Here is a 57671-nt window from a genome sequence, read left to right on the forward strand (position 1 = left end):
GGCCTCCGTGCAGGCATTATTTTGTGGGGAACCCTCAGCCCACAGGGAGAGGGAACCGATCGCGCACGTAGGCCCGGTAAGCGCAGCGCCACCGGGCAAAAACAGCGTTACTGATTCTCTATCAACAACGCTTCCAGCAGATCCAGATCGTGCAGCAGCTTTTGCAGCGTCTCGTTGCTGATCTGCCGCGTGGCGCGCAGGTGATACAGCTCGGCACGCTCGGAGCGCAGCGCCGCCAGACGGAACCGGCGCTCCAGGTTCTCCTCCTGCAGCGAGCTTTCCACATCGTTACGGCCGTCAGCCCGGCGACGCAGATTACCAATCACGCGTGAGCTCACCTCCGTCAGCAGCTGATTGTCGATGTTCTCTTCGGCATCGGCGGCCAGGCGCTCTTCCATTTTCTGAATAGCGACAATCGCCACTTCGGCAGTGGCAGCGCGGGCAATCCGCTCCTCTTTATGCTGCTGCGTGGCGTCCCCGGCGTCGATATGCTGCAGCAAAATCGGCAGCATAATCACCCCGACAAACAGTGAGAACAGGATCACGCCCGCCGCCAGGAAGACCAGTTCATAACGCGCCGGGAAGACATCGCCCGTCGGCAACAGCAACGGAATGGAGAGCACACCGGCCAGGGTAATCGCCCCGCGTACCCCCGCAAAGGAGGCAATCAGCAGCTCACGCGTGGTCCACGAACCAAACTCCATCGGCTTTTTCTTCAGGAAGCGCACGCTGAAGTTTTTCATCGTCCACAGCCAGCCGAAGCGCACCAGCATCAGCGCCATGTAGATCAGCACGATGTCGGTAAAGAGCATCCAGACTTCAACGTTCGGATCGGCCTCCGCCGCCACCAGAGAGGATTCCATAATGCCCGGCAGCTGCAGACCCAACAGCAGGAAGACCATGCCGTTAAAGACAAATTCCAGCATTGCCCAGGTGCTGTTTGCACGCAGACGCATGGCCAGCGGCGCGCGGCGCATTACGCCGGAGCGGGTGATGGTCATCCCTGCCGCGACCGCTGCCAGAATGCCCGACACGCCAATGTGTTCGGCAATCAGATAGGAGGCAAACGGCAGCAGGAACAGCAGTACGATCTGCGTTGCGGGTTCATCACCGCCCCAGCGGCTGAGGAAGCGCAGCGAGCGGCCATACAGCCAGCTCACCACGAAGCCCGCCAGGATACCGCCAATAGCAACCTTAAAGAATTCCAGGGTCGCGCCACCAACGGTAAAGATCATCGTTCCCATTGCGACGGCCACGGCGAACTTCAGGGCAACCAGACCGGAGGCGTCGTTCATCAGCGCCTCTCCCTGTAAGATGCCCATGATTTTCTTCGGAATCCGCCCTTCACCCACTATGCCGGACAGCGCCACGGCATCGGTTGGCGACAGGACTGCGGCCAGCGCAAAAGCGGGGATTAACGGGATCCCCGGAACCACCCAATAGATCAGGAAACCAATCCCGACCACGGTCACGACGACCAGCGCCAGCGCCAGACCGAAGATCTCGCGCCCATGTTCCAGAAACTCGCGCGTGGGTGTTTTCCAGCCATCAGCAAACAGCAGTGGCGGGATAAACAGCACGAGGAACAGTTCCGGGTCGAACTCAACGTGCAGGCCAAACGTCGGCCACGCCAGCAGCGCGCCGATGGCAATTTGCATTAATGGCAGGGGGACCTGAAAGGGCAGTACGCGTGTAACCACCCCGGATAATGAGACCACAAGGGTCATGATGAGTATTGTGAAAAAGATTTCCATGCGTTCCCTGTTTGCTGTGTTACTTATGTACTACGGAAGGCGTCGTGCCTTTTATTCTATCTTCCCCAGAGTAACGCAAAAGGCAACGGGATGAGTCCTGAAAATAAAAACGGGCGGCCTGAGCCACCCGTTTTCGCATCAAAGGACAATTTAGATTGCCCAGCCGCCCGCGTAGAACACCACCAGCGCAACGGCGATAACCACGGTGCCGATGTTCAGCTTGCGCCACTCACCGGAGACCAGGCGACCAATCACCAGCGACGCGAAGCCGATCATGATGCCGGTCACGATGTTACAAGTCAGCACGATAAATACCGCAGTGATCAGACCTGACATCGCGTCCACAAAGTCCGCAAAGTCAATTTTCGCCACGTTGCTCAGCATCAGCAGGCCGACGTACATCAGTGCCGGAGCCGTAGCGTAGGCCGGCACCAGGTAAGAGAGCGGAGAGAGGAACAGGATCAGCAGGAACAGCACACCAACGGTAATGGCGGTCAGGCCAGTTTTACCGCCTGCCGCGGTGCCCGCAGCGGACTCGATATAGACCGCAGCCGGAGAAGCGCCTACCAGACCCGAGAAGACGCTGCTCAGGGAGTCGGTGGTCAGCGCTTTGCCACCGTCGATAATCTGACCGTCTTTATCCAGCAGGTTCGCCTGACCGGCCACCGCACGGATGGTACCGGTGGCATCAAACACCGCCGTCATCACCAGCGCCAGCACGCTTGGCAGGATCACCGGGTTCAGCGCGCCGACAATATCCAGGCTGCCAATCAGGGAGTTACCGTTGTCATCGCTCAGTGACGGCATGGCAAAAATACCGGAGAAATGCACGGTCGGATCGAAAATCAGGCCAACAATGGACACACCGATAATGGTCAGCAGAATGCCGCCTGGGACTTTCAGTTTTTCCAGACCAATAATCACCGCCAGGCCAATCAGGGACATGATCACCGGGAAGCTGGCGAAGTGACCCAGCGCCACCGGCAGACCGTCCAGCGGGTTCTTAATGACCAGACCCACGCCATTGGCGGCAATCAGCAGCAGAAACAGCCCGATACCGATACCGGTGCCGTGTGCTACGCCGTGCGGCAGGTTGCGCAAAATCCAGCTACGAATGCCGGTTGCCGAGATAATGGTGAACAGCACGCCCATCAGGAAGACGGCGCCCAGGGCAACCGGTACGCTGATGTGTTGGCCCAGCACCAGGCTAAACGCGGTGAAGGCGGTCAAGGAAATGGCACAGCCAATCGCCATCGGCAGATTCGCCCACAGCCCCATTACGATGGAGCCAACACCGGCGACAAGACAGGTTGCAACAAAGACCGCTGCCGGTGGGAAGCCTGCTTTACCGAGCATGCCCGGCACAACGATGACGGAGTACACCATTGCCAGAAACGTTGTCAGACCGGCAACGATTTCCTGGCGCACGGTGCTGCCGCGAGCAGAAATTTTAAAGATGGCGTCAAGTGAACCGCCGGTACGCGCGGATGGCGTAGACATAGAAAACATCCCCTGAGAGTTTTTATAGAAAGTCCGTAAGCGTGGTGGAGACTCCACTGCCAGCAAAACGTCAAATCCTTGTGCTGCGTTTGCGACGAAAAGGGGCGTCACAAAAAAAGCAAACGTTTAGCTCCGCGCTTACAAAACGGGTGGTCAAATTTAGGCAAACGATTATCCAGCCTAATCACCGCCCTTTTCAACTGAACTTTCTCGTTTTTCGCTAAATTTCCCTTATGACGATGAAGAAATAAGCAGAGGATGCGCAAACGTTATCGTTTATGCGCAATGGGGTTACAAATTACGCCTCGCCAGGGATCGTTAACGGCCCACCTTGTTCCAGGGTTCTCTGCCAGGCAGGACGATTTTCGACCTTTTTCTTCCAGGCATGGGTGTGCGGAAGATCCTCGACACCGCCGCGTGCCAGCAGCGCAAAAATCGGGAAACTCATCTGAATATCGGCCATGCTGAGAGTCTCTCCGGCAAACCAGCTATTTTCAGCCAGGTGAGATTCAATAAAACGCGCGTGGGTTTCAAGCTGGGGGTTGAGATAGGCTTTTTGCACGCCCTGACCCAGCGCTTTCCCCAGCGTGCGTATCCCAAACGGCACGGGCGGTTTACCGAGGCTGCTAAATACCAGCTTCATTAACAGCAGCGGCATAAGAGAACCTTCTGCATAGTGTAGCCAGAAGCGGTATTGCACCTTATGGGCAGGATCCAGCGGCTTAAGCTGCGATTCTGCGTCGTAGGTTTCCTGCAGATATTCCAGAATGGCACCGGATTCAGCAAGGATCAGCCCATTGTCTTCAATGACCGGTGACTTGCCCAACGGATGCACGCGTTTAAGGGACTCGGGAGCCAGCATCGTTTTTTCGCGCTGGTAGTGAACAATCTCATAGGGCAGAGAAAGTTCTTCCAGAGCCCAGATCACGCGGTGTGAGCGCGACTGGTTAAGGTGATGTACCGTGAGCATAGAGGTCTCCTGTTATTCATACTTTTTAACTATAGAAAATTGAACAACACCGCGAAAAATATTCGCCAAAAAAGCGGCCCCGGTGACTGGCGAAAAAGCGGCCCTTACATAGAATTAAAGTGTCAGCACAAACCGGAACCTCCTCAACCAGCTCGACATGAGGGGTGCTGATGTCGGGGGAAACCCTCCCGTGAGCCAGCGGGATAGAGAGAAAGACAAAGACCGGAAAAAACTAAAGCGCCCATATGTGGCGCTTTAGTTCTTTATTATGCTTTTTGCCGGATGGCGCTTCGCTTATCCGGCCTACGTTCTCGGTTTTGTAGGACGGGTAAGGCGCAGCCGCCACCCGGCAAACAGATCTCAATCCTCTTCCAGCAGCCGCGCCCCCGTCCCCTGTTCGCCCAGTTTGTCACCGGGGTTGCGTAACGGGCAATCGCTGCGCGACAAACAACCGCAACCGATGCACCCGTCCAGTTCGTCACGCAGCGCCACCAGCGTATGAATACGCCGGTCCAGCTCCTCTCGCCACTGGGATGACAGCTCTTTCCACTCTTTCGGGCTCAGCGTGTGGCCTTCCGGTAACACGCCGAACGCCTCACCGATGGTGGCCAGGGGAATTCCGATTCGTTGCGCAATTTTAATAATCGCCACGTAGCGGAGCACGTCACGGGTGTAGCGACGCTGGTTTCCGGCGTTACGGATGCTTTTGATTAACCCTTTACTTTCATAGAAGTGGAGCGCCGATACTGCCACACCGCTTCGCTTAGCCACTTCACCCGGGGTCAAAAGCGCTTTTATTCTCGGCAATCTCTTTTCCATAAAACCTCTTTACCTCAAGTTAACTTGAGGAATTATACTCCCCCACAGAGAAAACGACGAATCAACCAGGAAAGTTGTATCTACAGAGGGCAACCTTATGTCGCATCAGCAAATTATTCAGACACTTATTGAATGGATTGATGAACATATCGACCAACCGTTGAACATTGATGTGGTCGCGAAAAAGTCGGGCTATTCGAAATGGTATTTACAGAGAATGTTCCGGACCGTAATGCACCAGACGCTGGGTGAGTACATTCGTCAGCGCAGGTTACTGCTGGCAGCGCAGGCGTTACGCTCTACGCAGCGGCCTATTTTTGATATCGCGATGGATCTGGGGTATGTGTCGCAACAAACCTTTTCCCGCGTGTTTCGCCGCGAGTTTGACCGCACGCCAAGCGATTACCGTCACCAGTTGAATTAAGGTTTATCAGTGCAAAGGTTGCTGCTGCCAGGTCATAAACTCCTGGGGCGGCATCGCTTTCGCGAAGTGCCATCCCTGACAGAACTGTACGCCGCGCTTCAACAACCAGCTTACCTGCTCGGCAGTTTCTACCCCTTCCGCAATGGTTTTGAGCCGCAGGCTCTGCGCCATCTCGATAATATGCTCGGCGATAAGATGGCTGGTGCTGTTGGTGGTTAGGGTGTCGATAAAGGATTTGTCGATTTTCAGAATATCGACATTCAGCGAGTAGAGATTATGCAGGTTCGAGTAACCTGTACCAAAATCGTCGATTGCCACTTCATAACCCGCCTGACGAAAAGCCTGGATAACCGGCGTAGTTTTCGGCACATCAATAAATCCGCGCTCCGTCACTTCGATTTTGATCTGCTGCGCACGTACGGCATAGTGCCGCGCTTTGTCGGAAATCATGGCGATCAGCCGCGAAGAGTGAAAATCCGTCGCCGACAGGTTGATCGAAATATAGAGGTCAGGATGCGCGGCCAGGAAATGGCCCAGATCGCTGAAGACCTCTTCTACAACATAATCCGTGATGCGTTCACTCATCCCCTCTTTTTCCGCCAGCGGGATGAATTCCGCCGGGCTCATGACAGGCCCGTTAAAACCAGGCCAGCGTAACAACGCCTCTGCCCCCACGCACTGATTATTCTTGATATCGATGATTGGCTGATAATGGACACAAAGCTGACGTTTATTCAGCGCCCGATGCAGCAATCGTCCTGGGGAGTTCAGCTCACGGTGGGTGCGCGACCAGACCAGCAAAATAATGATGCTACAGATCATTCCCAGCGGCAGCGTCAACGTCGCCTGATGGTAGAGCGTTTCATAGAAGCGTTTATTCGACGTTGAAACGATGGCGGCAATCGGACGTTTATCCGATTTTACCACCGTATAAAAACGGTCATCTTTTTGAAATACCACGTCCTTATCCCGAATCATCGAGTTTAATAAAGAAACGTTGGCTTTCTGACTGACGGAAAAGAAGGCATTCGTTACCGTATCGTACACGCCCCATGAGAGAGAGTGATCGGTGGACATCACTTCACTGTACGAGAGCGGATTAACCACCACGACATAATTCCCGCGCTGCATATATGTCATTTTATAGCCAGTGAAAAATGGCGTATCACGGTAATAATAGATAGCGATATCGGGTTTACGGATGTAATTAGCGGGGGAGATCGCATAAGGACGATCCGGGGTAAAAATGGATGAACAACGAAAATTCTGGCCTTCGGCATAAATTAAATCAGCGATGAACAGACGGCCGCGAACCACGTTCAACATATATTGCCGATGTGACGGCGTACAAACTTTACCCTGATATTTTTCCGCTTCGGCCCGGGCCAGATCAACCTGTTCAATAACCAGTTCAGTTTTGTCTAAAGCCAGTTCAGCAAATGTGCGTAACTGCGCGCTTGTTTCCGACACCGCTCTTAGCTGGGCAAACCATAGCGCAAGCATCACCGGCAGCATAACTACCATGATGATCCCTACCACTCTGAGCATCTTGCGCCGCGCGCTACGATTCATTTCCCGCCCTATATCCCTGCATGTTGTACGCCTGTAGTAATGAAGGCCGGATGCTTTGATAAACAGGTGATTACGTTGCATGAATCATGCGAAGTTAGCAACTGACTTTTAGTATTAAAAATCTTAAATTTCGTTATGACGATAATATTTGTCCGTAAGCTAAACTAAAAGTATTCGTTCCGTTTCTATTAAGGAAAATATTTATCCAGCCTGAACGGGTGTATTTTGATCAATGTTTTATAAACGTTCTGCTATTACCACATTATTTTCAGGATCAGCAGAGAATAAGGCTTCATTTATAAAAAGGCATCGCTGGGAACGCCGTTGCCCTCCTCTACTCGACCAAAGGAGGTTGCTCCCGGCACGTGGTGGGTTCGCATCCGCCGATGTCGAAGGCAACCCCATCCTGCCGCCTCTCTTTTTCAGCGTAATAAAATCCCCAATCTGCTCGCACAGGCACTGGCGAATAAATCAACAAATGTGATATAGTTCACACATATCATGTAACGAGAAACACTGTTTCATTCAGTTCGTCTGTTTTGGAGAGGATGGGTTTTATGGCAACCATTACGACCAGCATGGTTCTCCTGCGCTGGCCTTTGTTGAGTGCGGTACTGATGTTTTTAGCCAGCACGCTGAACATTCAGTTTCGTAAATCTGACTACGCGGGTCTTGCGGTCATCAGTACGCTGTTAGGACTGGGCGCGGCTTGCTGGTTTGCAACGGGTCTGCTTGGTATCACCCTGCTGGATATTGCCGCCGTCTGGGAAAATATTAAAGTAGTGATGGTTGAGGCAATGAGCCATACGCCACCAGACTGGCCGATGGTGATTACCTGATGGTCGTTTCATAACAGCATGTTAAAAGCCTCTCTTACGAGGCTTTTTTATTTTCAAGGCATCAGTCCACAGCAGGCAGCGGGAGTTTACTGATGATCGCCAGCCGGTTCTGATGATGCTCCTCATCGCCCCATAGCCAATCAACCTGATTGCCGATATCGCTGTCTTTCATTATCGGTCTCATTTCACAGGTAATCATGTCATAGGCGTACAAATGATGGCCGCTGGCGATAGCATCATACAGACGTGATTGCCAGAAACTCATACCATCACGTGTCTGGTGACGGTCTGTGATGATGACATTGTATTTTTCCAGCAAATACTGAGAAAACACTTTTCCGGGCAGATCGCGCAACACGCCACGATGCGATGGTTTAGGTGACCGCCATATCAGGATTTGCGTAACCGGCATGTAGTTCAAAAAAGCATCTTTCTGATAAATCACGCGATTGTAGTAAACAATCTCCCTGGTGATTTCATTCACCAGGGCCAGTTCAAAATGCTCGTTAGGAATACTTGCAATACGATTTTCCGCCCTGACAAAATGATAGCCTGGAGGGAATGGGCCAAAACTCAGCTCGTCATCGACTGACGCACGAAGGGAAATTTCATTCAGCAACGTCGTATTATGGCTGTCCACTGTAAGCATTGCGAATGTCTTCTGAACGTCTGCGGGATCAAAGAGTTGTTGTGGCATAGCTCCTCGCGGATGAGATGGGTCAGGCACCAAATATAACGTGATGATAATTAAACAAGAAGCCCTGCAACAGCAGGGCTTTCTTTAGTGCTGAAGACAATCAGAACGGAATATCGTCGTCGAAGTCCATTGGTGGTTCGTTAGACGGTGCCGGAGCGGACTGCTGCTGCGGGCGAGACTGCGCGCCGCCACTGAACTGGTTGCCGCCCTGTGGCTGCTGAGGCTGGCCCCAACCGCCCTGCTGCTGGCCGCCACCTGCTGGTGCGCCGCCGCCCTGACGGCCTCCCAGCATCTGCATGGTGCCACCAACGTTTACCACCACTTCAGTGGTGTACTTTTCCTGACCGGATTGATCGGTCCATTTGCGGGTACGCAGTTGGCCTTCAATATAAACCTGAGAGCCTTTACGCAGATACTCACCGGCCACTTCTGCCAGTTTGCCAAACAGCACAACGCGGTGCCATTCGGTCTGCTCTTTCATCTCACCGGTCGCTTTGTCACGCCAGGATTCGGAAGTAGCCAGCGTAATGTTGGCAACTGCGCCACCACTCGGCATGTAGCGTACTTCCGGGTCCTGGCCCAGATTACCGACGAGAATCACCTTGTTTACGCCTCTGCTGGCCATGTTCGTGTCTCCTGAATACGTTTCTTAATAGTGTAAACGCGCGAGTGTACCATTTCCACGCGTCAATTTGCATAGTTGCGTGGCGGGTTCAGAAATCTCTCGCGAACTCGACATTGTTACACAGCTAATCAGAAAATGCATTCCAATACTGTATATTCAAACAGGTTAAATTGTGTCATAATTAGCCGTTTCTGACAGCCGTTTGTCCTTCAAACAAACCAGGCAATCCGTGTTCCAACCGGGAAAGGTGAATGGATAAGATCGAAGTTCGGGGCGCCCGCACCCACAATCTCAAGAATATCAACCTCATAATCCCTCGCGACAAACTCATCGTCGTGACCGGGCTTTCGGGGTCTGGCAAATCCTCACTGGCTTTCGACACCCTGTATGCCGAAGGACAGCGCCGTTACGTTGAATCACTCTCTGCGTATGCGCGCCAGTTCCTGTCATTGATGGAAAAACCGGATGTAGACCATATCGAGGGGCTTTCGCCTGCTATCTCTATTGAGCAGAAGTCCACCTCCCACAACCCGCGTTCAACGGTCGGTACCATTACCGAAATTCATGACTACCTGCGTCTGCTGTATGCCCGCGTAGGAGAGCCGCGCTGCCCGGATCACGACGTGCCGCTGGCGGCGCAGACCGTGAGCCAGATGGTGGATAACGTGCTGTCGCAGCCAGAAGGCAAACGCCTGATGCTGCTTGCCCCAATCATTAAAGAGCGTAAGGGCGAGCACACCAAAACGCTGGAAAACCTGGCAAGCCAGGGGTATATCCGCGCCCGTATCGACGGCGAGGTATGTGACCTGTCCGATCCCCCGAAGCTGGAGCTGCAGAAAAAACACACCATCGAAGTGGTGATTGACCGCTTTAAAGTGCGTGACGATCTGGCGACCCGTCTGGCGGAATCCTTTGAAACTGCGCTGGAACTCTCTGGCGGTACGGCGGTGGTCTCCGATATGGACGACCCGAACGCGGAAGAACTGCTCTTCTCCGCCAACTTTGCCTGCCCGATTTGCGGCTACAGCATGCGTGAGCTTGAGCCACGTCTGTTCTCCTTTAACAACCCGGCGGGAGCCTGCCCGACGTGTGACGGCCTGGGCGTACAGCAGTATTTTGACCCGGACCGCGTGATCCAGAACCCTGAACTGTCGCTGGCTGGCGGTGCGATCCGTGGCTGGGATAAGCGTAATTTTTACTACTTCCAGATGCTTAAATCGCTGGCAGAGCACTACAAGTTCGACGTGGAAGCGCCGTGGGCCAGCCTGAGCCCGAACGTGCACAAAGTGATCCTGTTCGGTTCCGGTAAAGAGAACATCGAGTTCAAATACATGAACGATCGCGGCGATACCTCCGTGCGTCGCCACCCGTTCGAAGGGGTGCTGCACAACATGGAGCGCCGCTACAAAGAGACCGAATCCAGCGCGGTGCGCGAGGAGCTGGCGAAGTTCATCAGCAACCGCTCCTGCGCCACCTGTGAGGGCACGCGTCTGCGTCGCGAAGCGCGCCACGTGTTTGTCGAAAACACGGCGTTGCCGACCATCTCAGACATGAGCATCGGTCACGCAATGGACTTCTTCAACAACCTGAAGCTCTCCGGCCAGCGGGCGAAGATTGCCGAAAAAGTGCTGAAAGAGATCGGCGACCGTCTGAAATTCCTGGTGAACGTCGGCCTGAACTACCTGACGCTTTCCCGCTCCGCAGAGACGCTGTCCGGCGGTGAAGCCCAGCGTATCCGTCTGGCCAGCCAGATTGGCGCGGGCCTGGTGGGCGTCATGTATGTCCTGGACGAACCGTCCATCGGCCTGCACCAGCGCGACAACGAGCGTCTGCTCGGAACGCTTATTCATCTGCGTAACCTCGGCAACACGGTGATTGTGGTCGAGCACGACGAAGATGCTATCCGTGCTGCCGACCATGTGATCGACATCGGCCCGGGCGCGGGCGTGCACGGCGGCCAGGTGGTCGCGGAAGGTACTCTGAAAGACATCATGGCGGTGCCAGAGTCGTTAACTGGTCAGTACATGAGCGGCAAGCGCAAAATTGAAGTGCCGAAACAGCGCGTGGCGGCGAACCCGGAAAAAGTGCTGAAGCTCACCGGCGCTCGCGGCAACAACCTGAAAGACGTGACGCTGACGCTGCCCGTCGGGCTGTTTACCTGTATCACCGGCGTATCCGGTTCGGGTAAGTCGACGCTGATCAACGATACGCTGTTCCCGATTGCGCAGACGGCGCTGAACGGCGCGACGCTGGCCGAACCTGCACCGTACCGCGACATTCAGGGGCTGGAACATTTCGATAAAGTTATCGACATCGACCAAAGCCCGATTGGCCGTACGCCGCGTTCCAACCCGGCGACCTATACCGGCGTCTTCACGCCCGTCCGTGAACTCTTCGCCGGTGTACCGGAAGCGCGTTCGCGCGGCTACACGCCAGGACGTTTCAGCTTTAACGTTCGCGGCGGCCGCTGTGAAGCCTGTCAGGGCGACGGCGTGATCAAGGTTGAGATGCACTTCCTGCCGGATATCTATGTGCCGTGCGACCAGTGCAAAGGCAAACGCTATAACCGTGAAACGCTGGAGATTAAGTACAAAGGCAAGACCATCCACGAAGTGCTGGACATGACCATCGAAGAGGCGCGCGAGTTCTTTGATACCGTTCCTGCGCTGGCGCGTAAGCTGCAGACGCTGATGGACGTAGGCCTGACCTACATTCGTCTGGGGCAGTCAGCGACCACGCTCTCTGGAGGTGAAGCGCAGCGCGTGAAGCTGGCGCGTGAGTTGTCCAAACGCGGTACCGGGCAGACGCTGTACATTCTCGATGAGCCGACCACCGGTCTGCACTTTGCGGATATCCAGCAGTTGCTCGACGTTCTGCATCAGCTTCGCGATCAGGGCAACACTATTGTGGTCATTGAGCACAACCTGGACGTGATTAAAACCGCGGACTGGATTGTCGATCTCGGCCCGGAAGGCGGCAGCGGCGGCGGTGAAATCCTCGTCTCCGGTACGCCAGAGACCGTTGCAGAGTGCGAAGCCTCGCACACCGCGCGCTTCCTTAAACCGTTGTTGTAATTGTCACACGGAGAGTTGCTGTCGGGTCGCTTCCGGCAGCAGCTCAACCGCCTGCTGATAAGACGCGTCCACCAGGTAGTAAATCTGCGATCCCGGGAGCGAACCGTCGAGATAGACCGTACTCCAGTGCGCTTTGTTCAGATGTTTGCTCGGCCGGACATCGTCGTGCTGCTGACGTAATAGCTCCGCCAGCTCCGGGCTGGTTTTCAGCGACGCCGCCGGGCGGCCTTCCACCTCTTTCACCATCGCAAACAACACATCTCCCACTTTAATCTGCGTGGCTTTCCAGTCGCTGTGAACGCTCTGCTCCGCGCCTGGCTTACTCATGCAGTACTGCAGTAGCTCCGAAATTGTCATCTTTATTCCCCTTGTAGCGTTGCGATAATTTTACGCGAACCACCGTGAATGCGATGTTCTCCCAGCCAGATCCCTTGCCATGTTCCCAGCAGAAGCCGCCCGTTGTGTACCGGCAGCATTAGCGATACGCCCAGCAGAGAAGATTTGATATGCGAAGGCATGTCGTCCGCCCCCTCATAGTCATGCTCGTAGGAGGCGTTGTCCGGAACGGTTTTCAGAAAATGCCGCTCCATATCAGACCGGACGGTGGGATCGCAATTTTCATTAAGCGTGAGAGAGGCCGACGTGTGCTGAAGCAGCAGATGCAGCAAACCCGTTTTGACGCGCGACAGGTCGCGGATCTGCCCGATAACTTCATCCGTCACCAGGTGAAATCCGCGAGGTTTAGCGCTTAAGGTCAGGGTTTGTTGGTACCACATGTGCTGCTCCGTTATGAAAGTGAATCTTTCTAAGTGTGCAGCAAGAAGACGAAAGGTAAAACCCGCAGCGACGAGATTTGATTAAAAAAGAGCCAAACTCGCCGCCAACGATTTAATACTCTGAGTTCACAATGACCTCTTCGCCAAACTTCCCGGCCATTGGCAGCGGGCGATAGGTCGAGTTTGAGGCGCGTAACACCCTGATCCCTCTGGCTCCCACATCACGCGCGGCGCTGATATCATTGTCTGAATCACCGTAGAAGACTTTGATATGTTTCTGCTCCAGCCACTGGGTTTTGGTGTTTTGTCCCGGTTTGTCACCCGCGAAAATCACCGGGTTCATGCTGGCCGCCGGGATCAGGAAATCATCCTGCAGGGTTTTAGAGACGGTTTCCGTTTTGGTCTGGCTGCGTCCGGTAACGAAGTAGATGCTGTCGCCGCGTTTTACATGCATGGCGATAAGCGCGCGGGCCACCTCTTTCGGGATGCTGAATTCGTCCCAGCCGTTGTTCATCTTTTCCCAGAACTCCGGGTTTTTCAGATACGCTTCGCTGTCCGGTGAGTATGTTTTTTTACCGCGCCAGAACCCGGGGCTGGAGAAGAGAACGGTATCGTCAATATCAAAGCCCACGGCCATTGGCGGGCGGCCCATCAAGCTGTTTTCAATCTGGGCTACAGAGACCCAGTGAATGGGGGCTTGTTCAGCCAGAATAGCGGCGGTAGTGCCGGTGTAAAGCGGCGTCGGTGCGGAAGCGCGCGCGACGACCGTACTGTTAAGCGAGAACAATAAGCAGGCGGCGCTGAGCGCCAGTGTGATCTTGCGCATATTTTCCCTTGAATATTCAGTTTGTTATCGTTTTAATTTGAGCGACTGGTCAAAAATCTATCCGACCATAACCCCAGCGGGAGATGAAGGGAAGGAGTTTTTGCTTATGAGGTTGGATAAAAAGAAGAAGATCACAGAATGCCGGGCAACCTGTTTGTGCGGCCTGATGCCCTCATCCCGGCCCTCTCCCACGGGGAGAGGGAGGGTGAGTAAGTACTTACATTACTGCAGCAAATGCCTGCGCCACGCGATGAACGTTGCTGGCATTCAGACCCGCCACGCACATACGTCCGCTGGCAATCAGGTAGACGCCGAACTCTTCGCGCAGACGTTCAACCTGTGCGGCGCTCAGCCCGGTATAGCTAAACATCCCGCGCTGTTTAAGCAGATAGTCGAAGTTATGCCCCGGTACGGCCTCTTTCAGCACGTTAACCAACTCCTGACGCATCGACAGAATACGCTTACGCATGGATTCCACTTCTGCAAGCCAGCTGGCTTTTAGCTGTTCGTCTCCCAGCACAGTCGCCACCACCTGCGCGCCAAAGTTTGGCGGGCTGGAGTAGATGCGGCGCACGGTCGCCTTCAGTTGCCCCAGTACGCGACCTGCCGCTTCGGCGTCTTCGCACACCACAGAGAGGCCCCCCACGCGCTCGCCGTACAGGGAGAAGATTTTTGAAAACGAGTTGCTGACCAGAACAGGCAGCCCGGCGCTGGCCACGGCACGGATGGCATAGGCATCTTCTTCCATCCCTGCGCCAAAGCCCTGATAGGCGATGTCGAGGAAGGGGATCAGGTTGCGCGCTTTCAGCACCTCAATCACCGCATCCCACTGAGCGTTGGTGAGATCTGCCCCGGTCGGGTTGTGGCAGCACGGGTGCAGCAGCACTATGCTGCGCTCTGGCAGGGTATTCAGTTTTTCCAGCAGCGCGTCAACGCGCACGCCGTTGGTTTCACTGTCGAACCATGGATAGGTCGCCACCTTAAAGCCAGCACCCTCAAAAATCGCCACGTGGTTTTCCCAGGTGGGATCGCTGACCCATACCCCTGAATCCGGGAAGTATTTTTTCAGGAAGTCCGCACCCACTTTAAGCGCGCCTGAACCGCCCAGGGTCTGGATGGTTGCCATACGTTTTTGTGCGAGCACCGCGTGATCGGCACCAAACAGCAGCGGCGCGATGGCGTTACGGTAAGTATTGAGCCCTTCCATCGGCAGATAAAGAGAAGCACCGTGCGGGGCGGCGTTAAGACGCGCTTCCGCTTCAGCAACGGCTTTCAACTGAGGAATAATGCCGTCCTCGTTGTAATACAGACCAATGCTGAGATTCACTTTGTCGCTGCGAGGATCTTCTTTGAAACGCTCCATTAAGGAGAGAATGGGGTCGCCGGCGTAGGCGTCAACTTTCTGAAACACGCGATGGTTCTCCGGAATTCGATGAGGCAGGGAATTCAACAATAAACCGGATATGACAGAAGATCGAGCGTTTAACCTGTTCCATGCCGGGTCAGGCAACGCTGCCCCCCCGGCATTCACAGTAGTTTAATCGATGTACTTCATCGCCACCCTTGATGTCAGGCGTGTTATAAGTTCGTAAGCACTCACTTTCGTGATTTCCGCGATGCGTTCGACGGGCAAACCGTCACCCCACATCACCACATCGTCGCCCGCTTTATCCTGGGCATCGGGGCCGAGATCTACGCAAATCATGTCCATCGCCACGCGACCGACAATCTTCACTTCGCGGCCATTGACCAGAACCGGCGTACCGGACGGCGCAGCACGTGGATAACCGTCGCCATACCCCATCGCCACCACACCCAGCCGGGTGTCACGCTCGCTGGTCCAGGTGCCGCCGTAACCCACCGGTTCCCCCGCCTTGTGCTCACGCACCGCAATCAGCTTAGACACCAGGGACATCACCGGCTGGAAGCCAAAGTCCGGCCCCCAGGGTCTGTTCTCCAGCGGCGATACGCCGTAAAGAATAATCCCCGGACGCGCCCAGTCGAAGTGCGACTGCGGCCACAGCAGAATGCCACTGGAGGCCGCGATAGAGCGCATCCCCGGCTTGCCTTCGCAGAAGGTGTTAAAGATGTCGAGTTGTTGTTCAGTAGCGCCGCAGTCAGGCTCATCAGCCCGGGCAAAATGGCTGACAATATTTACCGGCTGGCGGACATTTTTGCACTGGCACAGACGCTGATAAAACGTCTGCGCGTGTTCCGGACGTACACCCAGACGGTGCATGCCCGTGTCGAGCTTCATCCAGACGGTGACTGGCTCGCTCAGTTCAGCGGTTTCGAGGGCGGAAAGCTGTTCTTCGTTGTGTACCGCCGTATGCAGATGCTGGTCTGCAATGGTCGGCAGGTCTGCAGCCTCAAAAAAGCCTTCGAGCAGCAAAATCGGTTGGGTGATCCCCCCCGCGCGCAGGCGGAGGGCTTCTTCAAGACGGGCAACGCCAAAGGCGTCGGCATCGGGGAGCGTTCGCGCGGTCTCAAGAAGACCGTGTCCGTAAGCGTTCGCTTTCACGACTGCAACAAGTTTACTGGCGGGAGCCAGTTCACGCAGACGTTGCAGGTTGTGTCGCAGAGCGCGGCGGTTAATCACAACAGTTGCCGCTTGCATTTGATTTCCTTAGAAATTACTCATCATCATATTGAGGACCGGCATAGTTGTCGAAACGCGACCACTGTCCGTTAAAGGTCAGACGTACCGTACCGATAGGGCCGTTACGTTGTTTACCGATAATAATTTCGGCGATCCCTTTCAGGTCGCTGTTCTCGTGATAAACCTCATCACGGTAGATGAACATGATTAAGTCGGCATCCTGCTCGATGGAGCCGGATTCACGCAGGTCGGAGTTGACCGGGCGTTTGTCGGCACGTTGTTCCAGGGAACGGTTAAGCTGCGAGAGCGCCACGACAGGCACATGCAGCTCTTTGGCTAATGCCTTGAGCGAGCGGGAAATTTCCGCAATCTCCAGCGTACGGTTATCGGAGAGCGACGGCACGCGCATCAGCTGAAGGTAGTCGATCATGATAAGGCCAATACCGCCATGCTCGCGGGCGATACGGCGCGCACGGGAGCGCACTTCTGTCGGCGTCAGGCCGGAGGAGTCATCGATATAGATGTTACGTTTTTCCAGCAGGATCCCCATGGTGCCGGAGATACGCGCCCAGTCCTCATCGTCGAGCTGACCGGTACGGATACGGGTCTGATCCACACGAGAAAGCGACGCCAGAGAACGCATCATGATCTGCTCTGATGGCATCTCCAGACTGAAGATTAAGACCGGCTTATCCTGCAACATCGCCGCGTTTTCGACGAGGTTCATCGCAAAGGTGGTTTTACCCATCGACGGACGCGCGGCGACGATAATCAAATCCGACGGCTGCAGGCCTGCGGTTTTCTTATTGAGATCGTCATAGCCGGTGTTAACTCCGGTTACGCCATCGTGCGGCTGCTGGAAGAGCTGTTCAATACGGGCGACGGTGGCATCGAGCACATCGGCGATGTTTTTTGGGCCTTCGTCTTTATTGGCGCGACTTTCAGCAATTTTAAAGACGCGGGATTCCGCGAGATCGAGCAGGTCTTCGCTGGTGCGACCCTGCGGATCAAAGCCCGCTTCGGCGATTTCATTCGCGACCGAGATCATCTCACGAACAACGGCGCGTTCGCGAACGATGTCCGCATAAGCGCTAATGTTCGCTGCACTTGGCGTGTTTTTCGACAGTTCTGCTAAATAAGCAAAACCGCCAACGCTGTCCAGTTGCCCCTGCCGCTCCAGCGATTCCGCGAGCGTAATCAGGTCAATCGGGCTACCAGACTCCTGCAGGCGCGCCATTTCGGTGAAGATGTGGCGGTGCGGGCGGGTGTAGAAATCGTCGGACACGACGCGCTCGGCGACGTCGTCCCAGCGCTCGTTATCCAGCATTAAACCGCCCAACACCGACTGTTCCGCTTCAATCGAGTGCGGCGGGACTTTTAACCCGGCGACCTGAAAATCACGCTCACGAGGTTCAGTCTGTTTGTTGAAGGGTTTGTTTCCTGCCATAGTGAATGGAGTTACCGAGATAAAGAGTGGGTCGAAAGATTACCACATTCTGGAGGAAGCATGGCAACACGTATTGAATTTCACAAGCATGGTGGCCCTGACGTACTCAACGCGGTGGAGTTTACCCCCGCCGCGCCTGGCGAAAATGAAGTGCAGGTTGAAAATAAAGCCATCGGCATTAACTACATCGACACCTATATTCGCGGCGGCCTTTATCCACCGCCGTCACTGCCGAGCGGTCTGGGTACCGAGGCGGCGGGCGTGGTCAGCAAAGTGGGCAGCGCCGTTAAGCATATTAAAGAAGGCGATCGCGTGGTGTATGCGCAATCGGCGCTGGGCGCTTACAGCTCCGTGCACAACGTCCCGGCTGACAAAGTTGCCCTCCTGCCCAATGCCATTTCGTTTGAACAGGCCGCGGCCTCCTTCCTGAAAGGGCTGACGGTCTATTATCTGCTGCGCAAAACCTATGAAATCAAACCCGACGAGCAGTTCCTGTTCCATGCGGCTGCGGGCGGCGTAGGGCTCATCGCCTGCCAGTGGGCCAAAGCGTTAGGCGCAAAACTGATCGGCACCGTGGGGAGCGCGCAAAAAGCCCAGCGCGCGCTGCAGGCCGGCGCCTGGCAGGTGATTAACTACCGGGAAGAGAGCATCGTTGAACGCTTAAAAGAGGTAACCGGCGGCAAAAAAGTGCGCGTGGTATATGACTCGGTAGGGAAAGATACCTGGGAAGCGTCTCTGGACTGCCTGCAGCGCCGCGGTCTGATGGTGAGCTTCGGTAACGCGTCAGGCGCGGTGACCGGTGTGAATCTGGGTATTCTGAACCAGAAAGGCTCGCTGTATGTCACTCGTCCATCCCTGCAGGGCTACATCACCAATCGCGAAGAGTTGCTCGAAGCCAGTAACGAACTGTTCTCGCTGATTGCCAGCGGGGTCATCAAAGTGGATGTGGCAGATGCGCAAAAGTACGCGCTAAGCGATGCACAACGTGCGCATGAGGTGCTGGAGAGCCGGTCAACGCAGGGGTCAAGCCTGTTAATTCCCTGATCCCATAAAAGAAATTGGGCTTCCCTGAGGAAGCCCTTTCTTTTTTTAGTTCGGCTGTATGTAGGGTACAGCTCGATGAATTCTTTAGCGGCAGCCATAGTGACAGATTCGATAAGTAAATCCTATTCCGTTCTAAGCAATGCCGCCGGAAAAGTTGCAGGTATGTGACGAACCCCTCAATACCTTAGTAACGAAAGCGGTTATTACGCTGATAAGTGGGCAGTTTTGGTGATTTAATCGCCCGTATAACCCACACCACCGCAACGGCCAGCAGCAGCCACGGCAGAAGTTTGATCGTCAGGGCAAATAATCCGCCAATAAACATGACCACTGTCGCTACCACAAGCGCTGCCAGAATGCCGAGCAGCGACACGCCGGTGGCTAACAGCATGACAAAAAAGCCAATCACAAAAAGCAGTTCCAGCATGGTTCTCTCCCATGAGTTCCCGAATGATGTCGCAATCATTACAAGATCCATGCCAACTCTAACGTGTTGTTATAAAAGCAAAACGCCCCGCAAGGCTGTGCGGGGCGTGGTGAATTTGACGAATTTTTAGCGAGATTTATCGTTTATCTGCAACCAGGCGTAGCGCCTGTTCCAGCACTTCGATATCCGCGCCAGCTTTATGCGCGTTCTCGCTCAGATAGCGACGCCACTGGCGTGCGCCCGGGATCCCCTGGAACAGGCCAAGCATATGACGCGTGATATGGCCGAGGTAAGTGCCGTTACTCAGCTCACGTTCAATGTACGGATACATGGCCCGCACCACGGCAACCGGGTCAGTGTCTGCGCCTTCAACGCCGAAGATCTCGCGATCGACCGTCGTCAGAATACCCGGATTCTGATATGCCTCGCGACCGACCATCACGCCATCCATATGCGCCAGATGTGTTTTGGCCTCGTCGAGCGACTTGATACCACCGTTGATCGACATGGTCAGGTGCGGGAAGTCCCGCTTCAGTTGATACACACGCGGGTAGTCCAGCGGCGGAATTTCACGGTTCTCTTTCGGGCTAAGGCCAGAGAGCCAGGCTTTACGCGCATGGATGATAAACATCTCGCACTCGCCCTTTCCGGCAACCGTATTGATGAAATCACACAAGAATTCGTAGCTGTCCTGGTCATCAATACCGATACGGGTCTTCACCGTCACCGGAATGGAGACCACATCACGCATCGCCTTGATGCAGTCCGCTACCAGCTGTGCGTTCCCCATCAGACAGGCGCCGAACATGCCGTTTTGCACGCGATCGGACGGACAGCCAACGTTAAGGTTAATTTCGTCGTAGCCACGTTCTTCTGCCAGCTTCGCACAGTGCGCCAGCGCAGCCGGATCGCTGCCACCCAGCTGCAGGGCAACCGGATGCTCTTCTTCGCTGTACGCCAGATAGTCGCCCTTACCGTGAATAATTGCACCGGTGGTGACCATTTCGGTGTACAGCAGCGTATGGCGGGAGAGCTGGCGCAGGAAATAGCGGCAGTGTCTGTCCGTCCAGTCGAGCATGGGCGCAATGGAGAAACGGTGTGCGGGAAAGGCAGTCTGGTGTTCTGACGACATGGCGAAGTTTTAAGCATCTGGTGGAAAAGGGGCGCTACTATAGCATAAAGAAAAGCCGGAGGCGCAACGCCTCCGGTGCCCTTTAGAACGTCATACTCAACTGTGCACCTGCGCCCCAGGTTTCATCTTCACCGTAGAGCCCCATCAGGTCGACGTGGACCGTGTTAAACGGTGCAAAACCAACACCACCGGTAAAGACGTTACTGTCATTCCCTTTCATATCGGCACGATAACCCGCCCGCACGGCCAGCCAGCTTAGCGGCGTCACTTCCGCACCCACGCCAACATACTGCGAGGTATCTTCGCTTTTAAAGCCTTTGGTTTCTGTCAGATCGCCATCGGCGGTCAGGGTCACCAGATCGTTGTGCCAGGCGGCACCGGCCGTCACCAGCGGACGGATTTGATAGGTGTCTTTATAGCTCACCACTTCCCCCGTGCGCCCGTTGCGGATGCGAATGTCCTTGGTGTCGATATCGCGCGACATCAGGTTTTGCCCGCTCACCCCGACCGTCCAATGCTCGCCGAAATCGGCCGCGATACCGGCATCCACGTTAAAGCCGGTATCGTCTTTCCGGTAGCGGCTGTCGTTCCACTTGTTACTGTCGTAATCGTAAATTGAGGTGGTGTAGTTGTAGATCCAGGTTTTCTGCAGTTTTGGCGTGACGCCAAGGGAAACCGGGACGCCACCCAGATCGAACTGACGGGCAATGGCAACACCATAATCGGAGACAATTGCCGCCCGGCCAGACGCCGTAGAGTTAAGGTTTTTCGTGATTTGATCGGTACCGTTTAGCGCCGCATCCAGTGCCACGCCCGCCGCCACCGCATCGCTGTTTTGGATACTGCGCAGGTAATCAATATCTTGCTGATCGATGGAAGAGCTGACGCGCCCGTGGGCATAGCCTTTCGCCATAAAGGCCACGGAGAGCACATCGTTAGGGATACTCACCGCAATCCCCGCGCCTGCCGTAGCGCGTGCGGTTTTGCCTTTGAGATAGTCCAGTTCATCGGCAAGATCTTTTGCCGCTCCCTGAAACTGATCGATTGAGCCCAGCGGGTTGGTAATCACTTCGATGGGGGTCAGGCTATCAACCACATCCTTATAGTGATTGATTTTATCGTTGATGGTATCAATCTCATCCTGAAGATTGTCTTCATCCGTTACCTGCACGCCGACGGACGGTAAAATAACCGTCACATCATCGTCCGGTTTCGCCTTTGCCAATAACGCGGGGTTGATTAACGCCCCGCTGCCATAGCTGCCCGAAGCGACGCCCGTGCCACCCATTGCGTCGCTACGTGATTCTGTCCAGGTATTGGCTGCTCCCGCCTGATTTGCCATAAACAGGGAGACAGCGATGCTAACCACCGAAAATTTAAAATGTTTTTTCACAGTATGCTCGTCTTATTGTCGTTAATAACATCACCCTGTTTGTTATCACCCAAACAGGAACGAACTATTGCTGTGAATAAGTACAAAAAGACCCGCTATTTCCTTAAGTAAAACTCCGGACAGGCCTGTTGTTATTTGTGACGGCCCTCAATATTTATAGAAGAGGAAATTATTTTTTCCCAGGTTTTCCATCGTGCGGCCCAAAGAACTGAGGGGGATGATCAACCCAGCGATCTTCACGCGTGGCGGCATACTCCGGATTAAGCGGATAGTAGATTCGGTTGTGCTTCTTGTTAGCCTCGCCAACGACCAGTAATCGCACCTCTTCTTCGGTGTTATTAATAAAGGTATGGCAGACGCCGGTGCCAGCAGGAAACCCTACGCTGTCGCCGGGTTCAAGCTTCCACAAATAGCCGTTAATCCAGGCTTCCGGATACCCTTCCAGCACATAGATGAACTCTTCTTCGTCGCTTTCCGCGTGGGGATAGGAGGTTCGACGCCCGGGCGGCAAACGCTCGTGGTGAATACCGATTCGCCTGAGCCCCAGGTGACGAGCCAGCGGTGCACCGATGGAGAAAAGCTCGTTGCTGTCGGGATAGGTTGAATTATCTGGCTCTTCCACGTCTCGCCAGTGCCGAATACAGTCAGGTTTTTTCATCATTAATTTCCCGGTTTGCGATGGGTCAGGTATAGCACAGCCTGGCGGATCTCGGCGTTTTTACCAGAACATGGTAAAGTGAGGGTTTTCCAGCCTATAACATCCGAGGTGCTAAATGGATAAGTCCACAAAAGAGCTGTTAGCGCAGGCAGAGAAGCTGTGCGCGCAACGCAATGTGCGCCTGACTCCGCAGCGCCTTGAAGTCTTGCGTCTGATGACCCTGCAGCAGGGCGCCATCAGCGCATACGACCTGCTCGACCTGCTGCGCGAAAGCGAGCCACAGGCTAAACCGCCTACGGTCTATCGTGCGCTAGATTTTCTGCTGGAACAAGGGTTTGTACACAAGGTCGAATCCACAAACAGTTATGTGTTGTGTCATCTTTTTGACCAGCCAACCCATACGTCGGCCATGTTTATCTGCGACCGTTGTGGCGTGGTGAAAGAAGAAGGGGCGGAAGGCGTAGAAGATATTATGCATACGCTGGCGGCCAGAATGGGCTTTGCCTTGCGCCATAACGTCATTGAAGCACACGGATTATGCTCTGCGTGTGTAGAAGTGGAGGCCTGTCGGCATCAGGACGCGTGCCACCATGACCACTCTATCCTCGTAAAGAAAAAGCCGCGTTAACAGCCAAAACAAAGGCGGCCCATGGCCGCCCTCAGGGAGTACTTCCTTGTACTGTCGGGTATCACACGGTTACCAACGGTAGTCGTTGCGTTTTTCCCAGTCGCCGACCTCTTTTTCCGCCTGGTCTTTCTCGTAACCGTAGCGTTCCTGAATTTTACCGACAAGCTGATCGCGTTTACCTTCGATGACCGTCATATCGTCATCCGTCAGCTTACCCCACTGTTCTTTCGCTTTACCTTTGAACTGCTTCCAGTTGCCGCCGATTTCGTCTTTATTCATCATCGTGTCCTCTTAGTTAAGCGTCGGGTCGTAACGTCCGTTACGTTCTTTTCTGCTGGACGTGATAATAATTGTAGTTAAGGATTCGGCAGTTGATTTCATATTCGGAATCTTTAACCGTCACGATATATCGTTGCGGGAAGGAAGCCAGGTATTGTTTTGCCAGTGCCGGTGCCAGATAAAGCCCAGTGACAGGCCTCGCAACGCGAGAAAGACCGCCAGGGAGAGCCATAAACCATGGTTACCCAGCCAGGGGAGCGTGAGCAGCGTCAGGGCAAAACCAGCCGCCGCCACCGCCATACTGTTACGCATCTCCGCTCCTCGCGTCGCGCCGATAAACATACCGTCCAGCAGATAGCACCAGACCCCCACCACCGGCAAAATGACCTGCCAGATAAGGTAATGGCTTGCCAGCTCGCGCAGTGCAGGAAGGGAGGTGAGTAACGCAATAATCTGTTCGCCAAAACAGGCGTAAATCAGCGCGAACGCCAGCGCCACCAGCCCCGACTGCCGACAGGCCGCCCGCCAGACATCCCGCAACTGACCACTTTCACGTGCGCCGTATGCCTGGCCGGAATGCGCTTCCACAGCATAGGCAAAGCCATCCAGTGCATAGGCGGTAAAGGTCAGCAGCGTCATCAGAACGGCATTCACCGCGACGATATCTGGCCCAAGCCGGGCGCCAAAGACCGTCAGTGCGCCGAAACAGAGCTGCAGCAGCAGTGAGCGCAGCATAATGTCGCGATTAAGCGCCAACAGGGTGCGGATATTGCCTCGCCATGCACTCTTGAGCAGAGCAAGGGAAATCCCCCGCATGACAAGCACCCGCCAGACCATCCACAGACCGAGGATAAACGTCCCGTATTCGGCAATCGCCGTCGCCAGTGCCGCACCCTGCACGTTCATGTGCAGGCCCATCACCAGCCAGAGATCGAGCACGATGTTGAGGAGGTTGCCTACCACCAGCAGGATCACGGGCGCGCGGGCATACTGCACGCCGAGTAACCACCCCAGCAGAACCAGATTAGCCAGCGACGCGGGCGCGCTGAGCCAGCGAATTTCCAGGAAGCGTCGTGCCTGCTCCAGTACCGCCTCGCTGCCGCCAACGATATGCAGCGCCAGATCAATCAGTGGGGTACGTAATATAGCGATTAACGCGCCTGCCCCAAGCGCCAGAATTAACGGCTGAACCAGCGCGCGCGCCAGACGCAAAGGATCTTTAGCACCGTACGCCTGCGCCGTAAGCCCGGTGGTACTCATGCGCAAAAAGAGCAGGAGCATAAAAAGGAAGCTGGTCGCCGTCGCGCCAATCGCCACGCCGCCCAGATAGATGGGTGAATCAAGGTGACCAATAACTGCCGTATCCACCAGCCCCAGCAGAGGAACGGTGATATTGGAAAAAATCATCGGCAGTGCAAGACGCCACAATGCCTTATCGGATGCCGTAAGCAGTGACATGAAAAAATACCGGGAGTGGATAAGGAATCAGGCCACGGCAGATCCGTAGCCTGTCAGGATGAGATTACAGCCATTCTCCGTTGCGAATGACCCCTACCGCCAGCCCCTCGATAGAGAAGTTTTGTTCGCGGAGGTCTACCACAATGGGGGAAAACTCGTTGTTTTCCGGCAGCAGCTGAACCGTATTACCTTGCTTTTTCAGGCGTTTAACGGTGACTTCATCATCGATGCGCGCCACCACAACCTGGCCGTTACGCACGTCTTGCGTTTTATGTACCGCAAGCAGATCGCCGTCAAGAATACCGATGTCTTTCATGGACATACCGCTTACACGCAGCAGGAAATCCGCGCTCGGCTTGAACATGCCCGGATCAACCTGATAGTGGCCTTCAATATGCTGTTGCGCCAGCAGAGGTTCACCTGCCGCGACGCGCCCCACCAGCGGAATGCCCGTCTCTTCTTCCACCAGCAGGCGGATACCGCGTGAAGCACCCGATACAATCTCAATTACGCCTTTACGCGCCAGCGCTTTCAGGTGTTCCTCGGCAGCGTTCGGAGAACGGAAGCCCAGACGCTGCGCGATTTCCGCACGCGTGGGTGGCATACCCGTCTGGCCGATATGATCCCGAATGAGATCAAACACCTCTTGCTGCCTGGTCGTTAACGCTTTCATTCCGCCCCCTGGGTGTATATACAGTTATGCTGTGAGTATATACAGTCAAAGGCGATTTTGGAACCAAAAACTGCACAAAAAACCAGGGGCTTAATTATTCCTCGAGGCTCATCGGAAATGTGACCAAAGCAGCGTGACCCAGGTGATGACCGCAGTGATAATCGCCAGCAACACGGCAGCAGAGCCCATGTCTTTTGCCCGGCCAGAAAGTTCGTGAAAATCAGAGCCAATACGGTCCACAACGGCCTCAATAGCGCTATTAAGAATTTCCACTATCATCACCAACAGCACGGAGCCGATCAGAAGCACGCGGGTAATGGCATCAACATCAAGGAAACAGGCGATAATCACCGCGACAATCGCGGCGACACCCTCCTGGCGAAACGCGGCTTCGTTGACCCAAGCGGCGCGAAAACCTTTCCAGGAATAGCCAGCAGCTTTAATGATACGGGTTAACCCAGTGGTATTATTGGCCATTAAAAGAACCTTTTATTTGAAATAGCGTCAATAACAGGAGGCGCAACGTGTTGCGCTGTAGCCTGAAGTATGACGGGTAACAACAGTAATTTCGCGCGCTTTCTGTTATCCTTGCGCCGCAATTGCATTATTAACCAGAGGCTTTACATCGTTTATGTCTGGCTGGCCACGAATTTACTACAAATTACTTAATTTACCATTAAGCGTCCTGGTAAAAAGTAAGTCTATCCCAGCAGAACCCGCGCTGGAATTGGGGCTCGATACGTCGCGCCCTATTATGTATGTTTTGCCTTACAACTCGAAGGCAGACTTGCTGACGCTTCGCGCCCAGTGTCTGGCGCATGATTTACCTGACCCGCTTGAACCGTTAGAAGTCGACGGTACGCTGTTGCCGCGATACGTGTTCATTCACGGTGGGCCACGCGTGTTTACCTATTACACGCCAAAAGAAGAGTCCATTAAGCTGTTCCACGACTATCTCGACCTGCATCGCAGCAATCCCGATCTGGATGTGCAGATGGTGCCGGTGTCGGTGATGTTTGGTCGTCGTCCGGGCCGCGAAAAAGGGGAAGAGAACCCACCGTTACGCATGCTTAATGGCATCCAGAAATTCTTCGCCGTCTCCTGGCTGGGGCGCGACAGCTTTGTGCGCTTCTCCCCTTCCGTCTCGCTACGCCGGATGGCCGACGAGCACGGCACCGATAAGATCATCGCGCAAAAACTGGCGCGCGTGGCGCGCATGCATTTCGCTCGTCAGCGTCTGGCCGCCGTTGGCCCTCGCCTTCCGGCGCGTCAGGATCTCTTCAACAAGCTGCTGGCTTCCAAAGCGATCGCTCGTGCTGTTGAAGACGAAGCGCGCAGTAAAAAGATTTCTCATGAAAAAGCACAGCAGAACGCCATTGCGCTGATGGAAGAGATTGCCGCGAACTTCTCCTATGAGATGATCCGTCTTTCTGACCGCATCCTGGGCTTTACATGGAACCGCCTCTATCAGGGCATTAACGTCCATAACGCCGAGCGCGTTCGCCAACTGGCGCATGACGGCCATGAAATTGTTTATGTGCCCTGCCACCGCAGCCACATGGACTACCTGCTCCTCTCGTATGTGCTCTATCACCAGGGGCTGGTGCCACCGCACATCGCAGCCGGTATCAACCTGAACTTCTGGCCAGCAGGCCCGATTTTCCGCCGCCTGGGGGCGTTCTTCATTCGTCGTACCTTTAAGGGCAACAAGCTCTACTCCACCGTATTCCGTGAATATCTGGGCGAGCTGTTCAGCCGCGGTTATTCCGTTGAGTACTTCGTGGAGGGGGGACGTTCACGAACCGGCCGTCTGCTGGATCCGAAAACCGGCACGCTGTCGATGACCATCCAGGCGATGCTGCGCGGCGGCACTCGTCCCATCACGCTGGTGCCCATTTACATTGGCTATGAGCACGTCATGGAAGTGGGGACTTACGCCAAAGAGCTACGCGGGGCGACTAAAGAGAAAGAGAGCCTGCCGCAGATGCTGCGTGGGCTGAGCAAGCTACGTAATCTTGGTCAGGGCTACGTAAACTTCGGCGAGCCGATGCCGTTGATGACGTATCTGAACAACCATGTTCCCGATTGGCGCGAGTCTATCGATCCTATCGAAGCGGTGCGTCCAGCCTGGCTGACGCCAACGGTTAACGGTATCGCGGCTGAGCTGATGGTGCGTATTAACAACGCCGGTGCCGCAAACGCCATGAACCTCTGCTGTACGGCGCTGCTGGCGTCACGTCAACGCTCCCTGACCCGTGAACAGCTTACGGAGCAGCTGGATTGCTATCTTGACCTGATGCGCAACGTTCCCTACTCGGTGGATTCAACGACGCCTGCCAGCACGGCGAGCGAGCTGATCGACCATGCGCTGCAAATGAACAAGTTTGAAGTCGAGAAAGATACGATTGGCGACATCATCATTCTCCCGCGCGAACAGGCGGTGCTGATGACCTACTATCGTAACAATATCGCGCATATGCTGATGCTGCCGTCGCTGATGGCGGCGATCATTACCCAGCATCGCCGTATTTCTCGTCAGGAGCTGCTGCGTCACGTGGAGACGCTCTATCCGATGCTGAAAGCAGAGCTGTTCCTGCGCTGGAGCAAGGATGAGCTGGCGATTGAGCTGGATAAAATGACCGAGGAGCTGCGTCGTCAGGGGCTGATTACCGTTGTTAACGACGAGCTGCATATCAATCCGTCACGCTCCCGTACGCTGCAACTGCTGGCGGCGGGTGCGCGAGAAACGCTGCAGCGCTACGCTATCACCTTCTGGCTGCTGAGCGCGAACCCATCCATTAACCGCGGTACGCTGGAGAAAGAGAGCCGGACGCTGGCACAGCGCCTTTCCGTTCTGCACGGCATCAACGCCCCGGAATTCTTCGACAAAGCGGTCTTCAGTTCACTGGTACTGACGCTGCGTGATGAAGGGTTCATTAGCGACACGGGCGATGCCGAGCCGGAAGAGACGCTGAAGGTGTATCAGATGCTGGCAGAGCTGATTACCTCCGACGTGCGTTTGACGATTGAGAGTGCGACGCAGGGCGAGTGATGTGAAAAAGCCGGGTGGCGGCTTCGCCTTACCCGGCTCACAATCTGACGCTTCATATCATGCAGGCCCGGTAAGCTTCAGCGTCACCGGGCTTTTTTTCAGCCAAAATAGCTCATCGCCAGCCCCAGGAACAGCACCAGGCCCACGTAGTTATTATTCATAAACGCTTTAAAACAGGCGTCACGCTCACGCTTTGCGATTAGCTTTTGCTGATAAGCAAACAGCAGACCCGCCACCAGCACTGACCAGTAAAACTCCCAGTTGAGCCCGTTCAGGCGGCCAATCGCCACCATCAGCGCCAGCACCGCGGCCTGCAGGATACCGATAATCAGCTTGTCGTGACGACCAAACAGAATGGCGGTCGATTTAATGCCAATTTTCAGATCGTCATCGCGGTCAACCATCGCATATTGCGTGTCATAAGCCACGGCCCAGAGAATGTTCGCCAGGAACATCAGCCAGCAGCTCAGCGGTACCGACTCGCTGACCGCCGCAAACGCCATTGGGATCGACCAGCCAAACGCCGCGCCGAGCACCACCTGCGGCAGATGGGTATAGCGTTTCATAAACGGGTAGACCCATGCCAGCGCGAGGGCCGCAACGGAAAGCAGGATGGTCATGGTGTTGAGGGTTAACACCAGCAGGAAGGAGAGCAGCACCAGCACGATGAACAGCACACGGGCCTCTTTCTCTGTGATCTGCCCGCTGGGTAACGGACGATTGGCTGTCCGTTTCACATGTCCGTCGAATTTACGATCGGCGTAGTCATTGACCACACAGCCCGCCGCACGCATCAGCCAGACACCGGCCACAAACACGCCCAGGATCCACAGCGGTGGAACGCCCGGCGTCGCCACCCATAGCGCCCATAATGTCGGCCACAACAGCAGTAGCGCGCCGATGGGTTTATCGGTACGCATTAAGCGGTGATAGGCCAGCAGCTTGTTCTGCGTCAGGCTCCACTCCATTTTTTTCTTCCTCTCAGTACAACGGCGATGCCGGTAAAAAAAGCTCCGTCAGTATTAACGGTTTACCGCTCAGGCGAAGACGGGAACGACGTCCCCACAGTTCGGCATCGCGTCCAATTTCAATAAAATCCCGGGTAAGTTCAGACGAGGTAAAAAGATACCGCCCGAGCGGGGTATTTCCCAGCCGTTGCAGTGCCAGCTCTGGCCCGGAAAGGGTGGATTCAGGCACCACGGTTCGTCCGGCGAGCCACGGCTCACCATCCGCGCAGAGCAGAATTTCACGCAACCAGTAGCGTTCTTCTTTTGGTAACAGCGGCAGCTCACTGGCAATGTCAGCGGAGGTGACAAACCCTTCCTGAATCATTGTCACCGTAACCGTCTTGCCCTGTTGCTCAAAACGTTTAGTCATGGAATCTTCCAGCAGCAACCAGTCAAGCTGCTGCGGGTCAAGCGCAGGTATTTGGTCGAAATAGCGCAGCGAACGCAGTTGCGTTAGCGCAGGGTGTGACATGCCGGACTCTCCGATACATAACGTAATGGCATTGTATCGCAGAAAAGCGCATTGAGGGCGGTCAAACGTTATTTAGCGATCACTATCGCAACAATGGTGCAACAGCGCGAGCGGCACGAAAAAAAGTGCGCCCACTCAGGCGCACTAAACTACTAACAAATCAGCACTGTGGGGAAACGGTTACCCCTTGCCTTTTACACTGCTGATAAAGGTGGAACGGGCAGTGGTTGAACCTAAACGTTCGGCTTCATCAAGCAGTTTCAGCGCTTTATCGACATCGCCGCGCTTCACCGCCTGCTTAATGGCGTTGTTGAAGTATTCTTCGGTGTCGTTCAGTACCGGCTCAGCTTTCTTCGCCGGAGCTGGGGCTGCGGTCGCGGCTGCCGTAGCCGCTGGCGCGGTATAAACAGGTGCAGCGGTATTCCCCACAGTCACCGGACCAGGACCAGACGAGCCAAACAGTGGGCCAACGAGTACGCTGGAAGCGCTGTTGGTGGAAACTTTCAGTTTGACCAGGCCATCAGTGGTATGGCGGGCAAGCGGATCCGGAATATCCGGGACAGAGTTACCGGTGCCTTTGGCATAAGCTTTCGCCGGGTCAACCAGCTTTGTTGTCTGCTGCAAATCTTTCTCTGTTGTGAATACCAGCACGTAAATCTTTTGCTGACCCAGAGCAGGTGTCAGGCGCATAACGCCTTCCAGGCGGTCCGCACTCATTACGCCCGGTTCCTGATAGCTAAAATAGTCGCTTGGGAAGAACGCCGATGGCGTCATGTTTTGATCGAGGATCAAGACGTTTGGCGCAAACACACTGGTCTGTTTGTTTACTTCACTGGTCAGCGTCAGGGTCAATTCACCAATGTTCGCCGGTACGCTATAAGCCGCAACGGGGCCAGAAATTCCCGGCACGTTCAGTTGTTGGCCCCCCATAGAGAGCTGAGTCGACTGCGTTTTGGATTGATCAACCGGCGTCCATGTCAGTTGCTGGAGTGCCGCTGCCGGGATAGCGGGCGCAGCACTGGTATTTTGTGGCACGAAATTCACGTCTGCAAAGGAGACGGCCGGAACACAGGCTAACAGCCCCGCAGAGAGGCACAGCGCGACGAGACTTTTCTTCATTTTCATTGTTATTACCTCTGATAGCGTGAGCACTGCGGTGGCCAGGCAATAGCGCGCAGCACCCTAAGGAGAGAGGGGCTTACGCCCCTCTTTTCAGGTCATTACGTCAGGTCTAACGAATTACCACCAGATTTCCATCTGGGCGCCGAAGGTCCACTCATCGTTGTCGCCACGGCTGAAGGTACGTGCAGAAGTGTCGTTATACGCGACGCCAGGGGTGTAGCCTGCAGCCTGATCGCTGCCGCTATTTGCATAACCCCATTTCTCATCCCACTTCGCGTAAGTTGCGAAGACACGGATAGCCGGACGGGACCAGATGCTGTCGCCTGCCTGCCATTGTTGTGCCAGGGTGATTTTGTACTGGCTGTTCTTCTCGTCAGTTCTCTGAGATTTGACGTTGTCGTAGCCCACTTCAAGCAGGGTGCTCATGATTGGCGTCCATTTGAACATCGGACGAACACCCACGGTCCACCACTCGGTACCGTTGTTGTTGTCACGATCGATGTTCTGGTACATACCGACGTACATCAGGTCCCAACGGTCTGCCAGGGTGATTGCACCGTGGTCCAGCACACGCCACATGGAGCCATCGTTATCAACGCTACCGCCCTGTGGAATACCTTTGCCGTTAGAGGTCATGGAATCCGTACCGTACTGCAGTACGAACTTGTTGAAGCCCTTCATCATGCTCTGGGTGTGTTCAGCAGTGAACAACCAGCCATCTTTAGAAGCGCCAGGCTGCAGGTAGTAGTCGTCAGGAATGTTGGTGTGACCATAGTCAACGCCCAGCTCCAGCGTACCGCCCGGGTTAGTTTCCAGACCGGCTAAACGCACGTCGAAGACGTCGTTAGGTACAATGTTGTCATAAACACGATCGCCGTTGGCATCACGATCGGCGAAGGTTGCAGAACCGCCTGATTCAGAAGAGCGGGTAGCTGCCAGAGAGAGTTTACCAAAACCCAGATCGATGTTTTCAATACCGGCACCAGGACCTGAGATGTCCCAGTAGTAGAAGTCGATCATGTGAACGTCATGACGCTGATAGAAGCGCTTACCGGCCCAGATGGTGGAGCCTGGCAGCCACTCAATCAGGTTTTTACCCTGCACGTTAGCTTCACGGAAGGCCGGGCTGGTGGATTCCCAGTCGTTCTGCTGAGAAACGGAATACGCTACGTTAGTGTCGAAATAGAAGCTCTTGTCGCCCTCTTTCCACACTTCCTGGCCCAGTTTCAATTCAGCATAGGTTTCACATTCGTTACCGAGACGATATTTAGTACCGCCAGTACCCGTCGTTGCAAAACATTGTTGTTCACCGCCACTCCCGGTCCAGCCAATGCCGGAACGAGCATAACCTTTAAAGTCTACAGCGCCTGCCTGGGCAGACATAATGCCTGCCGCAATGGCGAGTGCCAGAGGGACTTTGCGCAGAGTAATCATCATTCTATCTCCTGAGATCATTGCTTTTCTTTGAACACTTGACCTGTCGGTTTCGTGTCTTCTTTTGGGATTGCTTAAACGCCTGGCTCTTTGTGCAGCCGACGACATGCAGTGCCATCCTCGCGGAACAGATGGCAACGCTCTGGCGGCAAACCGATAGCGAATGTGGCACCCTCTTCTACCAACACCACGTCATTCTGGCGGTAGACCAGGTTCTGACGGATGGCGGGGATCTGGATATGAATCTGTGTTTCGTGACCAAGTTGTTCGACGACCTGAACTTCACCTTCCAGCGTCACATCGGCGATGTGGCTAGGCAGTAAATGTTCAGGACGAATACCGAGGGACATGTTGGCCCCCACCTGTACGTTGGCGCTGTCGACCGGTAGCCAGACTTGCTGACGGTTTGGCAACTCCACCTGTACCTGTTCAATGGCTGTCGCCGTGACTTTGACGGGCAGGAAGTTCATCTTTGGCGAGCCAATAAAGCCCGCAACAAAGCGGTCTGCCGGATAGTGATAAAGCTCCAGCGGTTTACCCACCTGTGCCACGCGGCCTGCGTCCAGCACCACAATTTTGTCAGCCAGCGTCATCGCTTCGACCTGATCGTGGGTGACGTAAATCATCGTGCGGCCAAGACGTTTATGCAGACGGGAGATTTCGATACGCATCTGGACGCGCAGCGCGGCATCCAGGTTAGAAAGCGGTTCATCCAGCAGGAAGACGCGTGGTTCGGCCACCAGCGTACGGCCAATCGCGACGCGCTGACGCTGACCACCGGAAAGCGCCTTCGGTTTACGCTCCAGCAGGTGTGCCAGCTGTAACACTTCCGCCACCTGCGTGACGCGCTGGTTAATCACCTCTTTTTTCGCCCCCGCCAGCTTCAGGCCAAAGGACATGTTCTCGGCGACGGAGAGATGGGGATAAAGTGCATAAGACTGGAACACCATGCCAACGCCACGTTCGGCAGGCGGAATGTCGTTCATTCGGGTATCACCAATCAGCAAATCACCGCTGGTGATGGTTTCAAGACCGGCAATCATACGCAGCAGAGTTGATTTACCGCAGCCAGATGGGCCAACAAACACCACGAATTCACCTTCGTGGATGTCGAGATTGATGTCTTTTGACACCACTACGTCGCCCCAGGCTTTCGTTACATTACGCAGCTGTACGCTCGCCATGCCCTTCTCCCTTCGTTACAACCTGTCACCGACAGAAACATTCAAGATAAGTTCACTATGGGGTATCCATTACTTTCGCGAATCCTCCACCCCCCGGCTTTTTTATGGGGGAGGAGGCGGGAGGATGAGAGAGCAGGCTCTGCGACCGCAGCTGGCGGGCTGAGGCAAAATTCGTGAAGCCACCTGCAAAATTCAGCGTGTTTTTATGTGCGCCAGCACTCATAACTTAAATTTATGCAACACAGATCACACAAACCGGGGGTGGGGCGTAGGGGTTGGGAGGATGGAAAGAGGATGTCAAATAAGGAGACTGAGTGACGTTGAACCACCTTATGTATCCACGAGCACATCACCAAAAAAGGATGGCAGATATGAAGATCAAGACTGGCGCACGCGTTTTCGCATTGTCCGCCCTTGCAGCAATGATGATTTCCGCACCGGCTCTCGCCAAAATTGAAGAAGGTAAGCTGGTTATCTGGATTAACGGCGACAAAGGCTATAACGGCCTGGCCGAAGTGGGTAAAAAATTCGAAAAAGACACCGGTATCAAAGTCACCGTAGAACACCCGGACAAGCTGGAAGAGAAATTCCCGCAGGTTGCGGCAACCGGTGACGGCCCGGACATCATCTTCTGGGCGCATGACCGTTTCGGGGGTTATGCACAATCCGGCCTGCTGGCGGAAGTCACGCCTGATAAAGCCTTCCAGGACAAACTGTTCCCGTTCACCTGGGACGCCGTTCGCTATAACGGCAAGCTGATCGCTTATCCCATTGCAGTGGAAGCCCTGTCTCTGATTTATAACAAAGACCTGGTGCCTAACCCGCCGAAAACCTGGGAAGAGATCCCGAAACTGGATAAAGAGCTGAAAGCGAAAGGTAAGAGCGCGCTGATGTTCAACCTGCAGGAGCCGTACTTCACCTGGCCGCTGATTGCTGCCGATGGCGGTTACGCGTTCAAGTTTGAAAACGGCAAATATGACGTCAAAGACGTGGGCGTGGACAACGCGGGTGCGAAAGCGGGTCTGACCTTCCTGGTCGATCTGATCAAGAACAAACACATGAACGCGGATACCGATTACTCCATCGCGGAAGCGGCGTTCAACAAAGGCGAAACCGCGATGACCATCAACGGTCCGTGGGCCTGGACCAACATCGACAAGAGCAAAATCAACTATGGCGTGACGCTGCTGCCAACCTTCAACGGCAAGCCGTCTAAACCGTTTGTTGGCGTGCTGAGCGCAGGTATCAACGCCGCCAGCCCGAACAAAGAGCTGGCGAAAGAGTTCCTCGAAAACTACCTGCTGACCGATCAGGGTCTGGATGAAGTGAACAAGGACAAACCGCTGGGTGCCGTTGCGCTGAAATCCTTCCAGGATCAGCTGGCAAAAGACCCACGTATCGCGGCAACCATGGATAACGCCCAGAAAGGCGAAATCATGCCGAACATCCCACAGATGGCCGCGTTCTGGTATGCCACCCGTACTGCGGTGATTAACGCCGCAAGCGGTCGTCAGACTGTCGATGCCGCGCTGAAAGATGCGCAGGGTCGTATTACTAAGTAATGCCGTAGTCCCCTCTCCCTCTGGGAGAGGGTTAGGGTGAGGGTTGTCGCTATCCGCACGCCCTCACCCCGGCCCTCTCCCCCAGGAGAGGGAGAAAAGATCAAACGTTGTAGAGGAAGAACCCCATGGATGTCATTAAAAAGAAACATTGGTGGCAAAGCGACGTGCTGAAGTGGTCAGCGATCGGTCTGCTCTGTCTGCTGGTGGGTTACCTTGTTGTTTTAATGTACGTACAAGGGGAATATCTGTTCGCCATCATGACGCTGATTTTAAGCTCTGCTGGCCTGTATATTTTCGCCAACCGTAAGGCATATGCCTGGCGTTATGTCTATCCGGGCGTGGCCGGGATGGGGCTGTTTGTCCTGTTCCCGCTGATCTGTACTATCGCTATCGCATTCACTAACTACAGCAGCACCAACCAGCTCGCGCAAGAGCGCGCCACTCAGGTGCTTCTGGACCGTTCTTATCAGGCAGGCAAGACCTTCAACTTTGGTTTGTATCCTGCGGGTGACGAATGGAAATTAGCACTGACTGACGGCGAGAGCGGCAAAACCTATATTTCCGACGCTTTCAAATTTGGCGGCGAGCAGAAGCTGGCCTTAAAAGAGGCCCCTGCCCTGCCGGAAGGCGAACGCGCTAACCTGCGTATCATTACCCAGAACCGTCAGGCGCTGACTCAGCTCACCGCCGTGCTGCCAGATGAAAGCAAAGTGACCATGAGCTCGCTGCGCCAGTTTTCCGGTACGCAGCCACTCTATACCCTGGCGGATGACGGCACGCTGACGAATAACCAGAGCGGCGTGAAGTACCGTCCGAACAACGATATTGGTTTCTATCAGTCTGTAAACGCCGACGGCAGCTGGGGCGATGACAAACTCAGCCCGGGCTATACCGTGACTATCGGCTGGGACAACTTTACCCGCGTGTTTACCGACGAAGGGATCCAGAAGCCGTTCTTTGCTATCTTCGTCTGGACGGTGGTCTTCTCCGTATTGACGGTACTCCTGACCGTTGCCGTGGGTATGGTGCTGGCCTGCCTCGTGCAGTGGGAAGCCCTGAAAGGCAAAGCGATCTACCGCGTGCTGCTGATCCTGCCGTATGCCGTACCGTCGTTTATCTCAATTCTGATTTTCAAAGGGCTGTTTAACCAGAGCTTCGGTGAAATCAACATGATGCTGAGCGCGCTGTTCGGCATCAAACCGGCCTGGTTCAGCGACCCGACCACCGCCCGTTCGATGATTATCATCGTCAACACCTGGCTGGGTTATCCGTACATGATGATCCTGTGCATGGGCCTGCTGAAGGCTATCCCCGACGACCTGTACGAAGCCTCGGCAATGGATGGCGCGGGTCCGTTCCAGAACTTCTTTAAGATTACGCTGCCGCTGCTCATCAAGCCGCTGACTCCGCTGATGATTGCCAGCTTTGCCTTCAACTTTAACAACTTCGTGCTGATTCAGCTGTTGACCAACGGTGGCCCGGATCGTCTCGGTACCACCACGCCAGCCGGCTATACCGACCTGCTCGTGAGCTACACCTATCGCATCGCCTTTGAAGGCGGCGGCGGTCAGGACTTTGGTCTGGCGGCAGCGATTGCCACCCTGATCTTCCTGCTGGTTGGCGCGCTGGCGATAGTGAACCTAAAAGCCACACGTATGAAATTTGACTAAGGAGGGCATCGATCATGGCTATGGTACAACCCAAATCTCAGAAACTGCGCCTCCTGGCGACACATTTAGGGCTGCTGATTTTTATTGCGGCGATCATGTTCCCGCTGCTGATGGTCATCGCCATCTCCCTGCGTTCGGGTAACTTCGCTACCGGCAGCCTGATCCCGGAGGAAATCTCCTGGGAGCACTGGAAGCTCGCGCTGGGCTTCAGCGTGGAGCATGCCGATGGCCGCGTTACCCCGCCGCCGTTCCCGGTACTGCTGTGGCTGTGGAACTCGGTGAAAGTGGCGACCATCACCGCGATCGGCATCGTGACGCTCTCCACCACCTGTGCGTACGCCTTCGCCCGTATGAAGTTCCCGGGCAAGGCCTCACTGCTGAAAGGGATGCTGATTTTCCAGATGTTCCCGGCGGTACTGTCTCTGGTCGCGTTGTATGCCTTGTTTGACCGCCTGGGCCAGTATGTGCCGTTTATCGGCCTGAACACCCACGGCGGCGTGATCTTCGCCTATCTTGGCGGTATCGCCCTGCATGTGTGGACCATCAAAGGTTATTTCGAAACCATCGACGGCTCGCTGGAAGAAGCGGCGGCGCTGGATGGCGCGACACCATGGCAGGCGTTCCGTCTGGTTCTGCTGCCGCTGTCGGTGCCTATCCTGGCGGTGGTATTTATCCTGTCGTTTATCGCCGCCATCACCGAAGTGCCGGTCGCGTCTCTGTTACTGCGTGACGTAAATAGTTACACCCTGGCCGTGGGTATGCAGCAATACCTCAACCCGCAAAACTACCTGTGGGGCGACTTTGCCGCAGCGGCCGTACTCTCTGCCATCCCGATTACCGTGGTGTTCCTGCTGGCGCAGCGCTGGCTGGTCAACGGCCTGACGGCGGGCGGTGTGAAAGGTTAAGTTTCATCTGTTATGCCACTGCAACCCTCAACTTTAGACGTATTGTATTAACCCAACTTGTGACTGTTGTTAGGCGCTCTTCGGAGCGCCATTTTTTTATGGGTCAGACACGCACAAAGTCAGTCTCAAAGTTAAAGGTATGCCAGAGATGGCGGGCGCAGGAGTATTCAAAAAGCTTGCCGTTATCGAGAAATGCCGTCTGCTCCACCTGAATAAGCGTGGTGGGTTCGGTCAGCTCCAGCCACACCCTTTCCTGCTCGCTGGCGTTTCGCCCGGTGACTTTCATATGTGCGCTATGGACGGTACACCCCAGCTCATGGGTAATGTACGCGTAAATGGAATGCTGAACATGGCTCAGAGCCAGACGAGGAAAGAGCGCGACAGGCATCCAGGTGTACTCCACAATGGAAGGGATCTCCGCTATGACGCGTACCCTGTGGATTTCATGCACCAGTTCACCCTCAGTGATTTGCAATTTTTGCGCGATATCGGCAGAGGCAGGCACGGCGGTATATAACTGCACGCGAGTGGTAAGGGTTTTCCCCTGAGTGGCGCAGCGCTGCGCGGTGCCTATCAGGTGTGAGTTGCTTGCCGCAGAAATCTGGCGCTTAACAAACGAGCCTAGCCCACGCTTGCGCAGCACCAGTCCCTCGCGGACGAGCAAATCCAGCGCTTTGGTGATGGTTAGCTCGCTACATTCAAATTCAGCGGCGAGCCTTGCCCCTTCGGGCAATTTTTTGTCGGGAGCATAGATGCCCACCACAATGCGCCGCCGCACTTCATGGTAGATCTCCATATACTTAGGCATAACGCTCTCCGCAAACGGCCCCTTACAGGGCCGACTCAAATTAACGAGACAGGGATGCTGCCATACGCACCCAGGTGTGCCGTCGGCCACGGATAGCGAGGGATAAGGCATTCAGCGCTTCCGGGTCGGCCATGCCTGCCACCCCTGCGTCGCCAAAATTATGCATGTCGCTACCGCAACGTTTACTGGCCAGGCCAATGTCGCGCACCGTAGCACAATCCGCACCTTCCTGACTACTGCTCAGCGTGGTGATGGCAAGCCCTCCCAGCGACTGCACTGCCTGCGCAATGTGGCTGACGCGTCCTTCCGATGCCCCCCGGCATCCGCCTGGTGCCGAAAAGATAGCGCCATCTGCGCCTGCACTGATATAGCCAGCATACTCCTGGGGTTGCGCCAGCCCGGAATTATAAAATTTCGCGGCCAGAATCAGCTTATTGGTTTGCGCCCTGAGCGCTGCTATCGCCTGACACATACGCCCGGCCGTCACCCCGGGCTTGTCATAGCCGGTCAGGCAGTAAAAATCCGCATGCCGCACTGCCTCCAGATGCGCAGGCAGAAAAGCGCCGGGGCTGGAGAGATCGTCTGCGGGCAGGACTTCAAAATTGACGCCTGTTAAACGCCCCGTCAGGCATTTCACCTGGCTGACAGGATCAGCGCCAAAACGTTCTTCTCCGCCGTTCAATGCGGGCCGCTGAAAATGGATCCCCTTGAGCAGCAGAAGGTCGGCGCCAAACGCACACAACAATTCCGCATTCGTCACCTCTGCAAACAGCGGGGGCGCCTGCACAGCAATTTCGGCCATAATGACGCGCCCTTCGCTGGCGCTGATGGCATCTCGTAAGCTATCGCCGGTAATGGGGCCACGAAAGTCGCTGGCCCGGCAATTCAGAAGCCGTTTCATCTTTACGCCTCCTCTTCGAGAGAAACGATAGCAGGTGTTGGCTGTTGAAATGCCTTTTGCAAAATGTCGAGATTGGTTAACGCTTCTTGCTCGCTGACATAGTTGGCCTTGCCTGAGGAGAGTGTGTCGTAAAGCGCGTCATAAACGCGTCCGTAGTCGCCGGGTACCGCCGGCAGTTCCTCCCGGACAGAACATCCTGCGTCATCGATATACTCCAGCACCGCGCATTCACGATCTTCACCAAACCCTGGGTCCCCAGGCATAATGCCCGCCTTCAGGCTGGTTTCCTGCTGGTCGATACCATAGCGAATAAACGAGCCTCTCGTACCGTGTACAGTGAATCTCGGCGAGGGTATTTTCACCAGATGGCTGGTTTTCACGATCGCGGTCGTCTTCGGGTAATAGAGGTGAACGGTGAAGGCGTCGTCAGGGTTGAGCGGGTTTCTCTGGCGCTGAAGATGGTACCCGACCTGCTGCGGACGCTCCAGCAGGGCGATAATTTGATCGAGCGTATGCACGCCAAGGCCATAAAACGCGCCGTCGAAATAACTGCCGGGACAGGTTTCCGACGCCGGGCGAAAATAGTCAAAATGGCTTTCGATCTCGATAATTTCCCCCAGTTTACCGCTCTCAATCGCCTGTTTCATGGTCAAATAGCAGCTGTCGAAACGTCGGTTTTGAAACGGAGAGACGGTTAAGCCCTTTTCTCTCGCCAGAGCAAACAGCGTTTTCGCTTCTTCTGGGGTGGTTGTAAAAGGTTTCTCGACCAGCACGTTTTTGCCGTGTGCCAGACATAGCCGGGCATACTCAAAATGGCTATCAGGATGGGTGCAGATAACCACCAGCTGAAGCGTATTGTCTTCCAGAATATCCTGCAGCCGGGAGGTAAAACAGATGTGTTGATAGTGCGGCTGCGCTTCAACCTCTGGCTTACGCGCAATATCATAAATACGCTTTACGTTGTATTTATCCTTGCGGCATAAAACATAAGGGAGATGATAGCGCGTGGCGCTTTTACCAAAGCCAATATAGGCGCAGTTAATCATACGGATTCCTTTTTAAAGTATGGCAGGGCGGCATGAATTACCGCCGGTCCATCAAGTTTGCTGAAGTGCTGAGGGTCAAGGGGGATCACCGGGCAGCGGTGATTGATATCCTGAAGAATGGTTTCCTGGAGATACGCGATTTGCGGACCCAGCAATATAAGCTGGGCGTTTTTATATTCATCGACCAGTTTACCTGCATTCACGGCATACACGTTGAGCGTACAATTCTGGCTTTCGCAATATTTTCGCATTTTGCTGGCCATCAAAGAGGTCGACATGCCTTCATTGCAGGCCAGAATAATAGTTTTCCCATCCAACCGATGAATATCATTGTCCTCCTGCGGCGTTATTTCTGACTCAGAGGCGAGAGTATTAATTATCGTTTCATTGCTGCGTTTGATTAAAGAACGCTCATAGGCGGTTAAAAAAGGTAAATAGATTACGACTCCAAGCGCTAATAGCAGGATCTGCAAAATGACATTACGAAAATCACCGCCGGATCCGAGCCAGCCAGAAATAAGCGGAGGCACTGACCAGGGAACGTAGGCAACAATTTTTGAGACCCACCCCCAGGCGGTTGCAAAGTACGCGATCGTAAAATTAATTTGCGGATAAAGGATAAAAGGGATCATCATTAACGGGTTGTAGAGTACCGGGAAACCAAAAATGACCGGCTCGTTAATATTAAAAATGCCTGGGGCAATCACCGTTCTGGAAAAGTTACGGTGGCTGGACATATGGCTTCGAACAAACACTGCCAGCAGCAGGGCCAGCGTGCTCCCGGTTCCTCCCATATGACCATACAGATCGCGAAATGGCAGAACGATAATATGGGGTGGGATCTGCCCGCTGGCAAAGGCGGACATGTTCTCCTGCATCGCTACCAGCAAGGGAGGTTCAAGAATGGGATTAATAATCCCACCCGGATGTATCCCCAACGAAAAGAGAAGATTTGTCAGGGTCGTTAACACCAGAAAACCGGATAAATTAGTCGTTAAATGTACCAGCGGCGCCTGGATGAGATGCTGAATCAGCGCCGGGATTTCAGTATGAAGGAAAAGATTAACGCTAAATGCCACCAGCGCGAAAATAGCGACGGTTAGCATAATTGAAAACATCGACTGGAAGGATTGTACCACCATGGAAGGCACATCATCTCCGAGCCGGATCTGTAATTTTTTATTTTTCGAAATCCATAAAAAAAGATTTGTTGATAACACCGCCGTCAGTATTGCCAGAAAGACACCGCCAGCATTGGTACTGCCATAGGAGACCATTCCGGTAAGCCGAACCTGCTGACCATCGGCCAGGGTTTGCACGGTTTCAATGGGCATTAATGCATAAAACACCGCCAGCGCAACCATAGCGGGAATGACTGGCGTAGGGTGTTTTTTCTTACTGGCAATATGATACGCAATTAATATCACCAGCATCAGCGATAAAATATTCATTGTACCGTTAAGTACGCGCTCGCCAATATTGCGTAGCTGTACCAGGGTGTCAGTGGATAACAGACCGCTCAATATGCCTTTCGGATCGAGAAAAACATAATTAAGCATAATGAAGAGTCCAGCCAGGACAAGGAACGGGACAGAAATAATAAAACTGTCCCGTAGACTTCGAAGATGGACTTCTGATGCCAGCTTTTGCGAGACGTCAGTTATCCGCTCCAGTATTGAAGAGTGGGCCATGCAGATCACCTGTCGAATAGATTAAGTATGTGGCAGTTAATTTCAGTACCGCGTATTCCTGAACTGCCACACATTTAAAACTATATAGTTTTAAATTAAATCTATATAGATCACATTTTGACCGCATCTCTTCCGTGTCAGAGCGCCTATTCGCGCTTCAGCCGCTTCGAATTACACAACCAGAGCGTGATCACCAGCAGCAGGATCGCCGCCGAGTAGATCAGCACATCAAGGGGAGATTTATGATCGACGATGATCAGCCGCACTATCGCGGTGATCCCAATGTAGACAAAATAGCGCAGCGGGAAGTGAAAGCCTGACTGGAAATACTTCACAATCAGGGCGATAAATTCAAAGTAGAGAAAGTAGACCACCAGGCCTTCCACCAGCGCATATTTGCTGGTTTGCTCGGGGGCGAACAGTACATCCGCCAGATGCACCGTCTCTTTACCCAAAAAGACGACCAGGATCAGGCCAAGGCTCAGCAGACCGAGGTTGAGCACGGTCTGGAGGATAGTTGAGATGAACTCAACGCGCGGGCGAGTCAGGGATGTCATACAGCACCTCATTCTCCAGGGCGAGGTTCCTGTATAACGCAAAAATGTGACGTGGATCTATATTTTTTAATTATGTTTTATGTACGGAGGTAACGAATGGAGCGCAGACCTACCGGGGTTCGCAACGTAACCTGTGGTGAAAATGTCACCCTGTATGAGCCCTGCAATCTCTATGACTGCGTGCTTGGCAACGGTGTGTTTATCGGCCCGTTTGTTGAAATTCAGGGCAATACGCGCATTGGCGACGAGAGCAAAATTCAGTCGCACACCTTCATTTGCGAGTACGTCACCCTGGGCGAACGCTGTTTCATTGGCCATGGGGTGATGTTTGCCAACGATATGTTTCGCGACGGCAAACCCAATGCTGACCGGAACAGCTGGGGACGCATTACTGTGGGAAATGATGTGTCGATAGGCAGCAGGGCGACCATCCTGGCGGTCTCCATCTGCGACGGGGTGGTGATTGGTGCGGGGAGCGTGGTGACCAAATCCATCACCGAGAAAGGCGTTTATGCGGGAAACCCGGCGAGGCTGCTGCGCCGCTTGTGAGTGGCCCGGTGGCGCAAGCGCTTACCGGGCCTACAACAGAAAAGGATGAGGGCTATCAGCGGAAGTTAATGTTCTTATCACTGGTCATGTCATACAGCTGGAACTTACGACCCAGCTGCTGGCCCCCGTCGCGCGTCAGCGGCGTCCAGCCAATGGCCGCACGGCTGCGGGTTGGACCGGATGAGAACAGATCCAGCGGAATCGACACATACACCCCTTTGGTGAAGTCCCCTTCCCCGTATTCGTCCGGCGAGACGTTGGTGATGGTGGCGTAACCACCGACCACCACTCCGCTGTCGAAGTGTTTGGAAATATCCAGCGTGCCGCCCTTATCGCCCGCCAGGTACTGGCCCACGCTGGCTTTCACCAGCACGTCCTGGGCGAACGACGGCGTCCAGTAGGCCGTCAGATGGCCGGTTTTCACGCTATAGTCGGTGAACTTCATCATGTCCTGCGCGCTGCGCCAGTCACGCTGTTTAACGTAGTTGGCATCAATACCAAACGCCCAGTTGCTGTCCACCGGACGATAAAGCACTTCCGCCCCCGCGCCGCCATACATGGTTTCCAGATAACCGCCGTAGACCTGGCCGTAGAAGCCATTGCCGAAGTACTGGAAGTAGTTGGCCTGCAGGTTGTTTACGTAGGCATCGTTCTGCACGTACTCACGCACGCGGGTACGCACGCGCGGCAGCTTCGAGTCGTTCGGCGGGTTAGTGTAGTTGAACTTGTCGTAGTTGTTGGCAATGTTGCCAAACAGGCTGCCGGTGGTCAGCAGGTGGTCGGTCACCCACAGATCCGCCGTTGCCATCACGCCCAACTGGTACATGTAGAAGTTTTCCGGCCCGCCGACAGACTGGTTTAGCACCGGGTCGATGTGGAAATCGAAGCGCGATTTATCGATATACCAGCCCTGCTCGGTCGTCTCCGGCACGATTGGCTCAACGCGTTTTTGTACCAGCTCGGTTTCATGCCCCAGCGGCTCGCCCTCCAGATGGCGCTTCAGGCTGGCCACGTCCGTTTCCGTCGTCACCTGCGGCAGGTTCAGGCGGTTCTCCGTTACGCGGATCGTGCGGATCCCCTCCGGCAGATCGTTCATGATGATCCGGTTGGCACGTTCGATCCCTTCCCGCGAGTCGCGGTATTTCACCTGCTCACCGGTCACGTACAGCGTATCGCCTTTCACCTGGATTTTCGGATCCGCCAGACCGGCGTTGTATTTCAGCAGCGTCAGCTGGTTGGCCACCACGGAGTGCTGCAGAATGGCATCCTGCGGCTCCGGCTGGTACGCAGGCCGCGCGTTGTCGTTATAGTGCGGCCGCATGTCGTTAAAGTTAGTACGCAGCGTAAAGCCAAACATCACGGTGTTGCCGCGCTCGTAGCTGAGGTTAACGTCGGCCCAATCGGTGACGCGGTAAATGGCGCCGACGTTAAACTTGCTCTTTTGCTCAATCTTTCCGGCGAACTCTTGCGAGTAGTCGTTACCTTCGTACTCCAGCTTCAGGCGCAGCGGCTGCCACGGCGTCTGATACTCCACGCCGCCAAACAGGGCAGCCGGACCGTGGAACATCTGGTCACCGTTAATGGAACCCGCTTTCTGATAGCTGTTGTCGCGATAGCAGAATTTGTCGCTGTAGGTGCAGAACGGGTTTTTCACGTTGCCGCTGGTACCGAGATAGCCCCAGCCAAGCCCCAGCGAGAAGTCAAACGGCCCCCAGGCCTTACTGGCGACGATGTACTCCGCGTCGAACAGGCCGGTACCGCCGATATCTTTGGCCGCCACGGAAACCTGCGGCATCCAGTAGCTCTCTTCCCACAGGCGCAGTTTGAGATCGAAGGCTTTATCTTTGTAGGTCTGATCGCCGGAAAACGCGTCCACGCTGCTGTACTGTTTCGTTCGTACGTCGGTGTAGCGCAGCGTGGTTTCGAGCCATGGGAACAGCTGTACGGATGCAGAATAGTAGCGGTACTGGTCGTTATCACGATAGTTAAGGCTAATTTCCCCTTCTCGCGCCATACGCGCGGTAGGGGTTTGCAGTAAACCGACGCCACCGAAGTCTGACTGAGACGGGCCAATGGGTGCCGGATACGTTTCTGCATGACAGGCGGCACTCACACACAGTGCCAGCATGCTATAGAGATAGGTCTTTTTCATTATTCCGGTATCCGCTGTGTCAGGGAATGAAGGATATCGGCATTCAGCCCGTCATATGCCTTCGTCCAGAAATGGTCGGCAAAACCGACAAAAATGATGCTGCCTGGCATGGGTTCGACATGCCGCTTGTTCCAGTAGGCAACCGGCGCCTTTTGCGTGTTCCCGTCAGGATAAATCACCAAGGCGTAGCTGTTATCCGCACCACTCAGCAGGCTCTGCTCGTCGAGATAGCTCGCCACGTCGCGGCCGGGAGTAAACGGTTTTTTACCCGGGCTGCTGATAAGCCCCATCACCGTGATGGTGGAAGGCTGCGCCGGGAGCCAGAGCGTGTAATCTCCCTCCAGGGCCGGATTGCCTTTTTCCGTCACGCGAACTTCATCCGGATCGAGATTGATGTTTTGTCTTCCGGTAACCTTCAGCGCCAGAAGCTGCTGACGAAGGCTGTTAATGGCTGCCGCATCGTCGCCGTCTTCCTGCTCTGCTAATCCCGTTAATCTGGCGAGCAGCGCCTTGTGCTTTTGTTCCGCCGCCACCGTTGCCTGACGCTCGGCGATCACCGCACCTGTCCACCAGCTGTTTGCCAGCCTTGGCTGGCCGACGAGATCAATCAGGTGGCCGGCGTTCGTCAACGTTTTGGGCTGCGTGCTGTCCGGCGTGTAGACCTTCACCGTCCCGGCAGACCAGGCGAGCGGTGTGGCAAAGCTTGCGATCAGCGCAACGCGAATAAGTGTTTTCATGATTTCGCGGCCTTGATCAGTGTGGTTTTAACCGGGAAGAATCCGGCACCCAAATATTGCAGGGACTGACGGATCTGCCCTTCATCATCCACCCAGAAACGGTTATGCCAGGTTGCCCGATCGGTCGTGACCTCTTCATCCAGTACGCGAACCCGGGTTTCGTCGCTGCCTACCCTGACGCTGTCCGTACCGTCCCAGCGGAAGGTAGAGCGGGCGGTGGCGTAACGCACCTGCTTGTGTTCCGTCCAGCCCATTGTCCGCGTCCAGCTTGCCCTGTCGGTGATCTGGTTCGGTTTGCTGAGCGGATCGGCCGCAAGGTTGTTGACCTCAAGAAGGTTATCGCCACCGAGCAGGGTTTTCACAATACGGCTATGTTGCGTCACGATGGTGGCCTGATCCTGCGTCACCCATTTCTGCTGCCCGTTTTCATCGAAAGCGAGCACCACAAACAGTTGCGGACCATCGTTGAGCTGCATGTACTGGCTGGCATACGGCATGTTCTGAAGTTCATCATCGGTCAAATGCACACCCGGCGTACCGAATATGCTGTCCCACAGTGAGTTGCCCAGCCCTTTGGTGGTGGCCGAGCACGCCTGCAACAGCAGGCAAATCAGGATGATTGCAGGTCGCTTCACGACTCTTCTCCGAAGGGGCGAAATAACCACACCGAAGTGTGGTTATGATTAAAACACCCGGAATTACTGGGTGCTGGTCGTCGTAGTGGTCGTGGTTCCGGTATTGGAGCCATCACCGCCACCGGTTGCCGCCAGCGCGACACCCACGGCTGAACTTACGGTGCTGGTGCTGGCCGCGGTAGAACTCCCCGCAGACGCAGACGTCGCTGCCGACCCTGCTGCTTCCCCGACCTGGACCGGAGCTGCATAGACAGATGTCGCCGCAAGTGCAGATATGGCAAAAATGCCATACAGTACTTTCTTCATAACAATTTCCCTTCAATGAATGAATGGAGATTTGCCCGAAAAGAAATTCAGGCGGATTCGAGTATACACAACTAAAGCAGAGGGTTTGCCGTACGGATAAATAGAGGAAGGGTTTTCGGACTATTGGATAAATGTGAAATATAAGAATAATTAACTAATAAATTACATGTTAAAAATCAAAAAGATATAATTACACAAGACAAAAAGAACTCTCCGTATAATCCTAAAATAAACCGCACTCATTAACGGGTTAAAAGGTATTTTCGGATAAAACTCATAACGGGAATTTGAGTTAAATAACAGACATCAGGAATTGTCTGATAAAAAAATGCCGGCATATCGCCGGCACGTTTTTATGACGATTTAATTACGCGCGCCATGCTTTATAACGGTTAATCAAACCATTTGTCGAGCTGTCGTGGCTGCTGATCGCTTTGTCATCACCCAGTTCAGGCAGAATACGGTTCGCCAGCTGTTTACCCAGCTCAACGCCCCACTGGTCAAAGGTGAAGATGTTCAGGATTGCGCCCTGCGTGAAGATCTTATGCTCATACAGGGCAATCAGCGCACCCAGGCTGAACGGCGTGATTTCACGCAGCAGGATGGAGTTGGTTGGACGGTTGCCTTCGAACACTTTGAACGGCACAACGTGTTCCAGGGTGGCCGGATCTTTACCCTGGTCACGGTATTCCTGCTCTACCACCTCGCGGGATTTACCAAACGCCAGCGCTTCGGTCTGAGCAAAGAAGTTAGACAGCAGTTTAGGATGGTGATCAGACAGTGGATTATGGGTGATAGCCGGGGCGATGAAATCGCACGGTACCATTTTGGTCCCCTGGTGAATCAGCTGGTAGAACGCGTGCTGACCGTTGGTGCCTGGCTCACCCCAGATGATTGGGCCAGTCTGGTAATCCACCGCGTTGCCGTTACGGTCAACGTATTTACCGTTGGATTCCATATTGCCCTGCTGGAAGTAGGCCGCGAAGCGGTGCATGTACTGGTCGTACGGCAGGATCGCTTCGGTCTCTGCGCCGAAGAAGTTGTTGTACCAGATACCGATCAGCGCCAGCAGCACCGGCAGGTTTTTCTCAGGTGCGGTGGTGGAGAAGTGTTTGTCCATCGCGTGCGCGCCGGAGAGCAGCTCAACAAAGTTGTCGAAGCCCACGGAGAGAATGATGGACAGGCCGATCGCAGACCACAGAGAGTAGCGGCCACCAACCCAGTCCCAGAACTCGAACATGTTCGCGGTGTCGATACCGAACTCGCCAACCGCTTTACCGTTGGTGGACAGCGCAGCGAAGTGTTTCGCCACGTGCTTGTTGTCACCTGCGGTTTTCAGGAACCAGTCGCGCGCGCTGTGGGCGTTGGTCATGGTTTCCTGGGTGGTGAAGGTTTTAGAAGCCACCAGGAACAGTGTAGTTTCCGGGTTCACGTTCTTCAGCACTTCGGCGATGTGGGTACCATCGACGTTGGAGACAAAGTGCATGTTGAGATGATTTTTGTATGGACGCAGCGCTTCGGTCACCATGAACGGGCCGAGGTCAGAACCGCCGATACCGATGTTCACCACGTCGGTGATGGCTTTGCCGGTGTAGCCTTTCCAGCTTCCGGAGATGATTGCTTCAGAGAAGGCTTTCATCTTTTCCAGCACCGCGTTCACTTCCGGCATCACATCTTTGCCGTCAACGATGATTGGCGTATTGCTACGGTTACGCAGAGCCACGTGCAGCACGGCACGGTCTTCGGTACGGTTGATCTTCTCACCGGAGAACATGGATTTGATGGCGTCTGCCAGTTCCGTCTCTTTCGCCAGATCCTGCAGTTTCGCCAGCGTCTCTTCGGTGATGCGGTTTTTGGAGAAATCCACCAGCATCAGATCATCGAAGGTCGCGGAGAATTTGTTGAAACGATCGGCATCTTTCGCGAACAGCTCCGCGATGGTGACGTCTTTCATTTCATCAAAATGTTTTTGTAGTGCCTGCCAGGCAGCGGTCTGCGTTGGGTTGATGTTTTTCATTAGCAATACTCTTCTGATTTGAGAATTGTGACTGCGGTCGATTGTAGCGCCTGCAAATAAAAATTGTGATGGTTTTTATGCCATTGCCCTGGCCTGCATCAAACGCAGGTGAAAAGACCCGAAAAGTATAGCTGCTGACGCGCCCACCCGTGGCGGCGAAATGTCGGTCAAAACCGGGGAAAACGAAGCATAAAATATGGCCCTGTTATAAGTCCTGTTTCTCAGGGGTACCCCCCCATGAAAAATCCGCATAATCCCGGCATTGACAGGACCTCCCCCACATTTTATTTATAGGGCCGTATTTTGCGCCTGCACCTGTTTTCGTTTCATTCTTGTGCCATGGTCGCTTTATTCATTCCCTGACACGAGGTTGTTATGACGAGTTTTGTGGTCGCCAAGTTTGGCGGCACCAGTGTGGCAGATTACGATGCCATGAACCGCAGCGCCGATGTGGTGCTGGCCGATCCGAATACCCGCCTGGTAGTGCTTTCTGCCTCTGCTGGCGTGACGAACCTGCTGGTTTCTCTGTCTGAAGGGCTGGAGGCCACCGAGCGCTTCGTTAAGCTGGACGCACTGCGCAAAATTCAGTTCGACATCCTTGAACGTCTGCAGAACCCGAACGTGATCCGCGAAGAAGTGGAGCGTCTGCTGGAAAATATCACCACGCTGGCAGAAGCGGCTTCTCTGGCCACCTCCACCGCCCTGACCGATGAGCTGGTCAGCCACGGTGAGCTCATGTCCACCCTGCTGTTTGTTGAAATCATGCGTGAACGTAACGTTCAGGCACAGTGGTTCGACGTGCGTAAAATCATGCGCACCAGCGATCGCTTTGGCCGCGCCGAGCCGGACGTGGAAGCGCTGGCCGAGTTGACCAATCAGCAGCTGGTTCCGCGCCTGGATGAGGGGATCGTGATCACCCAGGGCTTTATCGGCAGCGAAGCCAAAGGACGCACCACCACGCTTGGCCGTGGCGGCAGTGATTACACCGCGGCGCTGCTGGGTGAAGCGCTGCACGCGACCCGTGTGGATATCTGGACTGACGTCCCGGGAATTTACACCACCGATCCACGCGTCGTCTCTGCGGCAAAACGTATTGACGTGATTGCGTTTGAAGAAGCGGCGGAAATGGCGACCTTCGGTGCCAAAGTGCTGCACCCGGCAACGCTGCTGCCTGCCGTGCGTAGTGATATCCCGGTCTTCGTCGGTTCAAGTAAAGATCCGAAAGCGGGCGGTACGCTGGTGTGCAAGAAAACCGAAAATCCACCGCTGTTCCGCGCGCTGGCCCTGCGCCGTAAGCAAACGCTGGTTACGCTGCACAGCCATAATATGCTGCACTCGCGCGGCTTCCTGGCGGAAGTGTTTGGCATCCTGGCGCGTCATAACATCTCCGTGGATCTGATCACCACCTCCGAAGTGAGTATCGCACTGACGCTGGACACCACCGGTTCAACCTCAACGGGTGACACCCTGCTGACGCAGTCACTGCTGATTGAGCTGTCAGAACTGTGCCGCGTGGAAGTAGAAGAAAACCTGGCGCTGGTAGCCATCATCGGTAATAAGCTGTCGCGCGCCTGTGGCGTGGGCAAAGAGGTCTTCGGTGTGCTCGACCCGTTCAATATCCGCATGATTTGCTACGGTGCCTCCAGCTACAACCTCTGCTTCCTGGTGCCTGCTGAGCAGGCAGAACAGGTGGTGCAGAAACTTCATCAGAATTTGTTTGAATAAAATTCGTTAGCACGATAAACAATATCTATAAGCCGGGCACAGACCCGGCTTTTTTATAACTAAACAACACGACAATACTGCAAGGAATATCTATGTTATCCGCCATCACCCGGCTGTTCCCGTTATGGGCGCTGCTGCTCTCCATACTCGCGTATTACACCCCCACTACGTTCACGGGCATTGGTCCGTGGGTGACCACGTTGCTGATGCTGATTATGTTCGGCATGGGTGTGCATCTAAAAATCGACGACTTTAAACGCGTGCTCTCGCGCCCGGCTCCGGTTGCTGCAGGGATTTTCCTGCACTACCTGGTGATGCCCCTTGCGGCCTGGCTGCTGGCAATGGCCTTTAAGATGCCACCCGACCTCTCCGCCGGGATGGTGCTGGTGGGCAGCGTGGCCAGCGGAACCGCCTCCAATGTCATGATCTATCTGGCAAAAGGCGATGTGGCGCTCTCCGTGACCATCTCTTCGGTATCCACGCTGGTGGGCGTGTTTGCCACGCCGCTGCTAACACGCCTGTACGTTGACGCCCATATTCAGGTGGACGTGATGGGAATGCTGCTGAGCATTTTGCAAATCGTGGTGATTCCGATCGCGTTGGGCCTTGTCATTCACCACCTGTTCCCGCGCGTGGTAAAAGCCGTTGAGCCCTATCTGCCTGCGTTTTCGATGGTCTGTATTCTGGCCATCATCAGCGCCGTGGTGGCCGATTCTGCGTCGCACATTGCATCCGTGGGCTTTGTCGTGATTATCGCGATAGTGTTGCATAACACCATTGGCCTGCTGGGCGGATACTGGGGCGGGAAACTGTTTGGCTTCGATGAATCCACCTGCCGGACGCTGGCAATTGAAGTAGGGATGCAGAACTCCGGTCTGGCAGCGGCACTCGGGAAAATTTACTTCTCGCCGCTGGCGGCTCTGCCTGGTGCGCTGTTCTCGGTCTGGCATAACCTGTCCGGTTCGCTGCTGGCGGGATACTGGTCCGGCAAACCGATAGAAGAAAAACCACAGAAAACAGATGAATATCGTCTTTAACAGTCGGGTGGCGCTACGCTAACCCGACCTACACTTTCCGCACGCGCAAGGCGGGAAAAAAGGGGCTTAACGCCCCTTCTTTTTACGTCCCGGTTGCGTAAAGCGTTTACCTGCGGGCTTGCCTCGCCCTTTCTCTTCCGACTGCGGTGCTTTCACGACCGGGCGTTTAATCGCCTGCGTTTTCGGTTTGGCTTTGGCCTTCGGCTTTGCTTCTGACGAGGAGTTCTCGATAAGCTTAAACAGCTCGATCAGTTCATCATCGGTTAAATCGCGCCACTCGCCCAGCGGGATACCGGACAGGCTGACGTTCATGATGCGCGTGCGTTCCAGCTTCGTCACTTCATAACCGAAGTATTCGCACATACGGCGGATCTGACGATTCAGGCCCTGCACCAGGGTAATGCGGAACGCGAACGGCGCTTCTTTCTTCACCTTACACTTTTTCGTGACGGTACCGAGGATGGGTACACCGGCGCCCATGCCGCGAATAAATTCGTCCGTGACCGGCTTATTCACCGTCACGATATACTCTTTCTCGTGGTCATTCCCGGCACGCAGAATCTTATTCACCAGATCGCCGTGGTTAGTGAGGAAAATCAGCCCCTGCGAGTCTTTATCCAGACGGCCAATCGGGAAGATACGGCTGCTGTGGTTAACGAAATCAACGATGTTGTCCCGCTCGCCATCTTCTGTGGTGCTGACAATCCCAACCGGTTTATTCAACGCGATAAACACCAGGTCTTCTGCATCACGCGGTTCGATGAGCTGACCATTCACTTTGACCACGTCGCCAGGCATCACCTGGTCACCAATAGTGGCGCGTTTGCCGTTGAGGAACACATTACCTTGTTCGATGTAACGGTCCGCCTCGCGACGTGAGCAGATCCCGCTCTCGCTAATGTATTTGTTTAATCGGGTTGATTGAGTTGGCAGCATAGTTTCTCCTGTGAAGGGCGAAATATACCTTAGGTCTGGGCAGGAAAAAAAGATTAGCCGACGGTAACTGAGACGGGTTTTTTAGTTTGCGAGACACTTTCAGGATTTAGCGTCAGACCATTTATCCTTGAGCTAACTCCTTTTAGCTTTACTCCCCACAGAGATTTATTTGTAGTTTATAAATCACAGGGAGTAATATGAAGGAGATCGTTCAGACTGAATCCTTCCGACGCTGGGAGCAAAACTTAAAAGATCGGCGAGCAAGGACCATTATCGCGTCCCGCCTCTTTCGGTTGGCAAATGGCTTAGCGGGCGACATAAAACCCGTGGGGGAAGGTATATGCGAGTTGAGGATCCACTTTGGTCCGGGCTACAGAATCTATTTTAAAGACCAGGGCAATTGCATCATCGTTCTGTTGTGTGGTGGTGACAAAAGCAGCCAGGCCAGAGACATACTTATGGCAAAAATGCTGAGCAATGTATCCCAATGGCAGGAGTGAATGAGCATGCATAAATTAACACCCTACGATCCAGCCATCGCGTTGGTAGATGATGAGGAAATAGCCGTGTTTATGGCTGATGCATTAGAAACCGGTGACTCAGCGTATATTGCTAAAGCTTTGGGCGTCATCGCGCGAGCGAAAGGGATGTCGACCATTTCACAGCAAACTGGCCTGTCACGAGAACAACTGTACCGATCATTTAGTGATAAGGGGAACCCAACGCTTAAAACCACGCTGGCGGTCATGAAAGCATTGGGCCTTGGGCTAACAATTAAGCCGGCCCGGGATTAATACTCATCCCGCTCGTCATCTTCATCCGGCTGTTCCATCACGCTGTACGCCACCGCACAGAACAATGAGTTAAGGCGTTTCATATCCCCCAGTAGCCCCAGGTGCAGGGAGCTGGTTTCGATACTCTGCACGTTCTGCTGGTGCAGACGTTCCACGTGGGCGTGCGAGTAGCGGCGGTTGAGGATACGGAAGCGATGCTTGTTGCGGCGCAGACGGCGTGCGCTCGGCACATCGCTTGAGAAGAAGACCAGCATCGCCAGCTTCAGGTTGCTCAGAAGTTGTTCGTGCAGGGCTTCCAGCTCCTTCAGCCCTTCGACGGAGAACGCACGGCGGGCGGCCAGAGATTTGTCAGCAATTTCACTGCCCATCCGCTCCACAATATCCGAAGCCTGCTCAAGGTTAAGCGACATCTCAATGATTTCCGCCCAGCGGCGGGACTCCTCTTCAGCCAGTTCATCCTGCGGGATGCGCGCCAGATAGAGCTTGATAGCGGTATAAAGCACGTTGATATCATCTGCCAGCCGGCGCAGCTCTTTCTCTTCCCGCGGCTCGCCGTGCATCACCTTTTGCAAGCCTTCGAGCATGGTTTCCATGGCATCACCCATGCGCAGCGTCTCGCGGGCGGCATTGGCCAGCGCCAGCGCAGGAGTATCCAGCGCGGAGGTGTCCAGATGCTTCGGTTTCAGGCGCGCATCCAGCTCCGGTTCATCGCGTATAAGCCGTTCACAGAAGCGCGCCATCGGTTCGGCAAACGGCACCATCGCCAGGCAGCGCACCAGGTTGTAGAAGACGTGGAAGTAGATCACCAGCTCTGCCTTCGGCAGAGAGAGGTTGTCCATCAGGTTCGCCAGTGGGTGCACAAACGGCAGAATAATCAGGCTGCCCACCAGCTTAAACAGCAGACTGCCGAGCGCCACACGGCGGGCGGCAGCATTGGCAGCGCTGTTATTGAGCATCGCCAGCAGGCCCGAGCCGAGGTTAGCCCCGATCACCAGACACAGTGCGACCGGGAAGGAGATCGCCCCTGCGGCGGTGAGCGTGGCCGTCAGCAGCACCGCCGCCAGGCTGGAATAACTGACGATGGCAAACACCGCGCCGATGAGCGCATCCAGCATAATATCGCCGGTTAACGAGGCGAAGATAACCTGCACGCCGTTGGCTTCGGTAATGGGCGTTACCGCCTGCACAATCAGCTCCAGCGCCAGCAGAATCAGCCCGAGGCCAATCCCCACGCGTCCAAGCTGACCAGCGCGCGTCTGCTTACGCCCAAGGAAAAAGATGACCCCGATAAATATCAGCAGCGGCGACAGCCAGGAGAGATCGAAAGTCAGGATACGTGCCATCAGCGCGGTACCCACGTCAGCGCCCAGCACAATAACCAGTGCAGGGGCCAGCGCCACCAGATCCTGAGCGACAAACGATGTCACGAGCAATGTGGTCGCATTACTGCTCTGAACCAGCGCCGTTACGCCAATACCCGCGCAGAAGGCGAGCGGTTTCTTCTCCACGCTGCTGCTGAGAACAGTACGTAAACGTGCGCCAAACACGCGCATCACGCCGGTACGGACAATATGGGTGCCCCAGACCAGCAGTGCGACTGCCGAGAGCAGATGTAACAGGGTCAGCACGGAAGGTTATCCTCCTTATCGTTATTCGTTTTCCTTAGGTCAGTATAAGGGTTTAAACGTAAGAAAGAGACAGGGCGCTCAATGAGCGCCCTGTTAGTTGTAAGGAAAAGTGACGTCAGTCGGCGTCGTAGCCGAGATTCGGCGCTAACCAACGCTCCACTTCTGAGACGCTCATGCCTTTACGCAGTGCATAATCTTCAATCTGATCGCGCTGCAGCTGCGCCACGGCAAAGTATTTGCTGTCCGGATGACTGAAGTACCAGCCGGATACCGATGCCCCAGGCCACATCGCGAAAGATTCGGTCAGTTTCATCCCGGTATGGGCCTCAACGTCCAGCAGCTGCCAGATGGTGCCCTTTTCGGTATGTTCCGGACAGGCCGGGTAGCCGGGTGCCGGGCGGATCCCCTGGTAGTTTTCGCGGATCAGCTCCTCGTTGCTGAGATTTTCATTCGCCGCGTAGCCCCAGTAAACCTTGCGTACGCGCTCATGCAGATACTCTGCGAACGCTTCCGCCAGACGATCGGCAATCGCTTTGACCATGATTTTGTTGTAATCATCGTGCTGAGCTTCAAAGGCATCCGCCAGGGCGTCCTCTTCCAGACCGCCGGTCACGGCGAAGGCACCGATGTAGTCGGCTTTACCACTCAGTTTCGGCGCAACAAAATCGGCCAGACAGTAGTTGGCAAACCCGACCTTTTCGGTTTGCTGGCGCAGGTGATGGCTTACGGTCAGCACGTGAGTGCGCGTCTCATCGCGATAAATTTCGATGTCGTCGCCCACGCGGTTAGCCGGGAACAGCCCCACCACGCCGCGCGGGTTAAGGGCTTTCTCGGCACTGAGTTTGTCGAGCATGTCGTTGGCATCTTTAAACAGGCGCTTCGCCTCTTCGCCGACAACCTCATCTTCCAGGATGCGCGGATATTTGCCCGCCAGCGACCATGTCATAAAGAATGGTGTCCAGTCGATGTAGTTGCGCAACGTTTCGATGCTGGCGGTCACCTCCTGCACGCCCAGACGATGGGCAACCGGCGGCGTATAGCTCGCCCAGTCAAACGCCAGATCGTTATCGCGCGCCGCCTGAAGCGTCACCGGTGGGGTGCGCGGTTTCTTGCGGGCATGCTGAATGCGGACGGTTTCGTACTCTTTGCGGGTCCGGGCCACAAAGTCATCGCGCTGGGTGTCGGAGAGCAGCGCTGAGACCACGCCCACGGTGCGCGAGGCGTTCTGAACATAGACCGTCGGGCCGCTGTAGTTCTGCTCAATCTTCACCGCCGTATGCGCTTTTGAGGTGGTCGCCCCGCCAATCAGCAACGGAATGGTGAAGCCCTGACGCTCCATCTCTTTCGCCACGTTAACCATCTCGTCGAGCGACGGGGTAATCAGCCCGGAAAGGCCAATCAGGTCAGCATTGACTTCGCGCGCGGTCCTGAGGATTTTATCCGCCGGCACCATTACGCCAAGGTCAATAATCTCGTAGTTATTACACTGCAGCACCACACCGACAATGTTCTTTCCGATGTCATGCACGTCGCCCTTCACGGTGGCGATAACCATTTTACCGTTGCTGGAGCCCTGCTCTTTGCTGGCTTCGATGAACGGCTCCAGATACGCCACGGCCTGCTTCATTACGCGCGCGGACTTGACCACCTGCGGCAGGAACATTTTGCCCTCGCCGAACAGATCGCCCACCACGTTCATGCCGTCCATCAGCGGCCCTTCGATAACCTCGATGGGCCGGGCGGCCTGCTGGCGCGCCTCTTCGGTATCCTGCTCGATAAATTCGGTGATGCCTTTTACCAGCGAATATTCCAGCCGCTTCTTGACATCCCAGCTACGCCACTCGGCCTGCTGGACGTTGGCAGCGTCGTCCGATTTGCTACCGCGGTATTTTTCTGCCAGATCGAGCAGCCGCTCGGTGGCGTCGTCACGGCGGTTGAGGATCACATCTTCCACCGCGTCGCGCAGTTCTGCGGGCAGATCGTCATAAATCGCCAGCTGTCCGGCGTTGACGATCCCCATATCCATCCCGTTGCGGATGGCGTAGTAGAGGAATACGGCGTGGATCGCTTCACGTACCGGGTCGTTGCCGCGGAACGAGAACGACACGTTCGAGACGCCGCCGGAGATCA

General features: G+C 54.8%; 53 protein-coding genes and 1 pseudogene (1 of these 54 running past the window's edge). 14 read left to right on the forward strand and 40 right to left on the reverse strand.

What is annotated here, in order from left to right; all coding sequences use genetic code 11:
* Positions 1-107: 107 nt before the first annotated feature.
* The 4 genes from M8370_RS14175 to soxR all read right to left on the reverse strand — a co-directional run bounded on the left by M8370_RS14175 (position 108) and on the right by soxR (position 5043).
* Positions 108-1754, reverse strand: a complete 1647-nt coding sequence (locus M8370_RS14175) for a Na+/H+ antiporter (protein WP_013095075.1) — start codon at positions 1752-1754, stop codon at positions 108-110.
* Positions 1755-1904: 150 nt separating this feature from the next.
* Positions 1905-3254: a guanine/hypoxanthine transporter GhxP gene (gene ghxP / locus M8370_RS14180; protein ID WP_013095074.1), complete on the reverse strand. Its 1350-nt coding sequence runs from the start codon at positions 3252-3254 to the stop codon at positions 1905-1907.
* A gap of 298 nt (positions 3255-3552) precedes the next feature.
* Positions 3553-4224, reverse strand: a complete 672-nt coding sequence (locus tag M8370_RS14185; RefSeq protein ID WP_013095073.1) for a glutathione S-transferase family protein — start codon at positions 4222-4224, stop codon at positions 3553-3555.
* A gap of 360 nt (positions 4225-4584) precedes the next feature.
* Positions 4585-5043 carry a redox-sensitive transcriptional activator SoxR gene (soxR, locus tag M8370_RS14190; protein WP_013095072.1) on the reverse strand — a complete coding sequence of 153 codons (459 nt, stop codon included), beginning with the start codon at positions 5041-5043 and terminating at the stop codon, positions 4585-4587.
* A 97-nt stretch (positions 5044-5140) separates the two neighbouring features.
* Here soxR and soxS point away from each other — a divergent pair, with 97 nt between their 5' ends.
* Entirely contained in the window at positions 5141-5467 is a 327-nt protein-coding gene (gene soxS, locus M8370_RS14195) for a superoxide response transcriptional regulator SoxS (protein WP_013095071.1), read from the forward strand.
* Between the two features lie 6 nt (positions 5468-5473).
* Here the strand turns inward: soxS and pdeC are convergent, their stop codons facing one another.
* Positions 5474-7039, reverse strand: coding sequence for a cyclic di-3',5'-guanosine monophosphate phosphodiesterase PdeC (pdeC, locus tag M8370_RS14200; protein WP_023622182.1), 1566 nt, complete (start codon positions 7037-7039; stop codon positions 5474-5476).
* A gap of 557 nt (positions 7040-7596) precedes the next feature.
* On the opposite strand from pdeC, the gene M8370_RS14205 reads away from it, so the two are divergent.
* On the forward strand, positions 7597-7878 hold the full coding sequence (locus tag M8370_RS14205) for a YjcB family protein (RefSeq protein WP_008503385.1): 282 nt from the start codon (positions 7597-7599) through the stop codon (positions 7876-7878).
* Between the two features lie 61 nt (positions 7879-7939).
* Here the strand turns inward: M8370_RS14205 and M8370_RS14210 are convergent, their stop codons facing one another.
* Entirely contained in the window at positions 7940-8575 is a 636-nt protein-coding gene (locus M8370_RS14210; RefSeq protein WP_248032452.1) for a hypothetical protein, read from the reverse strand.
* 100 nt (positions 8576-8675) lie between these two features.
* On the reverse strand, positions 8676-9200 hold the full coding sequence (gene ssb1 / locus M8370_RS14215; protein ID WP_003860284.1) for a single-stranded DNA-binding protein SSB1: 525 nt from the start codon (positions 9198-9200) through the stop codon (positions 8676-8678).
* Between the two features lie 251 nt (positions 9201-9451).
* On the opposite strand from ssb1, the gene uvrA reads away from it, so the two are divergent.
* Positions 9452-12274 (forward strand): excinuclease ABC subunit UvrA, encoded by a 2823-nt coding sequence (uvrA, locus tag M8370_RS14220; protein WP_250021214.1) that lies wholly within the window; start codon positions 9452-9454, stop codon positions 12272-12274.
* A gap of 3 nt (positions 12275-12277) precedes the next feature.
* Here uvrA and M8370_RS14225 read toward each other — a convergent pair whose 3' ends face one another.
* The 6 genes from M8370_RS14225 to dnaB all read right to left on the reverse strand — a co-directional run bounded on the left by M8370_RS14225 (position 12278) and on the right by dnaB (position 17922).
* Positions 12278-12631, reverse strand: coding sequence for an MmcQ/YjbR family DNA-binding protein (locus M8370_RS14225; protein ID WP_013095068.1), 354 nt, complete (start codon positions 12629-12631; stop codon positions 12278-12280).
* Positions 12632-12633: 2 nt separating this feature from the next.
* Complete coding sequence (locus M8370_RS14230) at positions 12634-13050, reverse strand: secondary thiamine-phosphate synthase enzyme YjbQ (RefSeq protein WP_013095067.1); 417 nt, start codon at positions 13048-13050, stop codon at positions 12634-12636.
* Between the two features lie 112 nt (positions 13051-13162).
* Positions 13163-13876: an acid phosphatase AphA gene (gene aphA, locus M8370_RS14235; protein WP_013095066.1), complete on the reverse strand. Its 714-nt coding sequence runs from the start codon at positions 13874-13876 to the stop codon at positions 13163-13165.
* A 217-nt stretch (positions 13877-14093) separates the two neighbouring features.
* A complete protein-coding gene (gene tyrB / locus M8370_RS14240) occupies positions 14094-15287 on the reverse strand; it encodes an aromatic amino acid transaminase (RefSeq protein ID WP_250021215.1) in 1194 nt (397 codons plus the stop codon).
* 126 nt (positions 15288-15413) lie between these two features.
* Positions 15414-16493: an alanine racemase gene (gene alr, locus M8370_RS14245; protein ID WP_250021216.1), complete on the reverse strand. Its 1080-nt coding sequence runs from the start codon at positions 16491-16493 to the stop codon at positions 15414-15416.
* Positions 16494-16509: 16 nt separating this feature from the next.
* A complete protein-coding gene (dnaB, locus tag M8370_RS14250; RefSeq protein WP_013095063.1) occupies positions 16510-17922 on the reverse strand; it encodes a replicative DNA helicase in 1413 nt (470 codons plus the stop codon).
* A gap of 60 nt (positions 17923-17982) precedes the next feature.
* Between dnaB and M8370_RS14255 the strand changes: the two genes are divergently transcribed.
* Positions 17983-18966, forward strand: a complete 984-nt coding sequence (locus M8370_RS14255; protein ID WP_046887569.1) for a quinone oxidoreductase — start codon at positions 17983-17985, stop codon at positions 18964-18966.
* A 184-nt stretch (positions 18967-19150) separates the two neighbouring features.
* On the opposite strand, the gene pspG is transcribed toward M8370_RS14255, so the two are convergent.
* The 4 genes from pspG to M8370_RS14275 form a co-directional block, all read right to left on the reverse strand.
* Positions 19151-19393 carry an envelope stress response protein PspG gene (pspG, locus tag M8370_RS14260; RefSeq protein ID WP_013095061.1) on the reverse strand — a complete coding sequence of 81 codons (243 nt, stop codon included), beginning with the start codon at positions 19391-19393 and terminating at the stop codon, positions 19151-19153.
* 136 nt (positions 19394-19529) lie between these two features.
* Entirely contained in the window at positions 19530-20525 is a 996-nt protein-coding gene (gene dusA / locus M8370_RS14265) for a tRNA dihydrouridine(20/20a) synthase DusA (protein ID WP_013095060.1), read from the reverse strand.
* Positions 20526-20607: 82 nt separating this feature from the next.
* Entirely contained in the window at positions 20608-21867 is a 1260-nt protein-coding gene (locus M8370_RS14270) for a conjugal transfer protein TraF (RefSeq protein WP_155687126.1), read from the reverse strand.
* Between the two features lie 220 nt (positions 21868-22087).
* Positions 22088-22576 (reverse strand): cupin domain-containing protein, encoded by a 489-nt coding sequence (locus tag M8370_RS14275; RefSeq protein WP_023620296.1) that lies wholly within the window; start codon positions 22574-22576, stop codon positions 22088-22090.
* A 115-nt stretch (positions 22577-22691) separates the two neighbouring features.
* On the opposite strand from M8370_RS14275, the gene zur reads away from it, so the two are divergent.
* Positions 22692-23204: a zinc uptake transcriptional repressor Zur gene (gene zur / locus M8370_RS14280; protein ID WP_013095057.1), complete on the forward strand. Its 513-nt coding sequence runs from the start codon at positions 22692-22694 to the stop codon at positions 23202-23204.
* A 69-nt stretch (positions 23205-23273) separates the two neighbouring features.
* On the opposite strand, the gene M8370_RS14285 is transcribed toward zur, so the two are convergent.
* The 5 genes and pseudogenes from M8370_RS14285 to M8370_RS14300 all read right to left on the reverse strand — a co-directional run bounded on the left by M8370_RS14285 (position 23274) and on the right by M8370_RS14300 (position 26091).
* Entirely contained in the window at positions 23274-23483 is a 210-nt protein-coding gene (locus tag M8370_RS14285; protein ID WP_020686626.1) for a CsbD family protein, read from the reverse strand.
* Between the two features lie 49 nt (positions 23484-23532).
* Positions 23533-23607 (reverse strand): annotated as a pseudogene (locus M8370_RS23505) (hypothetical protein); the annotation flags it as partial.
* Positions 23604-24941 (reverse strand): MATE family efflux transporter DinF, encoded by a 1338-nt coding sequence (gene dinF, locus M8370_RS14290; protein ID WP_038418457.1) that lies wholly within the window; start codon positions 24939-24941, stop codon positions 23604-23606. The gene dinF and the pseudogene M8370_RS23505, both read right to left, overlap by 4 nt.
* A 64-nt stretch (positions 24942-25005) precedes the next feature.
* On the reverse strand, positions 25006-25614 hold the full coding sequence (lexA, locus tag M8370_RS14295; RefSeq protein WP_013095053.1) for a transcriptional repressor LexA: 609 nt from the start codon (positions 25612-25614) through the stop codon (positions 25006-25008).
* A gap of 108 nt (positions 25615-25722) precedes the next feature.
* The gene (locus M8370_RS14300; RefSeq protein WP_013095052.1) at positions 25723-26091 is read right to left on the reverse strand and encodes a diacylglycerol kinase; all 369 of its coding nucleotides are present in this window, start codon (positions 26089-26091) and stop codon (positions 25723-25725) included.
* 154 nt (positions 26092-26245) lie between these two features.
* Here M8370_RS14300 and plsB point away from each other — a divergent pair, with 154 nt between their 5' ends.
* Positions 26246-28666, forward strand: a complete 2421-nt coding sequence (gene plsB, locus M8370_RS14305; RefSeq protein ID WP_013095051.1) for a glycerol-3-phosphate 1-O-acyltransferase PlsB — start codon at positions 26246-26248, stop codon at positions 28664-28666.
* Between the two features lie 98 nt (positions 28667-28764).
* On the opposite strand, the gene ubiA is transcribed toward plsB, so the two are convergent.
* From ubiA to malK, 5 genes are all read right to left on the reverse strand, one after another.
* Positions 28765-29634: a 4-hydroxybenzoate octaprenyltransferase gene (gene ubiA / locus M8370_RS14310; protein ID WP_250021217.1), complete on the reverse strand. Its 870-nt coding sequence runs from the start codon at positions 29632-29634 to the stop codon at positions 28765-28767.
* A 13-nt stretch (positions 29635-29647) separates the two neighbouring features.
* Positions 29648-30145, reverse strand: coding sequence for a chorismate lyase (gene ubiC / locus M8370_RS14315; protein ID WP_013095049.1), 498 nt, complete (start codon positions 30143-30145; stop codon positions 29648-29650).
* A gap of 180 nt (positions 30146-30325) precedes the next feature.
* Positions 30326-31270: a maltose operon protein MalM gene (gene malM / locus M8370_RS14320; RefSeq protein ID WP_023622494.1), complete on the reverse strand. Its 945-nt coding sequence runs from the start codon at positions 31268-31270 to the stop codon at positions 30326-30328.
* 114 nt (positions 31271-31384) lie between these two features.
* On the reverse strand, positions 31385-32704 hold the full coding sequence (locus M8370_RS14325) for a maltoporin (protein ID WP_114519488.1): 1320 nt from the start codon (positions 32702-32704) through the stop codon (positions 31385-31387).
* A gap of 71 nt (positions 32705-32775) precedes the next feature.
* Positions 32776-33885 (reverse strand): maltose/maltodextrin ABC transporter ATP-binding protein MalK, encoded by a 1110-nt coding sequence (malK, locus tag M8370_RS14330; protein WP_008500080.1) that lies wholly within the window; start codon positions 33883-33885, stop codon positions 32776-32778.
* Positions 33886-34256: 371 nt separating this feature from the next.
* Between malK and malE the strand changes: the two genes are divergently transcribed.
* The 3 genes from malE (at position 34257) to malG (ending at position 38022) form a co-directional block, all read left to right on the forward strand.
* A complete protein-coding gene (malE, locus tag M8370_RS14335) occupies positions 34257-35447 on the forward strand; it encodes a maltose/maltodextrin ABC transporter substrate-binding protein MalE (protein WP_014830274.1) in 1191 nt (396 codons plus the stop codon).
* A 125-nt stretch (positions 35448-35572) separates the two neighbouring features.
* A complete protein-coding gene (malF, locus tag M8370_RS14340) occupies positions 35573-37117 on the forward strand; it encodes a maltose ABC transporter permease MalF (protein ID WP_020686620.1) in 1545 nt (514 codons plus the stop codon).
* Positions 37118-37131: 14 nt separating this feature from the next.
* Positions 37132-38022, forward strand: a complete 891-nt coding sequence (gene malG, locus M8370_RS14345; protein WP_250021218.1) for a maltose ABC transporter permease MalG — start codon at positions 37132-37134, stop codon at positions 38020-38022.
* 103 nt (positions 38023-38125) lie between these two features.
* On the opposite strand, the gene M8370_RS14350 is transcribed toward malG, so the two are convergent.
* The 5 genes from M8370_RS14350 to psiE form a co-directional block, all read right to left on the reverse strand.
* Complete coding sequence (locus M8370_RS14350) at positions 38126-38830, reverse strand: GntR family transcriptional regulator (RefSeq protein WP_250021219.1); 705 nt, start codon at positions 38828-38830, stop codon at positions 38126-38128.
* 40 nt (positions 38831-38870) lie between these two features.
* Positions 38871-39731, reverse strand: coding sequence for a DUF7916 family protein (locus tag M8370_RS14355; RefSeq protein WP_013095041.1), 861 nt, complete (start codon positions 39729-39731; stop codon positions 38871-38873).
* Between the two features lie 2 nt (positions 39732-39733).
* Positions 39734-40777, reverse strand: coding sequence for an oxidoreductase (locus tag M8370_RS14360; RefSeq protein ID WP_250021220.1), 1044 nt, complete (start codon positions 40775-40777; stop codon positions 39734-39736).
* The gene (locus M8370_RS14365) at positions 40774-42468 is read right to left on the reverse strand and encodes a PTS transporter subunit EIIC (protein ID WP_250021221.1); all 1695 of its coding nucleotides are present in this window, start codon (positions 42466-42468) and stop codon (positions 40774-40776) included. Before M8370_RS14365 ends, M8370_RS14360 begins: the two co-directional genes overlap by 4 nt.
* 146 nt (positions 42469-42614) lie before the next feature.
* Complete coding sequence (gene psiE / locus M8370_RS14370) at positions 42615-43025, reverse strand: phosphate-starvation-inducible protein PsiE (RefSeq protein WP_000202963.1); 411 nt, start codon at positions 43023-43025, stop codon at positions 42615-42617.
* Positions 43026-43121: 96 nt separating this feature from the next.
* Between psiE and M8370_RS14375 the strand changes: the two genes are divergently transcribed.
* A complete protein-coding gene (locus M8370_RS14375) occupies positions 43122-43574 on the forward strand; it encodes an acyltransferase (protein WP_250021222.1) in 453 nt (150 codons plus the stop codon).
* 55 nt (positions 43575-43629) lie between these two features.
* Here the strand turns inward: M8370_RS14375 and M8370_RS14380 are convergent, their stop codons facing one another.
* From M8370_RS14380 to pgi, 5 genes are all read right to left on the reverse strand, one after another.
* Positions 43630-45726 (reverse strand): YjbH domain-containing protein, encoded by a 2097-nt coding sequence (locus M8370_RS14380; protein WP_250021223.1) that lies wholly within the window; start codon positions 45724-45726, stop codon positions 43630-43632.
* Complete coding sequence (locus M8370_RS14385) at positions 45726-46463, reverse strand: capsule biosynthesis GfcC family protein (RefSeq protein ID WP_236276742.1); 738 nt, start codon at positions 46461-46463, stop codon at positions 45726-45728. Before M8370_RS14385 ends, M8370_RS14380 begins: the two co-directional genes overlap by 1 nt.
* Positions 46460-47098, reverse strand: a complete 639-nt coding sequence (locus M8370_RS14390; RefSeq protein ID WP_250021224.1) for a YjbF family lipoprotein — start codon at positions 47096-47098, stop codon at positions 46460-46462. Before M8370_RS14390 ends, M8370_RS14385 begins: the two co-directional genes overlap by 4 nt.
* Before the next feature lie 63 nt (positions 47099-47161).
* The gene (gene yjbE, locus M8370_RS14395) at positions 47162-47404 is read right to left on the reverse strand and encodes an exopolysaccharide production protein YjbE (protein WP_013095034.1); all 243 of its coding nucleotides are present in this window, start codon (positions 47402-47404) and stop codon (positions 47162-47164) included.
* Positions 47405-47771: 367 nt separating this feature from the next.
* Positions 47772-49421 (reverse strand): glucose-6-phosphate isomerase, encoded by a 1650-nt coding sequence (gene pgi, locus M8370_RS14400; protein WP_020686615.1) that lies wholly within the window; start codon positions 49419-49421, stop codon positions 47772-47774.
* Positions 49422-49796: 375 nt separating this feature from the next.
* Here pgi and lysC point away from each other — a divergent pair, with 375 nt between their 5' ends.
* Together lysC and panS are read left to right on the forward strand one after the other, a co-directional pair.
* A complete protein-coding gene (gene lysC, locus M8370_RS14405; RefSeq protein ID WP_013095032.1) occupies positions 49797-51146 on the forward strand; it encodes a lysine-sensitive aspartokinase 3 in 1350 nt (449 codons plus the stop codon).
* 92 nt (positions 51147-51238) lie between these two features.
* Positions 51239-52183, forward strand: a complete 945-nt coding sequence (gene panS / locus M8370_RS14410; protein WP_250021225.1) for a ketopantoate/pantoate/pantothenate transporter PanS — start codon at positions 51239-51241, stop codon at positions 52181-52183.
* A gap of 66 nt (positions 52184-52249) precedes the next feature.
* On the opposite strand, the gene rluF is transcribed toward panS, so the two are convergent.
* Positions 52250-53119, reverse strand: a complete 870-nt coding sequence (gene rluF, locus M8370_RS14415; protein ID WP_023621411.1) for a 23S rRNA pseudouridine(2604) synthase RluF — start codon at positions 53117-53119, stop codon at positions 52250-52252.
* Positions 53120-53316: 197 nt separating this feature from the next.
* Between rluF and M8370_RS14420 the strand changes: the two genes are divergently transcribed.
* A complete protein-coding gene (locus M8370_RS14420) occupies positions 53317-53619 on the forward strand; it encodes a type II toxin-antitoxin system RelE/ParE family toxin (RefSeq protein WP_029882644.1) in 303 nt (100 codons plus the stop codon).
* Positions 53620-53625: 6 nt separating this feature from the next.
* Complete coding sequence (locus M8370_RS14425) at positions 53626-53913, forward strand: addiction module antidote protein (RefSeq protein WP_250021226.1); 288 nt, start codon at positions 53626-53628, stop codon at positions 53911-53913.
* Here M8370_RS14425 and M8370_RS14430 read toward each other — a convergent pair.
* Together M8370_RS14430 and metH are read right to left on the reverse strand one after the other, a co-directional pair.
* Complete coding sequence (locus M8370_RS14430) at positions 53910-55541, reverse strand: Na/Pi cotransporter family protein (protein ID WP_013095027.1); 1632 nt, start codon at positions 55539-55541, stop codon at positions 53910-53912. The two genes, M8370_RS14425 and M8370_RS14430, sit on opposite strands and share 4 nt — an antisense overlap.
* 115 nt (positions 55542-55656) lie before the next feature.
* Positions 55657-57671, reverse strand: partial view of a methionine synthase gene (gene metH, locus M8370_RS14435; protein WP_062857174.1) — the 3' portion only. The gene runs 1669 nt beyond the window's last position; the window shows 2015 of its 3684 coding nt (coding positions 1670-3684); its start codon lies off the right edge, out of view; it ends in the stop codon at positions 55657-55659.

The organism is Enterobacter cloacae complex sp. OE43NF, assembly GCF_023544405.1.
Taxonomy (GTDB): domain Bacteria; phylum Pseudomonadota; class Gammaproteobacteria; order Enterobacterales; family Enterobacteriaceae; genus Enterobacter; species Enterobacter cloacae.

Bases quoted from the DNA above. Each gene is read 5' to 3' on its own strand.
- M8370_RS14175 (WP_013095075.1), bottom strand. From the start codon at position 1,754: ATGGAAATCTTTTTCACAATACTCATCATGACCCTTGTGGTCTCATTA.
- ghxP (WP_013095074.1), bottom strand. From the start codon at position 3,254: ATGTCTACGCCATCCGCGCGTACCGGCGGTTCACTTGACGCCATCTTT.
- M8370_RS14185 (WP_013095073.1), bottom strand. From the start codon at position 4,224: ATGCTCACGGTACATCACCTTAACCAGTCGCGCTCACACCGCGTGATC.
- soxR (WP_013095072.1), bottom strand. From the start codon at position 5,043: ATGGAAAAGAGATTGCCGAGAATAAAAGCGCTTTTGACCCCGGGTGAA.
- soxS (WP_013095071.1), top strand. From the start codon at position 5,141: ATGTCGCATCAGCAAATTATTCAGACACTTATTGAATGGATTGATGAA.
- pdeC (WP_023622182.1), bottom strand. From the start codon at position 7,039: ATGAATCGTAGCGCGCGGCGCAAGATGCTCAGAGTGGTAGGGATCATC.
- M8370_RS14205 (WP_008503385.1), top strand. From the start codon at position 7,597: ATGGCAACCATTACGACCAGCATGGTTCTCCTGCGCTGGCCTTTGTTG.
- M8370_RS14210 (WP_248032452.1), bottom strand. From the start codon at position 8,575: ATGCCACAACAACTCTTTGATCCCGCAGACGTTCAGAAGACATTCGCA.
- ssb1 (WP_003860284.1), bottom strand. From the start codon at position 9,200: ATGGCCAGCAGAGGCGTAAACAAGGTGATTCTCGTCGGTAATCTGGGC.
- uvrA (WP_250021214.1), top strand. From the start codon at position 9,452: ATGGATAAGATCGAAGTTCGGGGCGCCCGCACCCACAATCTCAAGAAT.
- M8370_RS14225 (WP_013095068.1), bottom strand. From the start codon at position 12,631: ATGACAATTTCGGAGCTACTGCAGTACTGCATGAGTAAGCCAGGCGCG.
- M8370_RS14230 (WP_013095067.1), bottom strand. From the start codon at position 13,050: ATGTGGTACCAACAAACCCTGACCTTAAGCGCTAAACCTCGCGGATTT.
- aphA (WP_013095066.1), bottom strand. From the start codon at position 13,876: ATGCGCAAGATCACACTGGCGCTCAGCGCCGCCTGCTTATTGTTCTCG.
- alr (WP_250021216.1), bottom strand. From the start codon at position 16,493: ATGCAAGCGGCAACTGTTGTGATTAACCGCCGCGCTCTGCGACACAAC.
- dnaB (WP_013095063.1), bottom strand. From the start codon at position 17,922: ATGGCAGGAAACAAACCCTTCAACAAACAGACTGAACCTCGTGAGCGT.
- M8370_RS14255 (WP_046887569.1), top strand. From the start codon at position 17,983: ATGGCAACACGTATTGAATTTCACAAGCATGGTGGCCCTGACGTACTC.
- pspG (WP_013095061.1), bottom strand. From the start codon at position 19,393: ATGCTGGAACTGCTTTTTGTGATTGGCTTTTTTGTCATGCTGTTAGCC.
- dusA (WP_013095060.1), bottom strand. From the start codon at position 20,525: ATGTCGTCAGAACACCAGACTGCCTTTCCCGCACACCGTTTCTCCATT.
- M8370_RS14270 (WP_155687126.1), bottom strand. From the start codon at position 21,867: ATGGCAAATCAGGCGGGAGCAGCCAATACCTGGACAGAATCACGTAGC.
- M8370_RS14275 (WP_023620296.1), bottom strand. From the start codon at position 22,576: ATGAAAAAACCTGACTGTATTCGGCACTGGCGAGACGTGGAAGAGCCA.
- zur (WP_013095057.1), top strand. From the start codon at position 22,692: ATGGATAAGTCCACAAAAGAGCTGTTAGCGCAGGCAGAGAAGCTGTGC.
- M8370_RS14285 (WP_020686626.1), bottom strand. From the start codon at position 23,483: ATGAATAAAGACGAAATCGGCGGCAACTGGAAGCAGTTCAAAGGTAAA.
- dinF (WP_038418457.1), bottom strand. From the start codon at position 24,941: ATGTCACTGCTTACGGCATCCGATAAGGCATTGTGGCGTCTTGCACTG.
- lexA (WP_013095053.1), bottom strand. From the start codon at position 25,614: ATGAAAGCGTTAACGACCAGGCAGCAAGAGGTGTTTGATCTCATTCGG.
- M8370_RS14300 (WP_013095052.1), bottom strand. From the start codon at position 26,091: ATGGCCAATAATACCACTGGGTTAACCCGTATCATTAAAGCTGCTGGC.
- plsB (WP_013095051.1), top strand. From the start codon at position 26,246: ATGTCTGGCTGGCCACGAATTTACTACAAATTACTTAATTTACCATTA.
- ubiA (WP_250021217.1), bottom strand. From the start codon at position 29,634: ATGGAGTGGAGCCTGACGCAGAACAAGCTGCTGGCCTATCACCGCTTA.
- ubiC (WP_013095049.1), bottom strand. From the start codon at position 30,145: ATGTCACACCCTGCGCTAACGCAACTGCGTTCGCTGCGCTATTTCGAC.
- malM (WP_023622494.1), bottom strand. From the start codon at position 31,270: ATGAAAATGAAGAAAAGTCTCGTCGCGCTGTGCCTCTCTGCGGGGCTG.
- M8370_RS14325 (WP_114519488.1), bottom strand. From the start codon at position 32,704: ATGATGATTACTCTGCGCAAAGTCCCTCTGGCACTCGCCATTGCGGCA.
- malK (WP_008500080.1), bottom strand. From the start codon at position 33,885: ATGGCGAGCGTACAGCTGCGTAATGTAACGAAAGCCTGGGGCGACGTA.
- malE (WP_014830274.1), top strand. From the start codon at position 34,257: ATGAAGATCAAGACTGGCGCACGCGTTTTCGCATTGTCCGCCCTTGCA.
- malF (WP_020686620.1), top strand. From the start codon at position 35,573: ATGGATGTCATTAAAAAGAAACATTGGTGGCAAAGCGACGTGCTGAAG.
- malG (WP_250021218.1), top strand. From the start codon at position 37,132: ATGGCTATGGTACAACCCAAATCTCAGAAACTGCGCCTCCTGGCGACA.
- M8370_RS14350 (WP_250021219.1), bottom strand. From the start codon at position 38,830: ATGCCTAAGTATATGGAGATCTACCATGAAGTGCGGCGGCGCATTGTG.
- M8370_RS14355 (WP_013095041.1), bottom strand. From the start codon at position 39,731: ATGAAACGGCTTCTGAATTGCCGGGCCAGCGACTTTCGTGGCCCCATT.
- M8370_RS14360 (WP_250021220.1), bottom strand. From the start codon at position 40,777: ATGATTAACTGCGCCTATATTGGCTTTGGTAAAAGCGCCACGCGCTAT.
- M8370_RS14365 (WP_250021221.1), bottom strand. From the start codon at position 42,468: ATGGCCCACTCTTCAATACTGGAGCGGATAACTGACGTCTCGCAAAAG.
- psiE (WP_000202963.1), bottom strand. From the start codon at position 43,025: ATGACATCCCTGACTCGCCCGCGCGTTGAGTTCATCTCAACTATCCTC.
- M8370_RS14375 (WP_250021222.1), top strand. From the start codon at position 43,122: ATGGAGCGCAGACCTACCGGGGTTCGCAACGTAACCTGTGGTGAAAAT.
- M8370_RS14380 (WP_250021223.1), bottom strand. From the start codon at position 45,726: ATGAAAAAGACCTATCTCTATAGCATGCTGGCACTGTGTGTGAGTGCC.
- M8370_RS14385 (WP_236276742.1), bottom strand. From the start codon at position 46,463: ATGAAAACACTTATTCGCGTTGCGCTGATCGCAAGCTTTGCCACACCG.
- yjbE (WP_013095034.1), bottom strand. From the start codon at position 47,404: ATGAAGAAAGTACTGTATGGCATTTTTGCCATATCTGCACTTGCGGCG.
- pgi (WP_020686615.1), bottom strand. From the start codon at position 49,421: ATGAAAAACATCAACCCAACGCAGACCGCTGCCTGGCAGGCACTACAA.
- lysC (WP_013095032.1), top strand. From the start codon at position 49,797: ATGACGAGTTTTGTGGTCGCCAAGTTTGGCGGCACCAGTGTGGCAGAT.
- panS (WP_250021225.1), top strand. From the start codon at position 51,239: ATGTTATCCGCCATCACCCGGCTGTTCCCGTTATGGGCGCTGCTGCTC.
- rluF (WP_023621411.1), bottom strand. From the start codon at position 53,119: ATGCTGCCAACTCAATCAACCCGATTAAACAAATACATTAGCGAGAGC.
- M8370_RS14420 (WP_029882644.1), top strand. From the start codon at position 53,317: ATGAAGGAGATCGTTCAGACTGAATCCTTCCGACGCTGGGAGCAAAAC.
- M8370_RS14425 (WP_250021226.1), top strand. From the start codon at position 53,626: ATGCATAAATTAACACCCTACGATCCAGCCATCGCGTTGGTAGATGAT.